Consider the following 57,355-nt stretch of genomic DNA (forward strand, 5'->3'; position numbering starts at 1 on the left):
CACCGCATGTGCGTATGCCCGGCCACCCGGTCCGGTACCCGGGGAGGACCCAGGGACGGCCTGAGTACCCGCACTCACGCCATGGCCGGATTCCGTTCCTAGTCTGCTGCCATGAACAGACAGAAGGCGGTGGCCGACGACAGCGCGCGTGTCGGCATCACCGGTGTGGGGGCCTTCCTTCCCGGGCGTGTCGTGGATTCGGAGCGGTTGCGGCGGCGGGTCGCCCCGGCGGGCGGGCCGCCGCTGCCCGCCGGGATCTTCGAGCGGGCGACGGGCATCGTCAGCCGGCGGGCCGCGGGCCCGGACGAGTTCGCGTCGACCCTGGCGGTGGCCGCCGCGCGGGACGCGCTGCGCGGCGCCGGGCTCGGTCCGGCGGACATCGATCTGCTGGTCTTCGCCTCCGCGAGCCGCGACATGGTGGAACCGGCGACCGCGCACATCGTGCAGGACGCGCTGGGCTCCCGGGCGCACGCCCTGGACGTCACCAACGCCTGCAACAGCTTCGTCAACGGTATCGACACGGCACGGGCGATGATCCTGGCCGGGCGGGCCCGGCGGGCCCTGGTCGTCACCGGGGAGACCCCGAGCCGGGCGGTGCGCGACACCCCGGCGGACCTCGCGGAGTTCCGCGACGGCTTCGCCGGGTACACGTTCGGCGACGCGGGCGCGGCCGTCGTACTGGAGCGCGTGACGCGTGGCGGCATCCTCGACGTGGACGGCGAGACGTACTCCGAGCACTGGCGGGCGGGAGGGATACCCGGCGGCGGCTCACGCCATCCGCGCGGCGACGAGCACTCCTACTTCCGGGGCGACGGCAGCGAACTGCGGGGGGTGTTCGAGCGGATCGGCCCCCCGGTGCTGGACCGGACACGGGCCCGTACCGGACTGGAGTGGACGGACTTCCGGTACGTGCTGACGCATCAGGTGACGGTGCCGTTCCTGGAGCGGTTCGTGGCACTCACCGGGGTGCCCGAGGACCGGCTGGTGGTCACGGTCGCGGAGCTGGGCAATGTCGCGAGCGCCAGCCTGGGCGTGCAGCTCGCCCGGGTGCACGGCACGCTGCGCGCCGGGGACCGGGTGCTGTTCGTCGGGCTCGGCGGCGGGGTCAGCATCATGACGCTGGTCTGGGAGCACGTATGAGCACCCTGTGGGTGGTGGTGCCCGCACACCAGGAGGCCGGCCGGATCGGGGACACCCTGACCGCGCTGGCCGCGCAGCGGGACCGGGACTTCCAGCTCGTCGTCGTCGACAACGCGTCCGTGGACGGCACGGCGGCGATCGCCCGCGACTTCGCGCGGCGGGCGCCGTTCCCGGTGCATGTGCTCCAGGAACCGGAGAAGGGGGTGGGCTGCGCGGTCGACACCGGGTTCCGGTACGCCATCGGGCACGGTGCCGAGCTGCTCGCCCGGACCGACGCGGACTGTCTGCCCCGACCGGGCTGGACGGCCGCCGCGCGGACGGCGCTGGACCGGGGCGCGCAGCTGGTGTGCGGGCGGGTCGACGCGCGCCGCGACGAGCACGGGCCGCTGGGACGGGCCGGGTTCAGGGCCCTGGTGCGGGTCGCCGCGTTCTTCGGGCGGATACGGCCCGCGCACCACCGGCGGCACGGCTATCTCACCCCGTACCGGATGCACGCGGGCAACAACATGGCCGTCACCGCCGAGCTGTACCAGCGCGTCGGGGGCATGCCCCGGCGCCCCTCCCCCACCGACCGGCTGTTCCTGAACCGGGTACGCCGGCACAGTGCCGCCATCGTCCATGTCCGCGGCATGGTCGTGGAGAACTCCACCCGGCGGCTGCGCGCCTACGGGATCGTCGCCACCGCCCGCTGGTACCTCGACCGGGGACCCGGCCGTCATGGGGAGGACCCCCGCTGATGCTCGACGCCCTCACCCACGCGCTGCGCGCCGCGCCCGGCCGCCCGGCGCTCCTCAAGGCCACCCGCACCGGCCGGACCCGGGTGCTCGCCACGCGCGGGGACCTGGCCGAGCTCGCCGACCGGTACGCCGCCGCCCTGCACGCCCGTGGCCTGACGCCCGGCGGCACGGTCGGCGTCGCGGTCCGCCCCGGTCCCCGCGCGCTGGCGGTGCTGCTCGCCGCGCACCGGCTCGGGCTGCGCGCGGCGGTCCTCGACCCCGGCGCGGGACCCGAGGTGCTGCGGGCCCGGCTCGCGCTGGCCCGGCCGGACGTCGTGCTCGCGGACGCCGCCGCCCAGGCCGTCGCCGGGTGGGCCCGCCCCCTCGCCCGCCGGGCCCGGCTCGCGCTGCCCGACCTGGCGGACCTGGGCCCGGTGGCCACCGTCGGACCCCGGCTGCCGGGCTGCGCCCCCGCGCTGGACACCGGCGCGCGTACGGACGGGCTGCCGCGCCCGGTGGACGGGGACGGGGACGCGGTCGTCGTCTTCACGTCCGGCACCACGGCCCTGCCCCGCGCGGTGGTCCACACCCGGTCGTCGCTGGCCGCCGGGATGGCGACGGTCGCGGAACTGGTGCGTCCGGAGCCCGGCCGTCCGGTGCTGGGCGGGACGTTCTTCGTCCTCGTCCCGTCGCTGGCGAGCGGCGCCCCGGTCGCCCTGCCCGCCCGCTCCCCCCGGACCCTGGCCCGGCAACTGCGCCGACTTGCTCCGCAGGCCACCTATCTGACACCCCCTCAGCTCCGGGCGGCGCTCGACATGGGCGCGCGGTTCTCCGGGCGGGTGTGGACCGGTTCCGCCCCGGCGGGCGCCGCGCTGCTCGGCCGGGTACGGGCCGCGGGCGCCGACGAGGCGTGGGGGGTGTACGCGCTGACCGAGCTGTTCCCGGCGGCGGCCGTGGAGGCCGCCGAGAAGGCCGCGTTCACCGGGGACGGCGATCTCGTCGGCGCCCCACTGCCCGGGGTGGTGACCGGCTCCGGTCCGGACGGTGAGCTGCTGCTGTCCGGTCCCGCGGCCCGCGACCGCTATCTCGGCGCGGCGCCGGACCCCTGGGTCGCCACCGGGGACCGGGCCCGGCTGGAAGGCGGCCGGATCGTACTGGAGGGACGGTTGAAGGACATGGTCCTGAGAGGGGCGGAGAACATCTACCCGGGACTCTACGAACCGGCGTTGCACATACCGGGCGTCGCGCTCGCCGTACTGGTGGGCGTCCCGGCCGGGGACGGCGACGAACGGCTCGTCGCCGTCGTCCAGCCCGAACCGGGCGCGGCCCCGGACCGGGTACGGGCCGCCCTGAGCGGACCGCTGGACCGGATGGGCGGGGCCCGGCCGGACGCGCTGCTGCTGGCGGACGTACCGCTGTCCGGACGCTCCTCGAAGCCCGACCGGGCGGCCACGGCCAAGCTCGCCGCGACCCGGCTGGCCGGAGCGGTCCGGTGAACGCGACCGGCACGCCGTCGCTGTGGGTCGTGGTGCCCGCGTTCGACGAGGAGTCCGCGATCGGCGGCACGCTCGCCGCACTCGCCGCGCAGAGCGATCCGGGGTTCACCCTGGTCGTCGTGGACAACGCGTCGACCGACGGGACCGCCGGGCTGGTCCGCCGCTTCGCCGCCACGGCGCCGTTCCCCGTCCGGCTGCTGCACGAGCCGCAGCGCGGCACCGGATGCGCCGCCGACACCGGGTTCCGCTACGCGATCGGGCACGGCGCCACGCTGCTCGCCCGCACCGACGCCGACTGCCTGCCCGCCCGCGACTGGGTCGCCGCCGCGAAGGACGAACTGGCGCGGGGCACGGAACTGGCCTGCGGACGCAGTGTGCCCCGCCCCGACGAGTCACCGTCGTTCGCCGAACGCGTGGTGCTCCCGGCGGTGGTACGGATGACGGCGCTGTACGGGCGCTACCGCCGCGCCCACCGCCACCCGCGCTACCGCGCCCCGTACGTGCTGTGCCACGGACACAACATCGCCCTCACCGCCGATCTGTATCTGCGGTGCGGCGGCGCGCCCCGGACCCCGCTCGCGGGCCCGCCCGAGGACGTCGTCCTGCTCAACCGGGCCCGTGAGCACAGCGACCGGATCGCGCGGGCCGAGGGGATGGTCGTCCGCGCGAGTCTGCGGCGGCTGCGGGCGTGGGGGCCGCGCCGGACCCTGCTGTGGTGCTGGGACCGGCGCTACCGGCCCGCCGACGAGCGGAAGGTGCACGTCCGTTGAACGCCGCCCCGGACACCGGCGCGCGCGCCGCGCGCCGACGCGACCGCCGGGTCTACACCCGCTCCCGTCCACTGCTGTTCGCCCTGCTCGCCGCCGCCCGGCGGCGGCCGGTGCTGCGCCTCGGCGGGACGGTCCTGGTGAACGGCACCGAGCCGTACCGGCACGCCCTGACCCGGATTCCGCTGGACCGGGCGGCGGAGGGCACCACGGGCGGCGCCGCCCGTGAACTGTCCGGCGGGGGAAGCCTGTTCGACGAGGAGGGCGCCGGTCACCGCGCGGCCCGGCGGACCGTCGCCCTGGACCTGGGCGCGGCCGGGGTGGAACGGCTGCGCCCGGTGTGGCGCGCGGTGCTGAACCGCCGGCTCGCCCCGCTCGCCACCGGTGACGCCGTCGATCTGGTGCCACTGGCGCGGGAGTTGGCCGGGGTGACGGTCCGCGCGCTGCTGGACGTCACGGCCGATCCGGCCGCCCTGTCCGACGCGGCGGCCGAGGTGGCGGCGGTGGCCGTACGCGGCCATCTGCCGGGCCCCGGCCGGTCCCGCGCGGCACGCGCCGCCGGACCGGCCGCCGCCCGGCTGGCCGCACTGCTGACGCCCGCCGGGCAGGACGACCTTGACGAGCGCGTTCGGGACGAGCGCGTATCGGGCGAGCACGTATCGGGGGCGCACGTTCCGGGCGAGCACGAACCGGACGGGAAGCCGGGACGTGACGGGAGCGGTGGCGTGGGACGCGAGGCGGTTGGCGAGGCGGCGGGTCACGTCGGACAGAGCGCGGGTGCCGACACGGGACGGGAGGCAGCTGGCGACACGGGACGGGAGGCACGACAGGGCGCGGGCGGTGACGCTCGACAGGGCGCGGGCGGTAGCGCCGGTGGTCGCGCGGGACGGGACGCGGAGCGTGACGCGGCGCGGCGGGCGATGCTCGCCGTCGCCGCGGTGAACACCACCGTCGCGGCGCTGCCTCGGGCCGCCGCCTGGTGCGCGGACGCCGGGCTGTGGGAGCAGGCCGCCGACAGCCGGTCGCGGGCCGCCCTGGTGGACGAACTCCTGCGGGTCGTCGCGCCCTCGCCGCTGCTGCCCCGGGTCGCCGCCGCCGACGCCGACCTCGACGGCTGCCCGGTACGGGCCGGGGACCGGCTGATCCTGGTCGCCCGGCACGCCGTCCACGCCGACGACACCCCGCCCGACGCCCGGTGCCCCGTGGCGCCCGCCGTCGCCCAGCTCGTCTTCGGCGCGGGCCCGCACGCCTGCCCCGGTGCCCGGCTCGCCCGTGCGCAGCTGGACGACATGCTCGCCGCGCTCGCGCCCTTCCGACCGTCCGTTGTGGCGGCCCGGGCCGACCGGCGGGCCGCGCTGCCCGGCTGGCGCACCCTGACCGTCCGGGCCACCGCCTTGGCGCCCGGACCCCACGGAGGTTCCCCATGCTGACGATCGCCGTCACCGGCGCCACCGGCTTCTGCGGCTCCTACACGGCCGTCACCGCCGCCGCCCGGGGCGCCCGGGTGCTGTGCGTGGGACGGCGGCCGGGGCCCGTCGGACGGCACGTCCCGTGGGACGCCGCGACCGGGGTGCCGGACCTCGGCGGCGCCGATGTCGTGGTGCACTGCGCGGCGGCGGTCGGGGACCCGGTGCCCGGGTCCCCGGCCGAGGCCACCATGCGCGAGGTGAACGTCGGCGGCACGGAACGGCTCCTGCGCGCCGCGGCCGGCCGCCCGGTGGTGTGGGTGAGCAGCGCCAGCGTCTACGCCCCGGGCGCCGACCGCTCACGGATCACCGAGGACCACCCGGTGCGCGACCAGCTGAACGCGTACGGCCGCACCAAGGCCGAAGGCGAGGCCCTGGCGCTCGCCGCCGGGGCGGTGGCGCTGCGTCCGCGCGCGGTCTACGGGGAGGGTGACCCGCATCTGGTGCCCCGGCTGCTGGCACGGGTGCGGGCCGGGGTCCTGCTGCTCCCGGGACCCGATGTGCGGCTGAGCCTGACCGCGGTGGAGAACCTCGCCGACGCCGCCCTGGCCGCCGCGGGATGGCCGCCGGGCGCGTACAACATCGCCGACGCGCGGCCGTACCAGCGGGACGCGGCGATCCGGGAGGTCCTGCGCGCGCACGGGGTGCGGGCCCGGATCGGTCACGTTCCGCTGCCGCTGGCCCGTACGGCCGCGCGGACCGCCGAGTCCCTGGCCCGACGGCGCCCCGGCGCCGAACCCCCGCTGACCCGGTACGCCGTCGACCAACTGGCCCACACGGTCGTCCTGGACATCACCAAGGCGGGAGCCCAGGGCTGGCACCCCACCCACCACCTCACCACCCACCTGAACACGCTCCCCGTCCCGTCCCCCTGACCCGACGCCCGCGTCCCGCGAGGCCGCCTGGCCCGGCGGCCACCCCCGCCGGGCTCAGCCGGACGCCACCGGCCACCCCGTGGTCAGAGGGGGAACCCACCCCCGGGAGCCGTCCCCAGCGGAGCGGTCGCGATGAACTCCCGGATCAGACCGGCCAGTAGCTCGGGCTGATCGCGCATGATCCAGGTGCGGCTGTCGGGGATGCTCTCCAGCCGCGCGTCGGGCAGGGTCGCGGCCAGCCGCACCCCGTACCGGAACGGGAAGATCCGGTCCTCGCGCGCGAACGCGACCAGGGCGGGCGCGCCGAAGGCCGCGAGCCGTTCGGCGGCGTCCGTGAGGACGACCGGACCGAGTCCCCGGGTGACCTTCGCGCAGTCGCGCCGCACCCCCCGGTCGGCGAAGTACGCGCGGATCCAGGTGTCGATGAGGTCATGGGGCAGCGCCCGCCTGGTCAGCGGCCCGTACGCGAACGGCAATCCGCGCGGGGCGCGCAGCCGCAGGGACTGGAAGGCCAGCGGGAGCAGCCCGGGCACCCTGGCCGCCGGGACGAGGGGCCTGAACACGGGCGCCGGGCAGTTGTCGAAGCTCTCGCCGCTGGTGAGCACCAGCCGGCCGATGTGCTCGGGGTGATCGGCGGCGACGAGCTGGGCGACGGCGGTGCCCAGGTCGTTGCCGACCAGGGTCACCCGGCGCAGACCGAGTCCTTCGATCAGGTCCGCGACGAGCCGGGCCACCCCCGGGAGGCTGAGGTCCGCGTCCGGCGCCAGCGCCTCGGAGTGGCAGCCGAACGGCAGGTCGGGCACCACGCAGCGCAGGCCCGGGGCGAGCCGGTCGACGAGCGGTTCCCACAGCCCGCCGCCCATCAGATAGCCGTGCAGCAGGACCAGCGGCTCGCCTTCCCCGGTGTCCTGATAGTGGACGGTCCCCTGGGGAAGCGTGATCTGCGGCATGGCGTGACCCCTCACATCGGCATTCACATACAGACTGTATGTATGTAGAGAGTGCATGCAGAATGGACGGAACTCAAGGGGGTCGGATGGAATCCGTCGGCAGCAAGCACGTCCAGCGTTCCCAGGCGACCCGGGCGGCCCTGGTGGCCGCCGCCCGGCGGCTGTTCGGCGAGCGGGGCTACGCGAACGTCGGGACCGAGGAGATCGTCCGGGCCGCGGGCGTGACCCGCGGGGCGCTCTATCACCAGTTCCGGGACAAGACCGATCTGTTCGACGCCACGGTCCGGACGGTCGAGGCCGAGGTCACCGATCGGATCGCCGCCCGGATGCGGGCGGGTGCCGCCGACCCGGTCGCGGCCCTGCGGACCGGGGCCCGCGCGTTCCTGGACGCCTTCGCCGAGCCGGACGTGGAACGCGTCCTGCTGCTGGACGCCCCGGGCGTGCTGGGCTGGCGGCGCTGGCGTGAGATCGGCCAGGAGTACGGCCTGGGGGTGATCACGTCGGCGCTGGAGGCGGCGATGGCGGCCGGGGTCATGACCGTCCAGCCCGTGGTGCCGCTGGCCCATCTTCTGCTCGGCGCCCTGGACGAAGCGGCACTCAAGGCCGCCCACGCCGAGGACCCCGAGGCCGCCCGTACGGAGATGGCCGAGGCCCTGGACAGCCTGCTGACCGGCCTGCTCATCCGTAAGGACATCTGACCGGCGCCCTCCCACGTCACCCCGCGCCCGGCGAGCGTCGGAGCACCCAACTCCGCCTCGACCGGGGCCGACAGCGCCTGCGGCCACACGCCGACACGGCCGGAAGCGGTGACTTCGCCGTCGGGCCGGACGAGACTGGGGACACCGCCGTCGGTTCCGCGCCGCGTCCGCGCGACCGGGGCCGCGCACCCCGGGGCCCCGGCCCCGTACCGGAAAGAGGGACGCAATGACAGGCAGAACCGGAAGGGCGCTCGCCGTTCTCGGCGCCGTCGCCGCACTGGGTGTCACCTTCCCGCAGGGCGCTCACGCCGCCACGGGGAACTTCGTCTACCACACCCAGCCCGGGAACGTGACGCGCACCCTGGTCGACCCGATGGACGGCAACTGCTACCCGGTGGGCCGCCAGGCCCAGGGCCAGGTCGCCAACAACACCGACCGCCGCGCGGTCCTGTACGCCGACAAGAACTGCCGGCTCGTGGTCACCGAGGAGCTCGAACCGGGCCAGTGGACCAGCCACAGCGAGTTCATGTCGGTGCGGTTCGGCAGCTGATCCCCCACTCCCGGCGGGGCATCCGGCCACACCTCCGGTGTCCGGGCGCCCCGCAGCACGCCAGGCCCCCGACATCCCGCGATCGCGCACGTATAAAACGCCACAAATCCCGGCATATCACATCCGTTGGACCGCCTGGACGATCAGATCATCGGTCGGGTTAGCATATGAGCGCCCCCTAGCTCGAAAGATGGATCTGTGACTGCCAACGAGGATTCGTTCACCAACTGGAAGAACCGCGAGGAGACCGCGGAGTCGATGATCCCCGTCATCGGGAAGCTGCACCGGGAGCGTGACGTCACGATCCTGCTCCACAGCCGTTCCCTGGTGAACAAGTCGGTGGTCAGCATCCTCAAGACCCACCGGTTCGCCCGGCAGATCGCCGACGAGGAGCTGTCGGTCACCGACACGCTGCCGTTCCTCCAGGCGCTCACCACACTCGATCTCGGGCCGTCCCAGATCGACATCGGCATGCTGGCCGCGACCTACCGGGCCGACGACCGCGGACTCACCGTGCGGGAGTTCACCGCGGAGGCCGTCGCCGGAGCCACCGGTGAGGACAAGATCGAGCGCCGCGAGCCGCGCGACGTCGTCCTCTACGGCTTCGGCCGGATCGGGCGGCTGGTGGCCCGGCTGCTCATCGAGAAGGCCGGCTCCGGCAACGGGCTGCGGCTGCGCGCCATCGTCGTCCGCAAGGGCGCCGGGCAGGACCTCGTCAAGCGGGCGTCGCTGCTGCGCCGCGACTCCATCCACGGCCAGTTCCAGGGCACGATCACCGTGGACGAGGAGAACAGCAGGATCATCGCCAACGGCAACGAGATCAGCGTGATCTACTCCGACGACCCGACGACGGTCGACTACACGGCGTACGGCATCAAGGACGCCATCCTGATCGACAACCCGGGCAAGTGGCGTGACCGCGAGGGGCTGTCGAAGCACCTCCGTCCCGGTATCGACAAGGTCGTCCTGACCGCGCCGGGCAAGGGCGATGTCCTGAACGTCGTGCACGGCGTCAACCACGACATGATCAAGCCGGACGAGCAGATCCTGTCCTGCGCGTCCTGCACCACCAACGCGATCGTCCCGCCGCTGAAGGCGATGGCCGACGAGTACGGGGTGCTGCGCGGTCATGTGGAGACGGTCCACTCGTTCACCAACGACCAGAACCTGCTGGACAACTACCACTCGTCGGACCGCCGCGGGCGCTCGGCGCCGCTCAACATGGTGATCACCGAGACCGGTGCCGCCTCCGCCGTCGCCAAGGCGCTGCCCGACCTCGACGCGCGGATCACCGGCAGCTCGATCCGGGTCCCCGTGCCGGATGTCTCGATCGCGATCCTCAGCCTCCAGCTCGGACGCGAGACCACCCGCGAGGAGGTCCTCGACCATCTGCGTGAGGTGTCGCTGACCTCGCCGCTGAAGCGTCAGATCGACTTCATCACCGCCCCTGACGCGGTCTCCAGCGACTTCATCGGCTCGCGCCACGCCTCGATCGTCGACGCGGGCGCCACCAAGGTCGAGGGCGACAACGCGATCCTCTACCTCTGGTACGACAACGAGTTCGGTTACTCGTGCCAGGTCGTCCGGGTCGTCCAGTACGTCTCGGGCGTCGAGTACCCGACCTACCCGGCCCCGGCCGCCTGATCCGGCTGCCCGGTCCGGCCGCCTGATCCTGCCGCGCCTCACCGCGCGCCGCACCCAGCACCACGTCCCGCCCCCGGTCACCCGGCGGCGGGACGTGGCGTCTCACCCGGCCTACGGTCAGCCCGGCACCTGATCACCCGGCCGACCAGGCATGCGCGTACGCGAGCAGGGGCCGCCCGGCCGGTCGCTCACCGCCCGGCGGGTGGCAGGGGCGGATTGCCCGAGTGCGGCAGCGCGCGCAGCCACGCGTCGGCCGCGACGACGAGACACGCGGCCACCAGGACGACGTTCTTGATGATGTACTGACCCAGCATCGTCGGGATCGGGGTGCCCGTCTTCCACATCTCCTCATGGAGGACGAAGAGCGCCGAGAACACCCCGACCATGTGCGCGAAGAACACGGTCAGGGTGAGGCGCAGCAGGAACCCGGTGACCAGCCCGATCCCGATCGCCGTCTCCAGGACGGCGAGCAGCGGGAGGATGGCGTCCAAGGGCAGCAGCCCGAACGTCAGCTTCGCCGAGGCCCGGACGGCGACCTCCTCCGCCGGGCTGACCGCGGGGAACAGCTTGAGGACCCCGAACCACAGGAAGACCAGGCCCACGGAGACGCGCAGCAGCACCGGGCCGCTCAGGGCAATCCGGACGGCGAGGCCGTGGACGGCGCCGCTGACCGGCGGCCGGTCGGGGGCGGGGCGGGCGTGGGCGCCCGGGGTCCTCCGTACGAGGACGGTGTCGACCGACGTGGGGACGCCGGGTCGGTGCGGGTTGGTTACCGTCATGCGCGCTCTCCTGCCCTTCGGCATCGTGAAGTTCCGGCATCCGTCCGCGGGGTCGGCTCGGCGGCCCGCACCGGGGGTCGCGCGTGGGCGCGCTCCGGTGGGGCGGTCGGTCGGGCCGGGTCCGGCGGCGGGGACGTCAGCCCGTCGCGCGAGTGCGCGGCGGGCTGTGTCGGGGCCTGCCGTACGTGCCCCTCGGCGGCTTCATGGCCTTGGGGGACCCGTCGGCGGCGGCAACTGCCGTCAGATCAGCGGGTGTTCGTCTCCAGGCGGGTCCGGGAGCGCCGGGGGCGCGCCTGGTGGCCGCGGAAGGACCGCGGCGGCGGGTCCATGGCCAGGAGAGGGGCGGTGTCCGCGACGGCGGCGAGAGCGTTCCTGTGCTTGCCCGTCATGGCAACTCCTTGGGTGTGGGGGGAGGTTGCACGTCAGCACGCGAGGTCACGCCTGGGCGGCGTGGGCCGACGGTACGGGGGCGCCGTCCGGCCGTCCGGTGGTGGGGGACCAGCGGCCGTTGAGTTGATGGCGCACCCGCGAGCGTGCTTGGTCTAGACCATACTCCTTGACGGTTTCCGGTCAAGACCGTCGACCGGGTCCGATGTTCCCGTTCGGGCCCCGAACCCCCGGAACGTCCGGTTCCGCCCCCAGGGCGGCGGTTCCGCGGCGGGACGGCGGGGGCTTCCGGACATGACGCGGAGCAACTGTGCGCGGGAGGTGAAAGTTGATCACATGCGCTGTGTGGACTAGACCTTGGGGGTCCCTCACCACCTCCCCACCCCTGAAGGTCACGCATGCCACGCATACCGGGCTTCCGCAGACAGCCGCGCCCGATCCCGCCCGAACCCGGCCGCCACTCCCCCGGCGGCGCCCGCACCGCACCGCGCCTCGCGCGCCTCGCGCGCCACGGGGTGCGGCTGCTGGCCGTGTCGCTGACCGCGGCCCTGCTGGCCGCGACCGTGCAGACGGCCGCCGCCGCCCCGCCCGGTGCGAGCGGACCGCCCACCGATGAGACGGTGGTCATCCAGAGCGTCGGCGACAGTGTCGCCGCCGACGGCGGCGGGGCCGGCCGGGGCGGTGGCGGCTACCAGATCTCCGGTACCGAGCTGCTGTTCCGGGCCGTGCCGCCCAAGGGCGACGAGGCCGACCAGTGGTGGTACCTCCAGGCGTCCGCCACGGCAGGCGCCTACAAGGTCAAGAGCCGTACCAAGGCGGACCGTTGCATGGGCCGCGACTCCAACGCCGAGGGCGCGGCCCGTCTCGCGTTCCGGGACTGCGCCGGGTCCGGGACCGACTGGGTGTTCCAGCGGGAGAAGGGCGAGCGCTACAAGATCCGTCCGGTCGGGTACCAGGAGTCCTTGCAGACCCCGCTGACCGTCGACCACGACAAGCGCGAGAACGGCGGCGACGTGACGTTCGCCCCCGACCAGAGCCAGTCGGTGGACGCCCAGCTCTGGTACGTCACCCGGGTGACCCCCACCCACCGGGCCATGCCGGCCGACCCCACGTTCGACCAGCGCACCTTCCTCACCACGCACAACGCGTACTACAACCAGGACGACGCGAACGGCGGGGCGCCCACCCCGGCCCAGCCCAACTCCATCGCCACCCAGCTCAACAACGGCGTACGGGCGTTGATGCTGGACGCCCATACGCGCAACGGCCGGGTCCGGATGTGCCATATGCCGGGCAATATCGACTTCTTCTGTCTGCCGACCGGCCAGACCATGTCCGACGTGTTCACCGTCATCGGCGACTTCCTCAAGGCGAACCCGGGCGAGGTCGTGACGGTCTTCGTCGAGGACTACACGACGTACGACGAGCTGAACGCCGAGGTCGGTGACGACCTGAAGCCCGGCGGACAGCTGGACGGACTGCTGTTCAACCCGTCGGACACCGCGCCCGCCGAGCTTCCCGGCGCCAAGGCGTGGAACGTCAAGGCGAACGGCTGGCCCCGGGTCTCCGAGATGGTCAGGGAGAACAAGCGCCTCCTGCTCTTCTCCGACCGGGGGGACAAGACCGGCCTCGGCTTCATGCACGGCCAGGACTGGACGGCCGAGAACTACTGGGGGATGGGCGGCGGCGTCGGCAACTCCGACTGGACCTGCCGCAGCCGCTGGGACGGCATCCCGCTGGCCAAGGAGGAGCCGAAGTTCCGCCGGCTCTTCGTCATGAACCACTTCCGCACCCCGGCCATCGACGGCACCGCCGGGACCGACAACGAGAAGATCCTCAACCGCACCCAGCGGTTCTGCTCACCGGCCGCCCGCAAGAAGCCCAACTTCCTGGCCGTGGACCGCTATCAGAGCGGCAACCCGATGAGCGCCGTCGACACCCTCAACACCTACGTCCACAGCGAGGACACCCCCGGTTTCGGCGGCACGCCCGACGAGCTGGGCGAGAACTGGACCGTGCCGCGGCTGACCGTGATGCCGCTCGGTGACTCCATCACCCAGGGCGCGGGCAGCTCCACCCGCTCCAGCTACCGCGCCGCGCTGTGGCCCCGGCTCCAGCCCCGCACCCCGGCGCTGGACTTCGTCGGCTCGCAGAAGCACGGACAGCTCGCCGACACCGACCACGAGGGCCACTCCGGCTGGCTGATCGAGGGCCTCTCCGCGAACATCGACAGCTGGCTCGCGACCGCCAGGCCCAATGTCGTCCTGCTGCACATCGGCACCAACGACATGGACCGCGACCACCAGGTGGCGACCGCGCCCGCCCGGCTCGCCGCGCTGATCGACCAGATCACCACCGCGTCACCGGACACCGCGATCGTCGTGGCCTCCCTCGTCCCGTCCACCTCGGCGGGGGTGCAGTCGAGGATCAACACGTACAACGCCGAGATCCCGGGGATCGTCGCCGCCCGGCAGGCCCAGGGCCGCAAGATCGCGCATGTCGGTATGGGCTCCCTGACCACCGCCGACCTCCGGGACCGGCTGCACCCGAACGACGCCGGTTACGTCAAGATGGCGGGCGTCTTCGCCGACGGCATCGCCCAGGTCGCCCGCGCGGGCTGGATCAGCGAGCAGGTCGACGTCAGGCCCGCGCCGCCGCGCTCCGGACTCGGTGACTACCAGGTGGACCTGAACGCCGACGGCCGCGCCGACTACCTCGTCGTGGAGGACAACGGCGCCGTCCGGGCCTGGCTCAACAAGGGCGGCAACGGACGCGGCGGCTGGACCGACGCCGGACGGATCGCCTCCGGGGTGGGCGCGCCCGGTTCCTCCGTACGCTTCGCCGACCTCAACGGCGACCGCTACGCCGACTATCTGACGGTCGACGCGAACGGCGCCGTACGCGCCTGGCTCAACAAGGGCGGCACCGGCGTCAGCGGCTGGACCGACGCCGGAACGGTGGCGTCCGGGGTGAACCTCGCGGGGGCGACCGTCCGCTTCGCGGACCTGAACGCCGACCGCTACGCGGACTACCTGGCCGTGGACGCGAACGGGGCGGTCCGCGCCTGGCTGAACAAGGGCGGTACGGGCACCGGCGGCTGGACGGAAGCCGGACCGATCGCCTCAGGGGTCGGCGTCCCGGCGGACCAGATCCGCTTCGCCGACGTCAACGCGGACGGCTTCGCGGACTATCTGGCCGTGGACCCGAACGGCGCGGTCCGCGCCTGGCTCAACAAGGCCGGCACGGGTACCGCGGGCTGGACGGCCGCCGGACAGATCGCCTCGGGTGCGAACGCCCCGGGCTCCTCGGTGCGCTTCGCCGACCTCGACGCCGACCGGCGCGCCGACTACCTGGTGGTCGACGCGAACGGCGCGGTCCGCGGCTGGCTCAACAACGGCGGCGACGGAACCGGTGTCGGCGGCGGCTGGACCGCGGCGGGCACCTTCGCCCTGAGCGTCGGCGCCACCGGGGCCCAGGCACGCTTCGCGGACATCAACGCCGACCGCCGCGACGACTACCTCGTCGTCGCCGCCGACGGCTCCGTCCGTGCCTGGCTCAACAACGGCGGTACCGGCAACGGCGGCTGGACACCCGCCGGGCAGATCACCGCGGGCGTCGGCGCCCCCGGTGACCAGGTGCGGCTCGCGGACGTCAACGCGGACGGCCGCGCCGACTATCTCGCCGTCGCCCCCGACGGCTCGGTACGCGCCTGGCTGCACAACGGCGGCGACGGCAACGGCGGCTGGACCCCGCTGGGCGCGTACGCGTCCGGCACCGGCACACCCGGTGACCAGGTCCGCTTCGCCGACATCGACGCCGACGGCCGCGCCGACTATCTCGCGGTCGCCGCCGACGGCTCGGTACGCGCCTGGTCCAACAACGGCGGTGACGGCAACGGCGGCTGGGGAACCGGCTTCCGGCTGGCCACCGGTACCGGTGCCACGGGCGACCAGGTGCGCTTCGCCGACATCGACGCGGACGGCCGCGCCGACTATCTGGCGGTCGCCGCCGACGGATCCGTCCGGGCCTGGCGCAACAAGGACGGCAACGGCAACTGGACCGCCCTCGGCGCGTACGCCCCCGCCGTCGGCGCGCCCGGCGGACAGGTCCTCCTCGCCGAGGCGAACGGCGACGGCCGGGCCGACTACCTGGTGGTCGCCCCGGACGGCTCCGTCCGCGCCTGGCTGAACAACGGCGGGGTACTCACCGGAGGCTGGGCCGGACTCGGCACCATCGCGTCCGGCGCGGGCGCCCCGGCGAGCCAGGTCCGTATCTGACCCGGCACGACCGTACGACCGTGAGGGCCCACCGGCACACCGCCGGTGGGCCCTTCGCCGCCGCCGGACGCCCCGTCGCATCCGGAAGCCCGGCCGACCGCACCGCCCCGGGAGCCGGGATCACACGGCTCCCCCGGGCCGCGTCACTCCCGCACACCGCCCGCACCCTCCATGTCCCGCGCGCCCTCCGCGTCCTTGCCCCGCGTCGAACCGTTCGCGGCGTCCGCCAGCCGCTCCGCCAGTGTGCGCAGACGCTCGGTCAGCTCCGGTGGGCCGTGCACCTCGAAGGGTGCGTCCAGCAGGGCCACCCACAGGGCCAGTTCGTCCAGGGAGTCCGAGCCCGCCGTGACCGAGCAGCTCCGCGCGTCCAGCGGCTCGACCGTCGCCGCCGAGGGGGACATCTGTTCCGCGATCCGGGCGGCCGGGGCATGCACGGTGAAGCGGCCCTGATAGCGGTAGGGGGCGGTGGACAACCCGTGCGAGGCGTACCCGGCGAGGTCGTCGGCGGGCGGTTCACGCGGGGTGAAGCGCGGTCCGCCGGGGGTGCGCGGGGTCAGCCGGTCGACGCGGAACGTCCGCCAGCCGGCGCGGGACGGGTCGTACGCGACGAGGTACCAGCGGCGCCCCGAGGACACCAGCCGGTGGGGCTGCGCCTCGCGCCGGACTCGGTGCCGTCGTGGGAGCGGTAGTCGAACCGCAGGGTCTCGTGGTCACGGCAGGCCGCCGCGATCACCGTCAGGGTGTCCGGCGGGACCACCGGGCCGCCGTCGGGGAGCGGCACCGTCATGGCTCCCAGCGTCCGGACGCGGTGCCGCAGCCGGGGCGGAAGCACCTGTTCCAGCTTGGCGAGCGCCCGTACCGAGCTCTCGGCGATGCCCTCGACCGTGCCGCCCGCCGCGGTACGCAGCCCGACGGCGACCGCCACCGCCTCCTCGTCGTCCAGCAGCAGCGGCGGCAGCTTCGTCCCGGCCCCGAGCCGGTAGCCGGACACCCCGGCGTCGGCGTGCACGGGGTAGCCGAGTTCCCGCAGCCGGTCCACGTCACGGCGGACGGTACGGGTGGTGACACCGAGGCGGTCGGCGAGTTCCGTGCCCGACTGTTCCCGGTGGGCCTGGAGGAGCGAGAGCAGTCTGAGCAGACGGGCGGAGGTGTCCAGCATGTCTCCCACTGTGCCCCACACCTAGGACCGAACCTGTCCTAGCCCCTGCCTAACGTGGTCCTCATGAACAGCGACAACGCCACGCAGGGCGAGCAGCAGACGGACACCACCACCACGGCGCGGGCGGACGAGGCGATCACCCCCTTCCGGATCGCGGTCCCGCAGGGCGAGCTGGACGATCTGCGCGAGCGGCTCCACCGGGCCCGCTGGCCCCGGGAGGTCCCCGGCCAGGGCTGGAGCCGGGGGGTGCCGGTCGGCTATCTGCGGGAACTGGCCGCCCACTGGGCCAACACCTACGACTGGCGGGCGTGGGAGGCGCGGCTGAACGCGTATCCGCAGTTCACGACCACCATCGACGGGCAGAACATCCATTTCCTGCACATCCGGTCGGCCAGGCCCGACGCGCTGCCGCTGATCCTCACCCATGGCTGGCCGGGCTCGGTCGTGGAGTTCCTCGACCTCGTGGAGCCGCTGTCGCGGGACTTCCATCTGGTCGTTCCGTCGATCCCCGGCTTCGGCTTCTCCGGTCCGGTGGACGAGGCGGGCTGGGGCACCGAACGCGTCGCCGGGGCGTGGGCCCGGCTGATGCGACGGCTCGGATACCGGAGGTACGGGGCGCAGGGCGGCGACTTCGGCAGCGGGATCTCGCGGGCGCTGGCGCTGATCGCGCCGGACGAGGTGGTGGCCCTGCACGTCAACGGCGGCACCACGTATCCCAGCGCGACCGAGGACGACCCGACCCTCACCGAACGTGAGCGGGCCCGGGTCCGGCGGATGAACGAGTTCATGGGTGAGGCGGGCGGATACCTCGCCATCCAGTCGACCCGTCCGCAGACCCTCGCCTACGGACTCACCGACTCGCCCGTCGGACAGCTCGGCTGGATCATCGACAAGTTCCGGGACATGACCGACCTGGCCAAGGAGCTGCCGCACGAGGCGATCGACCGCGATGTGCTCCTGACCCACGCCACCCTGTACTGGCTGACCGCGACCGCCGGGTCGTCGGCGGCGCTGTACTACGAGGACGCGCGGAGCTGGGGCGAGCAGCGGCGCTCGGAGGTGCCGCTGGCCGTCGCGCAGTTCACCGTGCAGGACATCGCGCTGCGCCGGGACGAGGAGAAGCTGAACAATCTGGTCCGATGGACCGACCACGACCGCGGCGGTCACTTCGCGGCGATGGAGGCCCCGGACCTGCTGCTCCAGGACATCCGGGAGTTCTTCGCCGACTACGGGGCGTGACCGGGACGGGGCGCGGCGGGCGCGGCCCTGGGATCGGGACGGGACCGGGGCGCGGCAGGCTCGGGGGCCCCGGGCGGACTGCGGCCCGGTCACGAGGCGGGTACGCGGCCCCGGGGGCGGGGCCGCGGCGGAGGGCGGGGAGCAGCCCTTACGGCTCTAGCGCTCGTCCCGCGCCGCGTCCTTCTCCGCCTTCTCCGCCTGCATCTCCTTGATCCGGACGGTCTCCTTGCGGACCCCGGCCTGGGTCTCGCGCTCCTTGCGGAGCCATCCGGGGAGCTCCTGCTTCAGGGCGTCGATCTGCTCGGTGGTGAGGGGCTCGGTGACCCCGCCGCGCGCGAGACCGGCGATGGAGACACCCAGCTTCGCCGCGACCACGGGGCGCGGGTGCGGGCCGTCGGCGCGCAGCTTGCGCAGCCACTCCGGCGGATCGGTCTGGAGGGCGTTCAGCTCACCGCGCGAGACGGCACCCTCCTGGAACTCTGCGGGGGTGGCCTCTAGGTACACACCCAGCTTCTTCGCCGCGGTCGCGGGCTTCATGGTCTGGGCGGTCTGGTGCGACGTCATGGTGTCAAGGGTAACGAGCGGGTGCGGTGTCTTCGACCACGGCCGGTAACCTGGCCAGGTGACAGTCTCGGAAGCCCCCTCCTCGTTCCGGCTCGCCTATGTCCCGGGAGCGACGCCCGCCAAATGGGTGCGCGTCTGGAACGAGCGGCTTCCCCAGGTACCGCTGGCCCTGCTCCCGGTGTCCGCCGCCGAGGCGGAGGGGGTGCTGCGCCGCGGGGAGGCCGACGCGGGGCTCGTCCGGCTCCCGGTCGACCGCGCGGAGCTGAGCGCGATCCCCCTGTACACCGAGACGACGGTGGTCCTGGTCCCGAAGGACCATGTGGTGACGGCGGTGGAGGAGGTGTCCGTCGCCGATCTCGCCGACGAGATCGTGCTGAGCCCCCTCGACGACACGCTCGACTGGGAGCGTCCGCCGGGGGTGGCCGCGAACGAGCGGCCCGCCACCACGGCGGACGCCGTCGATCTGGTGGCGGCGGGGGTGGGCGTACTGGTCGTCCCCCAGTCGATCGCCCGGCTGCACCACCGCAAGGACCTCACCTACCGTCCGGTGGTGGACGCGCCGGAGTCCCGGGTCGCCCTGTCGTGGCCGGAGGAGCGGACGACGGACCTGGTGGAGGAGTTCATCGGGATCGTGCGCGGGCGGACGGTCAACAGCACACGGGGCCGTACGGCGGCGCAGGCTGCGGCACCGGCCGGCAAGAAGCAGCGCGGCCGTCCCGGTGCGGGTGCCGGGCGGGGGTCCGCCGGGGGCGCGGCGGGCGGCGGTGGCCGCCGGGGCGGTGCCGCGGGCCGGACGCAGCAGGGCGGTAAGTCCGGTGGTAAGGCCGGAGGCAAGAGCGGCGGCAAGGCCGGGGCCAAGCAAGGCAAACCGCGCCGCCGCCCGTAACCCGCTCGCCGTACGCCCGTATCCCGCCGCGCCGCACACCCGAACCCACTTCGCCCGCCGCGCACGCGGACCCGGGACGGCCTGAACCCCTCGCACCCCGACGGGCGCGCGCGCCCGCGCGGCCGTGGTTTCGCGCCGTCCGGGGCGGGCAGCCGCTCCGGCACGGCGGCGGTCGGTCCGTCAGGTAACGAACCGGGACAACGGCCTTCACCACCCCACCGGTCGTATTAAGGTGAGGTTTACCTAACTAACGTCTTGTTGGGTCAAGGGCCCTGTCAGGAAAGGCATTTCCACCCATGTCGACCACTCGTACCCGTCGCACCGCAGCAGTCGCCGCCGTGGCCGCGCTCACCCTGTCCGCCTGCGGCTCCGACGGGGATGACGCCAAGAAGTCGGACGGCGGAGGCGACACGCGTACCGTGACGACCGTCATGGGCAAGGTGAAGGTGCCGAACGAGCCCAAGCGGGTCGTGGTCCTGGACACCGACGCCCTCGACTCGGCCGTCACCCTCGGGGTCACCCCGGTCGGCGCGGTCACCTCCGAGGGAGGCGCGCCGCTGTCCACGTACCTCCCCGAGGACAAGCTGAAGGGCGTCAAGAAGGTCGGTCTCATCGCGGAGCCCAACCTTGAGGCGATCCACGGGCTCGACCCGGACCTGATCATCAGCAGCAAGGCCCGTGACGAGAAGAACTACGACGAGCTGACCAAGATCGCGCCGACCGTCTTCACGGAGACCACCGGGCCCGACTGGCGCAAGAACTTCACCCTGCACGCCGATGTGCTCGGAAAGAAGGACGAGGCCGCCAAGGCCGTCGCCGGCTACGAGAAGGCGATCGGCGAGGTCACCACCGCGCTCGGCGGCGCGGGCAAGGCCGCGAAGACGAAGGTCGGGTTCGTGCGCTTCCTGGAAGGCGCGGACACCCGGCTGTACATGAACGACACGTTCGTCGGCAGCATCCTGAAGGATCTGAAGGTCGGCCGTCCCGCCAACGTCGACAAGACGGGCTTCTCCCTCGACGTCAGCCCCGAGCGGATCAACGAGGCCGACTCGGACGTCATCTTCTACTCCACCTACGGCGACCCCGCCAAGGCCAAGGAGACCTCCATCACCGGGGGCGCCCTGTGGAAGCGGCTCGGCGCGGTGAAGAGCGGCAAGACGTACAAGGTGGACGACAGCCTGTGGATGCTGGGCATCGGCTACACCGGCGCCGGTCAGATCCTCGACCAGATGCGTGAGCAGCTCTCGTAGTACCGCACGCGGCTCGAGAAGGCGGTGGGCCCCGGTCACGGAACGTTCCGTGACCGGGGCCCACCTCTTTTGCCGCTGTCAGGTCACATGCGTTCGAAGCCGCGGACCCGCTCCCAGTCGGTGACCGCCGTCTCGAACGCGGCCAGTTCGGTGCGCGCGGCCTGCGCGTAGTGCTGGACGACGGACGCGCCGAAGACCTTGGCGACGATCTCGCTGTTCTCCCAGCGGTGGACCGCCTCACCGAGGGTGGCCGGCAGCCGGGGCACCGACGCGTCCCCGAGCGCGTTGGCCGAGTGCGGTGCGGGGGGCGTCAGTTCGTTCTCGATGCCGTACAGACCTGCCGCGACCGCCGCGGCCGTCGCGAGGTACGGGTTGGCGTCGCCGCCGGGCACCCGGTGCTCGATACGCAGCGAGTGGCCGGAGCCGACCACCCGGATCGGGCAGGTGCGGTTGTCCCGGCCCCAGGCGATCCCGGTGGGCGCGAAGGCCCCGGGCTGAAGGCGCTTGTACGAGTTGATGTTCGGTGCCATCAGCAGCGCGAAGTCCGGCAGACAGGCGAGCTGTCCCGCGACGAAGTGCCGCATCAGGTCCGACATGCCGTCCTGGTCGGACGGGTCGGCCAGCACCGCCGAGCCGTCCGTGCCGCGCAGCGACAGATGGATGTGGCAGGAGTTGCCCTCGCCCGCGTCGTACTTGGGCATGAAGGTGAGGGCGACGCCTTCCTGCTCCGCGATCTGCTTCGCGCCGTACTTGAAGAAGACGTGGTTGTCGCAGGTGGTCATCGCCTCGTCGTAGCGGAAGACGATCTCGTACTGTCCGGCGTGGCACTCGGCCCGGGCGCTCTCCATGGTGAGCCCGGCGCGGACCATCTCGCGGCGGATGCGGCGCACCACCGGTTCGAGGGCGCCGAGCCCCTGGAGGGAGTAGTCGACGTTGTAGTCGGTGGCGGGCCGCAGTCCCGCGTAACTCCGGTCCCAGGACTGGCGGTACGTCTCGTCGAAGACCAGGAACTCCAGCTCGGTGCCCGCGAAGGCGGTCAGCCCGCGGGAGGCGAGCCGGTCGAGCTGGGTGCGCAGGACGTGCCGGGGTGCGACGTCGACCGGTTCGCCGTCCGGCCACACGGCGTCCGCGAGGACGAGCGCGGTGCCCTCGTCCCAGGGCAGGGTGCGCAGGGTCCCGGGGTCGGGGCGCAGCACGAAGTCGCCGAAGCCGCTGCGCCAGGCGTCGATGGCGTATCCCGGGCCGGTGTCCATGTCGACGTCGGAGGCCAGGAGGTAGACACAGGCGCCGACACCGTCACGGGCCGCCTCGTCGAGGAAGTAGGGGACGGACAGCCGGCTGCCCTGGATGCGGCCCTGGAGGTCGGGGACACCGACGATGACCTCCAGGGCGCGTCCCGCTTCGGCCTCGGCCCGCAGCCGCTCGTACGGTGAGTCGGTCATATCCGCTCCTGGGGCGCTGCGGCCGTGTGCCCGGGGGCGGCGGCCGGTCGGAAGAGAGGGTTGTGGAGGGTGCCGTGGACGACGTCGAAGCCCTCGTCCTTCTCGGAGCGGTCGTGGAAGCCGCCGCCGAGCAGCTGTTCGCGGTTGAGCGCGACCCGGTCGAACTCGGGGGCGAGCAGTCCGAAGTCCGCGAAGCGGTCGGCCAGTTCGGGGAACCGGGCGTGGTAGCGCTCGATCTCGGCGCGTACCAGGGCCCAGAACTCGTCCTCGGGTACGCCGAGCTGGTCGGCGGCCAGCGGGGCGAAGAACCGGAAGTGACCGGCGAACACCGCGCTGAGCAGGGAGTGCGCCAGCTCGCCGGGCGGCCAGCGCAGCAGCAGGGCGTCCGCGCGTGCGGAGAGGGCCTCGTACTCGGGGTGGCTGCCGGGCAGCAGATTGACGTCCTCGGCGAAGTCCTTGACCGCGATGCCGATCGGCCGGTCGGTGGAGTCGTAGAGGACCACGGTGTTCTCGCCGTGCGGGCAGTAGGCCACCCCGTAGCGGTACAGGTAGTGGAGCAGCCCGGGGAGGAGGGCCGCGAAGAACCGTTCGAGCCAGGCGCGGGGCGGCAGTCCGGAGCGGTCCACCAGTTCGGCCACCAGGGCGCGGCCGTCGGAGCCGACCTTGAGCAGGGCGGCCATGGTGCGGGCCCGCTCACCGTCGCGCAGCACCCCGGTGACGGGCTCCCGCCATACGGCGCCCAGCAGTTCGTGGTAGCGGTACGGGGCGTCCTCGACGGAGTCGTACAGCGGGTGGCCCACGGCGACGCCCGCGACCTCGCCCAGCGGGTGGAAGCGCAGTTCGTCGCGGAGGTACGGGTCGGCGTCGCGCACGGTGTGCAGCCAGGCGCTGACGTCGGGGGCCGCCTCGGTGGGCCGGGGCGAGAGTCCGCGCCAGACGAGGGTGTTGCGGATCAGCAGCGGCACCTTCACATTGCGGCGGTGCGGATGGTCGAGGTTGGCCAGGGTGCGGATGGACTGGAGGGGCCGGTAGCGGTCGGGGCCTTCGCCGAGGAGGACGATCCGGCCGTCCGCGAGGTACGGGGCGAACAGGGTCGCGACCGCCTCGTCCCAGTGGAAGGGGTGCACGGGCAGCCAGTGGAAGTCGGCCGGGTCGAGCCCGCCCGACCCGCACGCGGTGCGCAGGGTGCCCGCGAACGTCTCCCGGGTGGCCTCGGCCAGTTCCTCCGTGAGGAGGGTGTCCGCGTCGAGGCCGGGCACCCCGGCGTACGCGGCGATGCTGTGGTGGACGGCCGCCCACAGCAGTTGGACGGAGCCCGCGGACTCGGGGGCGTAGGCGGCGGCGTCGGACGCGGAGAAGCCGAGGCGTCCCTTGTTGAGGAGCATGCAGGGGTGGCCGTCCTGGTGCGCCTCCAGGTCCAGCTGGTCGAGGTCGGCGAGGGCCGCGGCGGGCAGGGCGCGGGAGATCAGCTGGGCCTCGGCGCGGCGGGTGGCGGTGAGTTCGCGCAGTACCTCGGCGGTGGTGGGGCCGTCCCAGCCGAGCCCGGGGCGGGCGTCGAGCAGGAGGTGTTCGGGTCCGGGCGCGCCGCCGTCGGCGGGTTCGGGGTGGCGGGCGAGGGTGCCGGGCACCAGCCGCCAGGTGGCGAAGGTGCCGCGGGTGGCGCGGAAGGTCCAGTGGACGCCTTCGGTGAGGTCCAGCCGGTACGCGTCGGGGGTGTCCGCGGAGGGGTCCGGGACGGGCACGAGCAGTTCCTCGTAGGCGAGTTCCTCCACGGCCTTGGTGAGCAAGCGTCGGCCCGCCTCGTCCCAGGCGTCGCGGACTGCGCTGTTCATACGGTGTTCTCCTTGGATCGTGCGGGGGCCGTGAGGGCGGGGTCGGGGGCACGGCGGGCGGGCACGGGGCCCGCGATCGTGGTGCGGCCGGACCCGGTCGGCGGGTCGTTCGCAGGCGGGTCGTGCGGGGGCGGGGGCGTCCCGGCGACGGTGGCGCGTGAGCGCCGCAGGGCCAGCAGGACGGCGCCGAACTGTACTGCGGCGGCGACCGCGAGGGGCAGTGCCAGATCGTGGGAGACGGCCGCGGCGGCGGCGAGCGGGGCGGCGAGCAGTCCGGCGTTGCGGACGGTCTCCACGGCCGTGTACGCGGGTCCGGCGGTGCCGGTCGCGCGGAACACCCACAGTTCGACGGCGACCTGGCCGAGGCCGAGGCCGACCCCGTACAGCAGACGTCCGCCGACGAGGGCGGGCAGGGAGTCGGCGAGCCATGACCAGGCGAGCCCGACGGTGCCCACCGCGAGGGCGGCGGGCAGCAGCCGGTCACCGAGCCGGGCGTGGCAGCGGCGTACCAGCGGGAGCACCGCGAGGGCGGAGAGGCTCGGCAGGAAGAACAGCACCGCGGAGCCCACGGAGCCGCTGCCGAGTCCTTCGGAGAACTCGGTGAAGAAGGGCCGTGCCACGTTCACGGAGAAGTCGAACGCGACCCCGATCATCGCGACGAAGGCGAGCACGGTGAACCACGCCCGCCGGTCCATGGCCACGCCCGGCACCGCGGCGGTGCGGGGCGCGGTACCGGTGGCGGCGGTGTCGGTGGCTGTCGCCTCCGCGTCCAGCGGGACGGGAGCGGGTGCCGCCGCTCGGGCGCCGGAACGCCTGCCGAGGATGCGGTAGGTGAGGACGGCCAGCAGGATGTCGAGGACGGCGAACGCGGAGATGCCGATCCTGGGGTTGGGCAGCGCCAGCACCCCGGCGCCGACCAGGGTGGACACCACCACGGACAGATGGAAGACGACGACCAGGGTGCACACCCCGGCCAGCCGCCCGCCCTCCCCGTCCTCGGACTCGTCGCCGTGCTCGGCGATGAACGCCGGGTACGCCAGCAGCAGGGCGCTGTTGGTCGCCACGACGAGCGTCGACAGCACGGTGTACGCGGCGTAGCTGGGTGCCATGCCGAGCAGCAGGTCGAACACGGCGGAGCCGCACAGTCCGGCCAGCACCAGCCGGTGCAGGGTCCACCGGCGGGCCGCCAGACCCCAGAGCGGCAGGGCGGCCAGTCCGACGATGCGGCAGATCCAGATGTAGACACCCGTGGCCTGCGGGTCCTCGATGTCGTACAGCCGGTCGAAGAGCTGCGGCAGGAAGGGGGTCAGCGCGGTCTCGGCGACGAGGTGCAGCCCGATGACGGACAGGAGGACCGACCTGGCCTGCCGTCCCGTTCCGGCGGCGCGGTCCTTGACCGTCACCGCGGCCCGCCGGAGGATGTCGCCGCCGGGTCCGCGGGCAGCTGCGCGCCCGCCCCGGGACCGGCGGCCCCGGAGGCGTCGGGCCGGGCGGCGTCGGGCGGGGTGCCGAAGGTCGTGAACGCCTGCCGGGCGGCCATGGGCAGCACGTCGCGGCCGGTGGCGGCGTTCAGGATCGTCGCGGAGCGCCAGGCGCCGAGGGTGAGGTCGGGGGCGCCGACACCATGGGTGTGCATCTCGGCGTTCTGTACGTAGAGGGTGCCGGTGACGCGCGGGTCGAGGGCGACGCGGTAGTCGCCGTCCACCTGGTAGCGGCCCTTGTCGTCCCAGTCGACGAGGTCGGTCAGCGGCTTCAGGAACGCGGGCCGGGAGGCGCAGTAGCCGGTCGCGGAGACCACGGCGGAGGTGCGCACCTCGAACGGCTCGTCCTGCTGCTGGGAACGGCAGGTGAGCACATAGCCGTCGCCGTCCGCGACGGCGCCGATGAGCTCCACACCGGGGTGCAGGGCCGCCCGGGGGTCGCCGCCGCCGATGGTGCGCTCGTACAGCTCGTCGTAGATCTCGCCCAGGGTGTCGCCGCTGACGCCCTTGTAGAGCTGCCACTGCTCGCGGACGAGCCGCTCGCGGGTGGCCTCCGGCAGTCCGCGGAAGTAGTGGATGTAGTCCGGGGTGAAGTGTTCGAGGCCGATCTTGGAGTACTCCATGGGCGCGAACGCGGTGGTGCGGGCCAGCCAGCGTACGAACGGGCCGCCCTGTCCCTCGCCGTCCTGGTGGCGCAGCAGGTCGAGGGCGACCTCGGCACCGGACTGGCCGGAGCCGATCACGGTCACGTCGTCGGCGGCGGCCAGCCGGGCGCGGTGGGTGCGGTAGTCGGCGCTGTGCATGACCCGGTCGGCGTGCGCCCCGGTCATCAGTCCGCGCAGCGCGGCGGGGACCACCGGGTCGGTGCCGACCCCGAGGACGACCTGGCGGGCCAGTACCCGGGTCTCGGTGCCCTCGGAGCGGTGGACGACCGCGAAGGCGTCCGCCCGTTCGTCCCATTCCAGCGCGACGACCTCCGCGCCGAAGCGGCAGGAGTCGAGGCCCTCGGCGACCCAGCGGCAGTAGTCGTCGTACTCGCGGCGCGGTATGTGGAACCGCTCCGAGAAGAAGAACCGGAACATCCGGTCGTGGTGGCGCAGATAGTTGAGGTACGACCACCGGCTGGTCGGGTCGGCCATGGTGACGAGGTCCGCGAGGAACGGCACCTGGAGGGTGGTGCCCTCCATCAGCATCCCGGGGTGCCAGGAGAACCCGGGCCGGGAGTCGAGGAACAGGGACCGGAAGCCGGGTACCGGATCGGCCAGCGCCGCCAGCGACAGATTGAACGGGCCGATGCCGATCCCGACGAGGTCGTAGGGGGAATCGTGGTCGGCGGGCGTGGGGGCGGTCACCGCTGGGCCTCCGTGAGGGGATTGGCGAGATCGATGTAGACGGACTGGGTGTGGACGTCGCCGACGAGTTCGTCCAGCCCGTCCACGCAGGTCAGGTAGTTGCCCTTGCAGCGCAGTACGGGGGCGTCGAGCAGCAGTCCGAGCAGGCCCTTGGCGGCGGGTTCGGCCGCGCGCAGCCGCTCCAGCACGGCGCGTACGACGCCCAGCAGGCGTTCCTCGTCGGCGAGCCCCAGCGCGCCGAAGGCGCCGACGAGGCCGAGGAGGTTGTTGACGCCGAGGTAGTAGGCGACGCGTTCGTCGACGAAGGCGTCGTCGAAGACGAGTTCCACGCCGTCACTCGCGCCGGGCAGCAGCCGTTCGACGTCGTCGGCCCGGGAGGCGGCCAGATAGTAGCCCTGGCTGTCGCGGTACCAGCCCGCGGACGGCAGTCCCTGGTCGTCGAGCGTCACGAGGACGTTCTGGTGGTGGGGCTCCAGGGCGATGCCGTACCGGGCGTGCAGCCGGATCAGGGGGACGGCGAGCACGCGCAGATACCGTTCGACCCAGCGCTCCGACGCCTCGGCGACGGTGGTCCCGCCGGTCCGGGCGGCGTGTTCGACCGCCTGGCAGAGCTGGGCGCGGTACCGGGGCGGGCGGCCGTCGCCGGGGCCGGTGCGCTCGGCGAGCAGACCGGCCACGCACAGGCCCTCGGGCTCGCCCGTGCCCCGGAAGGGGTTGTCGCGGAACGCGGTCTCCAGTCCTGTCTCCGGTCCTTCCGCGCCGACCGAGATCCAGGCGAACTCCCGCAGGATGCCGAACTCGGGGTGCTCGGCGCGCAGCCAGTCCCCCGGCCCGGCGGCCAGCAGCTGGGTGGCCCGCACACCGAGACGCATCTCGGAACGCAGGTTGTTGCGGCGGGAGTTGGTGATCCGCATACCGAGGGACAGTTTCAGCATCACCTCGGCGTCGGGCCGGTGGACGGTCCGTACGGAGGACGTGGGGTACCAGGCGGGTCCGCCCGCGCCGAGCGGGCGCAGGAGTCCGGCGTCCACGAGCGCGGCGACCTCCGGGCGGGCGAGCACGTCCCGGGCCTGCCAGGGGTGGGCGGGCACGGCGGCCCACCCGTCGGGCACGTCGAGTCCGGCGGCGAGCGGGGCCAGCAGGTCCCGGGGTGAGCGGGGGTCCGCGCTGTCACCGACGACGACGTCCGGGTGCGCGGCGAACCAGTGCAGCGGGAAGGAGCCGCGCAACTCGGGTGAGTAGGACTCCAGTTCCGCGTCGGACGCCTCCTCACGGCTCTTGGGCGCCGGATGGAACGGATGCCCCAGGAGCAGTGCCTGTTCGGCGTCGAGGAACGGGGTCGGTCCCCGTCCGCCGTCGCCCTCCGTCCGGCGGCGGGCGAGATGGGCGGCCGTGCGCCGCGCGGAGTTCAGGACGCGGGCGGCGGCGTCGCCCCCGAGATGGGGGCCCACGCCGCGGCCCAGTGTCGTCTCGCGGATCAGGGCCGCCGCGACCAGTGAGGCGTCGGCGTCAGGCCCGCCGTCGGCGGACACCCGGGGCACGTCGAAGCGGTGCCAGCCGGTGGCCGAGCGGTGGCGTACCGGCACGGACAGGGTGATCCCGCTGGCGGGCAGATCCAGCACCAGTACCTGCCCGGCCTCGGGCACCGGGGTGCCGGTCTCCCGTACATACGCGCGCAGCAGGGTCTCCGTGGCCGCCGCGTCGCCCGCCCGCAGCGGGTCGGGGTCGTCGAGCGGGTCGGGACGGGTACGGGGGTCGGCCGCCGTCCGGTCGTGCGCGGGGTCCTGCGTGGACGCGGTGCCCGGCGCGGGGTCCTGCGTCGGCGGGCCCGTGTCCGTGGGTGTGGGGACGGATGCGGGGGCGTCGTGGGGGGTCACCGGCCTTCCTCCTCGGCGAGGCCGGCCGCCACGACGGTCCGCACCAGCCGTGCGACGTCCTGCGCGGAGGTACGGGGGTTGAGGAGTGTCAGCTTGAGCCGGACGCGTCCCGGGCCCTCGCCCGGCAGTTCGGTCCGGCCGACGACCGCCCGGCCCTCGCACAGCAGCCTGCGCCGCAGCGCCGCGTTGACCTCGTCGGTGTACGCGGGGTCGGCGCCCTCGGGTACGTAGCGGAACAGGAAGGCGGTGAGCACGGGTTCGGCGTGCAGTTCGAGCCGGGGTTCCGCGCGGACGGTCAGCGCGCCCTGGCGGGCCAGTTCGTGGCAGGTGTCGACCAGGGCGCCCAGACCGGCGCGGCCCAGGGTGCGCAGGGTGACGGCGATCTTGAAGGCGTCCGCGCGGCGGGTGGTGCGCAGGGACAGCCCGAGCAGACTGGGGTACCCGGCCTCCTCGTCGTCCTGGGGGTTGAGGTAGACCGCGCGCCGGGCGAGGGAGGCGTAGGTCTCGGCGCGGCGGGCGAGGAAGACACCCGCGGCGACGGGCTGCCAGCCCAGTTTGTGCCAGTCGAGGGAGACGGAGTCGGCCCGTTCGATGCCGTCGAGCAGCGGGGCGAGCCGGTCGGACAGCAGGGCGCCGCCCCCGTAGGCGGCGTCCACGTGCAGCCAGGCGCCGTACTCCGCGGCCAGTTCCGCGCAGCGGCCCAGCGGGTCGACGGCTCCGGTGTCGGTGGTCCCGGCGGTGGCGACGACGGCGAGGGGCAGTTCCCCCCGGTCGACGCTCTCGCGCAAGGCCGCCGCGAGGGAGTCGGGCAGCATGCGCAGTTCATGGTCGACCGGGACGGACACGACCGCGTCCTCGCCGAGGCCCAGCAGCGCCGCCGAACGCGCCACCGAGAAGTGAGCGGCGGCGGAGGCGAAGATCCGGGGCCGGGCCCCGGTGGCGGGCACCCCGGCCAGCTCGACCTGGCGTCCGGCGGCGCGGCCGAGGACCCGGTCACGGGCGAGCATCAGGCCCATCAGATTGGACTCGGTGCCCCCCGAGGTGAGCACCCCGGCCGCGGCGACCGGATCGTAGCCGACGAGCGCGGCCAGCTCCTGGAGGAGCAGCGTCTCCAGGGTCGTCGCCGCGGGCGCCTGGTCCCAGGAGTCCTGGGAGGGGTTCAGCGCGGACACCGCGAGATCGGCGGCCACCGCGACGGCCAGCGGCGGGCAGTGCAGATGCGCGGCGCACAGCGGGTCGGCCGGGTCGGCGCTGCCGTGCGCCAGTACCTCGGTGAGCAGGCCCAGCGCCTCGTCGCCGTCGGCCGCGGTGAAGGCCCGTACGACCTCCGCCGCCAGCTCGCGCGGGGTGCCCTCGGGCAGCGGTCCGCCGCGGCGGGCGGCCCCCCGGGCGAGGGCGTCGAGCACGGTACGGATCAGCGGGTCGAGGGCGTCGGGGCCGTCCGCCCCACCGGACAGCGCGGGCGGCGGCGCGGCGGCCGGTGCGGCCGGGCCGGTGGCGCTGGTCCGCCCGGGCGGCGGGGCGAGGGGACGCAGGGGGGTCACGGGGACCGGGTCGGGGCCGCCGTCCTGGTGCGAGGCGGTGGGCGGGTCCGGCAGGGCTGTGGTGAGACCGCCGCCCGGCGCGGTCGCGAGGCCGAGGTCATGGGTCATGAGGAGGCTCCGGAGGTGCGCAGCGCGGTCACCGTGGCGATGGCGTCGGTCAGCCGGTCCAGGACGGCCTCGACCTGCTCGTCGGAGATGATCAGCGGCGGCAGCAGCCGGACCGTCGAGTCGAACCGGCCCCCCAGCTCCACGATGAGCCCGCGCTCCAGGCACGCGGTGCGCACCTGGACCGCCGTCCGCGGGTCGACGGGACGCGCGCCGCAGGCGTCGGGCTCGGCGTCCGGGTCGACCAGTTCGACACCGATCATCAGCCCGCGGCCCCGCACGTCACCGATCGCGGGCAGCGAGGAGCGCAGGGCGTTCAGCCGCTCCGTCATCCGCGCGCCGACGACGGCGGCACGCTCGGCGAGGCCCTGCTCCGTCACGTACTCCAGGGTCGCCGTACCGGCCGCCATGGCGAGGGTGTTGCCCCGGAAGGTGCCGGTGTGGGCGCCGGGCAGCCAGCCGTCGTAGTCCTCGTGGTAGACGAGCACCGCGAGCGGGAGGCTGCCGCCGATCGCCTTCGACATGACCATCGCGTCGGGGACGATCCCGCTGTGCTCGACGGCCCAGAAGGCGCCGGTGCGCCCGACCCCGGTCTGCACCTCGTCGATGATGAGGGGGATGTCGCGCTCCGCGGTGATCCGGCGCATCTCGCGCATCCAGTCGTCGGGCGCGGGTACGGCGCCGCCCTCGCCCTGCACCGCTTCGACGATCATCGCCGCGGGCGGTACGACGCCGCCGTTGGGGTCGTCGAGCAGCCGCTCGGTGTAGGTGGCGGACAGCCGCGCGCCCTGGTCACCGCCGACGCCGAACGGGCAGCGGTAGGGGTACGGGTAGGGGAGCCGGGTCACATCGGCGGCGATGCCGGGCACCGGCGTCCGGGTGGTCACGCCGCCGGAGGCGGCCAGCGCGCCCGCGGTCATCCCGTGGTAGCCGCCGCCGAAGGAGAGGATTCCGCGGCGGCCGGTCGCGGTCTGCATCAGTTTGAACGCCGCCTCGACGCCGTCCGTCCCGGTGGGACCGCAGAAGTGGACACGGGCCTTGTCGGCGAAACCGCTGGGCAGGGTCGCGAACAGGGCGTCGGTGAATCGATCCTTCTCGGGGGTCGCCAGGTCCAGGACATGCAGCGGGGCCCCGCTGTCCAGGGTGCGCCGCACGGCCTCCAGCACGACCGGGTGGTTGTGGCCGAGGGCCAGGGTGCCGGCACCCGACAGGCAGTCGAGGTAGCGGCGGCCGTCCACGCCCTCGACCCACATGCCTTCGGCACGGGCGGGGACGATCGGGAACGAGCGTGCGTAGGTACGGGCCGAGGACTCACGGGAACGCTGGCGCTCCAGGATCGCGGAGTGGCCGGTGCCGGTGCGCTCGGCGGGGTGCACGGTCATGGGGAATCTGCTCCTGATGGGGGTTGTGAGAGGGAGCGGACAGCGTGGAGTACGACCGGGCCCCTGGTCGGGCCGGCCTGTCTGCCTCGCTTCGTGGCGGGTGGTGCGGGTGGTGCCTCAGATCAGATGGCGTTCGGCCACCGGGTGCCCAAGGAACCTGTGCATGGCGAACTCCCAGCCGTAGGAGCCCGCGTAGGGGAAGACGACGAGGTCTCCGGCGCGTACCCGGTCCACCCGGACATCACGCAGCAGGGTGTCCTCCGGTGTGCAGAGTTCACCGACGACGGTGACCCGGGTGTCCTCGGCGGTGGGCCGGGGGCAGGACTCGGGCCAGCCGGGGACGGGGAGCACGGCGATGTTGTGCACGATGTCCCAGGACGTGGGGAGCTGGAAGTGGTTGATCCCGCCGCGCAGCACGACGAACGTCTCACCGTACGAGGTCTTCACGTCCGTCACCTCCGCCGCGTACCAGCCGCAGTCGGCGACCAGGTACCGGCCCGGCTCCAGGACGACCTTCACCCCGGGCGGGACCTCGACGGCCGCGGCCAGTTCACCGAAACGGGCGACGTCGAATTCCTTCTCGCCCTCGAAGGCGACGCCTATCCCGCCGCCGATGTCGACGTGCCGCAGGGTGAATCCGGCCTCCTGGGCCGCCCGTACGCTCCACTCCACGCACCAGCGCAGATAGGCGGCGTGGGCCTCGGCGTCGAGGTTGTTGGACGCGGCGTGGATATGGAAGCCGATCAGCTCGACGGCGGGCAGGCCCAGGGCCTCCCGCAGCACGGCCGGCACATCGGGTTCCGCCACGCCGAACTGGGAGGGCTCGCCGCCCATGTGCAGCGAGCCGGAGACGGGGATCTCCGCGGGGTTCACCCGCAGCGCGACCCGGGCGCGCACACCTTCGCGCTGTGCGATCCGGCTGATCCGGTGCAGTTCGAGCAGGCTCTCGGCGTTGATGGCCTCGACGCCCGCCCTGATGAGCGAGGTGAGGACCGGTACCGATTTCGCGGGGCCCGCGGCGACCAGCGGGGCGGGGGCCCCGTCCGTCACCGGCAGCGCCTCCAGCGCCAGTTCGACCTCGGCGCGGGACGCGACCTCGAACCCGTCGATGTGCGGGGCCAGGGCCCCGAGCAGCGCCGGGAACGAGTTGGCCTTCACCGCGTAGTAGACGGCGGCCCAGTCGGGCAGCGCCTCGCGCAGCTGGCGGGCGCGGCCGATCGCCACCGAGGCGTCGTACACATAGGTCGATACGGGGGATTCGTCACGCGTCATTTCCAGCAGACGGGCGCGGACTTCCCCGGGGAGCACGTCCACCGGGTAGACGGAGCGCGGGGCGGAGGACGGCGGCAACTGAATGGACAACATTCTGCCTTGGGTCGGAGCGGGCGCAGCGGGGAGCTGACGTCCGGGGTGGGGGGACGCCGTGAACTGTTCAGCGCCGAAGGTGGTTCGGCGTCACCGTCAGGGGGAAGTGTGTACGGGACAGACGCCCGGGCGCCGCGTCAGCTCGATGGCTGTACGCACTGACCTCGTATCGGTGTAGCCCGGTTGAGACACGTCTCTCCTACGAAGGGGCACGGGGAATCCCCGGCCTCGGTTCTGAACTTAGGGTAGCCTAACCTAACGGTACGCAGTTTGTCTCTCACGGGCCGTCCGGCGGGACGGCGGGCCGTGCATGGCCGGTCAACCTCCCTGGTCGCGAACCGTTTTGAAGACGCGTCAGCACCCGCGAACCGAATGTGACCACACACCCTCGGGTGGCCGCAACATCCCAATCATGGCGCTTTGCCTACGAAATGACGCCGTGGGTGCAGGGGTGCGACGCCAAGTCAACCCACCACCGGACGGGGCGCGAGGCGCCGGAGGCGGCGAATACGCCCGGGGAACCGCACCGGTTGACCCGAATCGCCCGGAACATCCACCCCATATGGGCGGTGCGTGATGTGAGGAAGGTCGCAGCGGCGGCGGTGCGGTGCGGGTGCGCCACGCCTTGCGGTGCGGTGACGTGCGGTGACGTGCGGGTGCGATGCCCTGTGGTGCGGGTGCGGCGCTCATGCGAGGCGGGCGGCGGTGGGTCCTGCGGTGCGGAGGCGGGCGCGGTGGTGCGGCGCGCGGGTGAGGGCGAGGGCGCGGCAGGACTCGGTGGGGCGCGCGGGAGGGCCGGGGCGCGGGGACGCGCGTGGGCGGCACGGGACGAGGCCCGCGGGCGGGGGCACACGCCGGGCGGCCCAGGAGTCGGCCGGACCGGGCGTGCGCCGACCGGGACAGCCGAAGGTCCGCAGCAGCCGCGTGAGCGCGGGACCGCCCGCGTCACCGGGCCGGTCGGGCCGTCGTCAGGACGCCGGGCGGGGCGCGGTCAGGGGCAGGGGGCGCTGTCGTCGCGCCGGGTCACCCCGGGCCGGGTGTCGAGCGACCAGGCGTGCGCGCAGCGGGGGCACTGGAGATGGACGACGGGCCCGTCGTTGGAGATCAGGTAGCGCCAGTGCTCACGGCAGTTGCGCCGGTCGGCGCAGGTCGCGCAGGTACTGGCGTCGTCGCAGACGGGACACGCCACCCAGGCCCGGCGGGCGTCGTCCGCCTGGGGGTCAAGGGGAAGCCGCACGGCCCGGCCCCTCCCCCGGCAGCACACCCGCCGCGACGAGCATGTCGTGGGTACGGCGCTGCTCGGGGTCCAGCCCCGAGTACAGCAGCGCGTACGCCTCGTCCTCGCCCCGGAGGACGGCGACCGGGTCCCATTCCGGCCCGAGGGCGGCCACGACCGAGGCCCGGCGCCGGGCCTCCTCGAAGGTGAGGTCGAAGGTGAGGTCGACGGTGAAGGGGGTGAGGCCGGTGGTGAAGGGGGTGGGGCCGGTGGCCCTTTCCTGATCCATGGCGAGACTTCCGGAGTACTGACGGGACCCGTCCACCTGTACCAGAGCGCCTCCGCCGGAGGGAAGGGTCACCTAAGTCGCCGTATATGGCGCGTACGTCACCCCCGGGGTGCGGAGCACCGGACCGTACGGCGAAACGCGCCGCCGCCGACGGCCGGTTGCCCGGGTCCGGCGGCAGCGCCCGGAGCCGACCCGGACCGGCCCGCTGTGACGTACTTCATCGCCGCGGTGCGGTCCTCCGGGGCGACGGCCGTCCGGGAGCGCCGTCGGCCGACCGCCGCCCCGCTCGCACGCCGGGGTGCGCGGGCTACTGTGTCGCGCGTCACGCGCGAAGGCGCGTCCGGTCGGCGGACGGAACGGGAAGGGGAACGGAGGCGCACCGCGCCTCCGGCCCCCGTGCCGTACCGGGGACGCAGAATCCGGGCCGTGCCACGCGACGCGCACACCGTCCGGCCCGCGAGCACCGTCAGGGGAGACATGTCCGAGCCCGTACCCGCCGGTTCCCGCCGTCCACCGCGGCGGCGGCCGCCCCGGCTGCTGGTGCCGCTCCTGCTGCTGGCCGTCTGGATCGGGGTGGGCGGTGTGCTCGGCCCGTTCGCGGGACGGCTCGGGGAGGTGGCCACCAACGACCAGTCGGCGTTCCTGCCGCGCAGCGCCGAGTCGACCAAGGTCGGAGCCGAGCAGCGGGAACTCGCCCAGGAGGAACCGGTACCGGCGATCGTCGTCTGGACGGCCGAGGGCGGCGGGCGGCTGGACGCGGGCGCCGAGGAGGCGGCGAACCGGGTGCTCGCCGCGGTCGGGGCGGACACGGAGGTCATCGGGCGGGTCCCGCCCGTCGTGCCCTCGGAGGACGGCGAGGCGCTGCGTGGGGTGGTGCCCCTCGACCCGGCTCTCGGCGACGCCCTGCCCACCGCCGTCGAGGACATCGGGGCCGCCGCGGGGAAGGTACCCGGGACCACCGCCCAGGTCGCCGGGCCCGCCGCTTCCCAGGCCGACCTCAAGGGTGCCTTCTCGGGCATCGACGGGCTGCTGCTCGTGGTGGCGCTCGTGACCGTGCTGGTGATCCTGGTGCTGGTGTACCGGAGCGTCCTGCTCCCCCTGGTGATCATCCTCAGCGCGGTCCTCGCCCTCGCCCTGTCCTGCGCGGTGGTCTACGCGCTGGCGGACGCGGGGGTGGTGCGCGTCGACGGGCAGGTGCAGGGCATCCTCTCCATCCTGGTCATCGGCGCCGCCACCGACTACGCGCTGCTGCTGACTGCCCGGCACCGGGAGGAGCTCGCCGTCCGCTCCGACGCGTACGCCGCGCTGCGGGCCGCGGTACGCAGGTCCGCCGGGGCCATCCTCGCGAGCGCCGCGACCGTCGCGTTCGGGCTGCTCGCCCTCCTCCTCAGCGATCTGACCAACAACCGGGCGCTCGGTCCGGTCGGCGCCATCGGTATCGCCGGTTCCGTGCTCGCGGTGCTGACGTTCCTGCCCGCGGTGCTGATGCTGCTGGGCCGGAGCGTCTACTGGCCCGCGAAGCCCGAGACCGCGGCACCGGCACCGGCACCGACTCCGGTGGCCGCCGACGGCACGGGTGAGAGGACCCGAGCGGACCGGGTCCAGGAAGCGGACCAGGCGTCGGGGACGGCCGGGGTCCTGGCGACGGCCGGGGTCTGGGGGCGGGTCGCGCGGCTAGTGGACCGGGCTCCGCGACGGGTCTGGGCGACGAGCCTCGCCGTACTGGCCCTGTTCTCGGTGTTCGCCGGAGGACTCAGCGCCAAGGGCCTCCCGCTCGACGAGATCTTCGTGAACGACGCCCCTTCCGTCGCCGCCCAGGAGACGCTGGGCCGGCACTTCCCCGGCGGCTCCGGGACCCCGGCGGTGATCCTCACCGACGCCGACAGCGCCGAGCGGGTCGTACGCGCCGCCGCGGACACCGAGGGCGTCGCCTCCGCGGCGCCCGCCCCCGGCCCGGGTGGACCGGGCAGCGCCGCGCCTTCCGCCGACGGCCGGGTCAGGATCGACGCCGTACTGGCGGACAGCTCCGACAGCGCGGCGGCCGAACGGACCGTCCTCGCCCTGCGCGACACCGTGCACTCCGTGGCGGGAGCCGACGCGCTCGTCGGCGGCTGGACCGCGCAGCGCCTCGACGCCCGCACCACGGCCGAACACGACCGCGACCTGATCGTGCCGGTCGTCCTGCTGATCGTGCTGGTCATACTGATCGGCCTGCTGCGTGCGCTGGTCCTGCCGCTGCTGCTGGTCGCGACGGTGGCGCTCAGCTTCCTGGCCACCCTCGGGGTCAGCGCCCTGGTCTTCCCGCTCGTGCTGGGCTCCGCCTCCACCGATCCCTCCGTACCGCTCTACGGCTTCGTCTTCCTCGTGGCCCTGGGCGTCGACTACAACATCTTCCTGATGTCCCGGGCCCGCGAGGAGTCCCTGGTCCACGGCGTCCGCACCGGCATGCTGCGGGGGCTGGTCACCACCGGCGGGGTGATCACGTCGGCCGGGGTGGTGCTCGCCGCGACCTTCGCCGCGCTGGCGGTGATCCCGCTGTCCTTCCTGGTGCAGATCGCGTTCATCGTGGCGTTCGGCGTGCTGCTCGACACCTTGATCGTCCGCTCGCTCCTGGTGCCCGCACTCGTCCGGGACCTGGGCCCGCGCGCCTGGTGGCCCGGTGTCCTCAGCCGTCCGGCGGAACGGGACCCGGGCGCCGCGCGGCCCGCGACGGGGAAGGGGGAACCGTCCGGCGGCTAGGAACCGCCCCCGGCCCGCGAGCAGGGAACCGGCCCAGCGGGACGACGCCCGGACCCCACCGCCTCACGTCGCGTTCAGCGCCACCGTCGGATGCGTCCGTGAGGCCCGGATCGCCGGATAGAGGCCCGCGACCACACCGATCACCAGGGTGGCCGCCAGACCGCCCGCGAGGGACCAGGGCGGGACGACAGCCGTCCACCCCTGGAACCGTGCGAAGCCGCCCGTGGCCGCCGCGCCCAGCAGCGCGCCACTCACCCCGCCGAGCGCAGACAGCAACAGCGACTCGGTCAGGAACTGGAGCCGGATCGCGCCCCGGGTCGCGCCCAGCGAGCGGCGCAGGCCGATCTCCTGACGGCGCTCCAGGACGGAGATGACCATGGTGTTGGCGACGCCCACACCACCGACCAGGAGGGCCACCGCGCCCAGGCCGAGCATCAGGTTCGTCAGCCCCTCGTCGGTGGCCGCCTTGGCGGCCAGCGCGTCCGACGGGCGGGAGACCGTGACGCCCGCCTCGTTGCCGGGGCTGACGGTGCGGGCCAGGACCGCCCGTACGTCCTCCACCGAGGCGTCCGTGGAGCGCTCGAAGACGGTGGTGGGGTGGCCGTCGAAGCCGAAGTAGCGTTCGGCGGCGGGGAAACCGATCATCGCGACCCGGTCCAGGGCGGGAACCAGTTCGATCGGCTTCAGGATGCCGACGACGACCACACGGATGTCGTCCATCATGATCGTCTCGCCGGTACGGGTGACCCCGAGACGGTTCGCCGCCCGGGCGCCGAGCACCGTCACCGGCAGGCGTTCCCCCGCCCCGTCGAGCCAGACTCCCCGGTCGACCTCACCGCCGAGCGTGGACAGCAGATCGGTACGGGCCGCCTGGGCGATGACCCCGGCGGTGCGCTCCTCGGGGACCACGTCGCTGCGGCGGATACGGGCGTCGACATCGGCGGTGGCCGTGGCGTGCTGCACCGGTCCGACGCGCTCGACCATCGCGACCGCCGACTTCGCGAGCTTGACCCGGGTGCCCGAGGGGTCCTCGGCCGCCTCGGCGGTGAGGAGGTTGGTGCCGAGGCGGTCGAGCCGGGCCATCAGGTCCGCGCGGCTCGACTCGGACAGCCCGACGACCGCGACCATGGTCGCGATACCGATGGCGATACCGAGCGCCGAGAGCACCACCCGGGCGCGCCGCGCCCGCAGACCGACCGCGCCGACCCGCAGGACGTCACGCGCGGAGAGCCGGGAGGGCTTGAGGTCGTTCCCCACGTTCCTCATGAACCGACCCCTCCCCCACCGGACACACCCGACGACATGGACCCGTCCGACCCGCCGGACCCGCCGGACGCACCGGACCCGTCGGAACGGGAGTCCGAGACGATCGCGCCGTCCCTGAAGCGGACCCGGCGCGGCAGCGAGTCCGCGATCCCCCGGTCATGGGTGATCACACAGATGGTGGTGCCGGACGCGTGCAGCTCGTGCAGCAGCTCCATGACGATCGCGCCGGACGCGGTGTCCAGCGCCCCGGTCGGTTCGTCCGCCAGCAGCAGCGTGGGGTCACCCACCAGCGCGCGGGCGATGGCCACCCGCTGCTTCTCACCACCGGACAGCTCGTTCGGTGTGTGCGAGCGGCGGTGGTCCAGCCCCACCCCGGCGAGGGCCTCCCGTGCCAGGGCGCGGCGCCGCTTCAGCGGCACGCCCGCGTACAGCAGTCCGTCGGCGACGTTGTCCACCGCGTCGCGTCCCGCCGCCAGATGGAAGTGCTGGAACACGAAGCCGATATGGCGGGCGCGCAGCGCGGAGAGCCGGGAGTCGGGGAGCCGGGACACGTCGTACCCGGCGACCCGGACGGTGCCCGAGGTGGGCTTGTCGAGGGTGCCCATGACGTTGAGCATCGTGGACTTGCCGGAGCCGGACGGGCCGACGACGGCGAGCAGTTCACCCGCTTCGACGGTGAGGTTCACCGCGCGCAGGGCGTGGACGCCGCCCGGGTACGACTTGGCGGCGTCCCGCAGTTCGATCACGGGAGCGGGTGTGCCGATCGACGGGGGTTCCTCGATCACCTCAGGGTGTGTCATGACTTCGCCACCCCGACCTTCATCCCCTCGCGCAGGCCGGAGCCGCTGACCTCGATCCGCCCGTCGGCGGTCATGCCCGTCTCCACCCGCACCATCCTCGACGCGCCGCTCTCGACGATCTGGAGGCCGTAGCCGCCGTCCTCACCGCGCAGGGCGACGACCGCCTCGACGGGCACCGCCAGGACCCCCTTCCGTGCCTCGCTGACGAACTTCACGCTCGCCGGTTCGTCGGGGTCCTCGCCGGACACGGCATCCGCGCCGCCGGTCAGGACGACCTCGACGGTGATGCCCTCCGGGCCGGGTTCACCGCCCTCGGCGGCGAGCTGGTCCGGCCGGACCGTCCCCGCGACCTTCCCCGCCACGGTCCGCCCGCTCGGCAGGGTGACCTCGACCTTGGTGCCGTCGGAGGTGAGCGCCCCGTCCCCCTGGTCCAGTTGTGCCCGGACGACGGGGTTGGTGGAGGCGATCGTCAGGACCTTCCCGTCCGGTCCGACCTGGTCGGCGAGCGCCGCGTCGGCGGAGACCACCTTGACCTGGCCGGGCTGGAAGACGACATGTCCGCGCCCAACCCGGCCGGTGACGTCGCGGTTCAGGGACTTCTGCCACCGCTTGACGGCGGCCTCGGTGTCCTTGTCGTACCAGATGTCGACGTACAGCCGCGCCCCGTACCCCAGGTCGCGCAGATTGCGCTCCAGTTGGAGCACATCGCTACCGCGGTCGCCGTCCTTCATCTCGCGGAACATCGGGACGGGCCCGTAGAGCAGGGTGACGGGCTTGTCGTCCAGCTCGTACAGCGCCTGCCCCCGGGTCAGCGTCGCCCCTTCGGAGGCGGCCACCGTGACGGTGCCCTCCACCGCGGATCCGACGGGACGGCGCTGCGCGAAGTCGATTGTGCCGTCGACCGTCTTGGAGCTGACCAGGTCGGTGCGTACGACCGGCGTGGTGGCGGGCGGCAGACCGCCGCGCCCGGGGTCGCCCCCGTCCCCGCCACCACCGCCGAGGTACAGCGCGCCCCCGGTGACGGCGGCGCAGACGGTCACCGCGCCCAGCACCACCAGAGCGGTACGGCCCTTGACCGCGTGCCGTCCGGACCTCCGGGTCACTGCATCCCGTCCAGACCGTCGAGCAGCTTCGACGCGCACGCCTCGCGGGCCTTCTTGTACGCCGGTGACTCCTCGTCGAAGGCCGGGTCCATCGGGTTCGACTGTCCGCCCGGCTGGGCGTTGCCGCCGCTCATGGTCGGGTTGACGAACTTGGAGACGCCGTTGTCCCGCATGCAGTGGGCGTGCGCGAGCATCGACTCGTACGCCTTCTGCTGGTCGATCTTGGGCGTGGCCGCCGAGACGGCCTGCAACTGTTCGACGCAGACGCCGTTCCTGCCGCCCCTGATGCCTTGGTTGCGGCCGGGCTGGGACCCGATGGCGTTGATCTTGTCCCAGTCGGGATGGCCGTTGAGCCTGGGGTCGGGGAAGTCCGGATAGCCGCCCTTGGCGCGCATGCACTCGATGTACGTCATCTGGGCGTCGTAGAAGGCGCTCCTGCTGTCGGAACGGGCACCCGGCTTCTTATCGCTCTTGGTGGGGCTCGCGTCCGGCTTGTCCGGCGCGGCGGGCACCTCGGCGATCGCGGTGTCCTTCCTGGCGCCGTCCGCGTTGCTGTCGTCACCGCCGACACAGGCCATGGAGAAGGCGAGGACGGGCAGCACGACGAGCGCGGTCAGGCGCAGCCGGGCAGTCGTACGGGAGGTCGTGTTCACGCTCATGGCCACCACCCTCGCCACGCCACGTGATGGCGATTCCATGGTCATATGATGAGCACGTAACAATGCCCCGACCTGCGACATCGACCCCCGGCCAGGGCAGCGGAGCAGCGATCGGGACGGCCATAATCGACCGCATGCCGCATGTACTGCTGATCGAGGACGACGCGTCCGTACGGGACGGGATGGAGCTCGTGCTGCGCCGGCACGGCTACGACGTCGACACGGCGGCCACCGGCGAGGAGGCCCTCGACCTGCTGGACGGTCCGGGCGGCGGGAAGGTCGAACTGGCCGTGCTGGACCTGATGCTGCCCGGTATCGACGGCTTCGAGGTGTGCCGCCGCATCCGCGCCCGGACCACCGCCATGCCGGTCATCATGCTGACCGCCCGCGGCGACGACCAGGACATCGTGACGGGCCTGGAGGCGGGCGCCGACGACTATGTGGTCAAGCCGGTCACCGCACCCGTGCTGGAGGCCCGTATCCGGGCGGCGCTGCGCCGCGCGGAGCCGTCACCGGCCGGACCGGCACCGGGCGCGGGCGCCGACCTCGCCGGGCTGGTGATCGACCGCGCCGGGCTGACCGTCACCAAGCACGGGGTCCCGGTCGCGCTGCCGCCCACCGAGCTGCGGCTGCTCCTTGAGCTGTCGGCCTCCCCCGGCCGGGTCTTCAGCCGTGAGCGGCTGCTGGAATCCATCTGGGACCACACCTTCCTGGGCGATTCCCGGCTGGTGGACGCGGCCGTCGCCCGACTGCGGGCCAAACTGGAGGACATACCGGGCAAGCCGCGCTACGTCCAGACGGTGCGCGGCTTCGGCTACCGCTTCGGACCGCTGTGAGCCGGGGGGACGGACGCGGGGGTGGAGCGAAGCGGGGGCCGGGAGCGGCACGCGGGGACGGGGCAACAGGTGCGGACAGGGCGGCACGCGGGTCCGGGGCGGCACGCGGGGACGGGCGCGGCACCGCGCCGAAGCGGCGGCGCCCCCGGCGGCTGATCGGGCGGCTGATCGGCGGACTGCGCGTCCGGCTGGTCGTCGCCTTCGTCGTCGTGGCCCTGATCAGCGCGGTGACCGCGACCGCCCTCGCCTACCGGGACGCACGCACCGCCGTTCTCCAGCGCACCCAGCAAGCGGCCGTGCACGACCTCCGGGACCAGGTCACCGCGGTCGCCGCCGACTTCGAGATACCCCCCGACCAGCGGTCGCTGTCGCGGTTCACGGCACAGGTCGCGGACGGCCTCGTCAGCGACAGCCGTGTCGTGGTCGCCCGGTACCAGGACCTCGTCGCGGTCTCCGACTCACGCACCGACCCGGACGCCCGGATCTCCCCCGAACTGCGCACCGCCGTGCACATCGGGGACGAGGCCCGGTTCCAGCGGGTGATGTGGCGGGGCGAGCCCTATCTCGTCGTCGGCATGCCCGTGAGATACGCGGACGGGGACCGGGAGACCTCCGGTCTGGAGGTCTACGCGCTCACCGATCTGCGGGCCGAACGGGACGACATCGCCGCCCTGCTGGACTCGGCGCGGGAGGGCACCGTACCGGTGGTGGTGCTGGCCGCCGCCCTGGCGCTGCTGGCGGCGGGAACCGTGCTGCGTCCGGTACGCAAACTGGGGCGGGCCACCCGCGAGCTCGCGGCCGGGGACCTCGGCAGCCGGGTCGCCGCCACCGGGCACGACGAACTGGCTGAGCTGGCGAGGACGTTCAACGAGACGGCGGACGCGCTCCAGGCCTCCGACGCGGAACTGCGCGAGCAGGAGGCGAAGGCGCGCCGCTTCGTCGCGGACGTGTCGCACGAACTGCGCACACCGCTGGCGGCGATGACGATGGTGGCGACCGTCCTGGAGGAGGACGCCGACCAGTTGCCGCCGGACGCGGCACACGCGGCCCGTACCGTCGGCGCGGAGACGGCGCGGCTGGCCCGGCTGGTCGATGACCTGATGGAGATCTCCCGCTTCGACGCCAAGGCGGTACGGCTGAACGCCGCCGAGACGGATCTGGCCGACACCGTACGGGCGTCGCTGGCCCTGCGCGGCTGGACGGACCGGGTGGAGACACGGCTGGCGGAGGGTGTGCGGGCGGTGGTCGACCGGCGCCGCATCGACGTGATCGTGGCGAACCTGGTGGGCAACGCGCTGCGGCACGGGGCCCCGCCGGTCACGGTGACCCTCGCGACGGCCCCCTCGGCGGACGGGAGCGGCACGGAGTGGGTGACGCTGGCGGTGGCCGACCACGGCCCCGGACTGCCGCCGGGAGCCCGGGAGCGGGTCTTCGACCGGTTCTACAAGGCGGACGCGGCCCGCACACGCGGCGCGGCCGACGACAGCGGCCAGGGCAGTGGCCTCGGCACGGCGATCGCGCTGGAGAACGCGCGGCTGCACGGCGGCACGATCGAGGTGGCCGACCTGGCCGACGGGAACGACGGGAACGGCAAGGGTGGCGAGCGGGCGGCCCACGAACCGCGGGGCGGAGCGGTGTTCACGCTGCGGCTGCCGCTGCGACGCACGGGGGAGGACACGGAGTGAGGGTCCGGCAGAGGGTGTCGGTCGGCGCGCTGGGGCTCGCCCTGATGGGCTGCGGCGTCCAGCCGACCGGGGTGATCGGCACGGGTGAGTCCGCGTCCGGGCCGACGCGGGGGGTGCGGATGTACTACGCGTCCGCCTCCGGTCTGCGCGGGGTCCCCACGCGTCACCAGGAATTCGACAGCCTCAGCGGGGTGATGAAGCTGTTCTTCCAGGGGCCGTCGGCCGACCAGCGGCGCGACGGGCTCACCAACCTCCTCGAACTCCCCGGCTTCCAGGTGAGCGGAACAGGCACCCGCGTCACCGTGCGCCTTGAGGACTCCTACGCGGGAACGGGCCGCGACCAGGGAACGGGGCAACTGGTGTGCACCCTGGCCCGCGCCCAGTCCGTGCTCGACCCGAAGGTCAGGACCGACGACGTCGAGGTCACGGTGCGCCAGCCCGACAGCGCCGACCTGGGCCCCTACCGGTGCGCGGAGTTCCTCGACGGGTGAGGGCGGGGACGGTACGGGGGCGGGCGCGCGCACAAGGCTCTGCCCCGCCGGACGGACTCCAGCGGGGCAGATGCGACCAGCGGTGCCCGCGAGGGGCGGTACGGCGTGTCCGGTCAGGCCGGGATGACGTTCTCCGCCTGCGGACCCTTCGGGCCCTGGGTGACGTCGAAGGTGACCTGCTGGTTCTCCTCCAGGGACCGGAAGCCGGACGCGTTGATGGCGGAGTAGTGGACGAAGACGTCCGGGCCGCCGCCGTCCTGGGCGATGAAGCCGAAACCCTTTTCGGCGTTGAACCACTTCACAGTGCCCGTGGCCATGTCTGCCCCTTTGTCCAGGGTTGCGGGACACCGGCTTGTCAGTGCCCCTCGGTTGAGGTGATCGCCCTGGTCCTCGGGCATGCTGCACAGCGCAGCGCCCACGGCGCGAACCGCGGGCGCTGATGACTTCGAACCACGACTACCGGCAAGAAAGTTATCCGATTTGTGATCGCCTGGCTACATGACCCCGACCGGTGATCCCGGGCCCGGCTCCGGGGAGTCCGGGGCCGGGCCGCGGCGAGGCGGCCGGTGGGCCCGTGGTGCCGGCGGGGTCACGCCCCGCGCGACCGCGGGACGCCAGGCTCAGAACGTCAGTCGGAAACTGTTGATGTGACCGGTGTCGTCCCACGCCTTGTCCTGCACGCGCAGCTTCCAGACGCCGTTGGCGACCTCCGACGAGGCATCGACCCGGTAGGCCGTCCTGAGGTTGGGCGCCGTGTCGTACGGGCTGGACGCCTTCAGCGGGTACACGGTCCCGTCGGGCGCCAGCAGGTCCACCGCCAGGTCGCCGCGGAAGGTGTGGACGATGTCCACCCCGACGTGCAGCGTGGCCGGGGCGTTGCCCGTGATACCGGACACCGTGACCGAGGACGTGACCGCCGGACCGAGGTCCGGGATGGTGACGGGGGTCGTGTTCTCGAAGACCGTGCCCGGGGGGTTGGGGTCGACGCCACCGGGGCGGTCACCGACGTTGACACCGGCCCAGGCGTCGGTCACACGCGCGACCTCCGGACTGCTCGCCCCGTACAACTCGGCGGCGACCGCGAGGGTGCCCGCGCGCGCTCCCGCGTAGTCGGTGGTGGTGGTGAACTTGGTGGTCAGCGCCTTGAACCAGATCAGCGCCGCCTTGTCCCGGCCGATACCGGTCACGGGCAGTCCGTCGGAGGTAGGCGAGTAGTAGCTGACCCCGTTGACGGTCTTGGCCCCGCTTCCCTCGGACGCGAGATAGAACCAGTGGTTCGCCGGGCCCGACGAGTAGTGGACGTCCTGGCTGCCGAGGGTGGGGTACCAGTAGTCCTTGGACGGCCCGTCCTTGCTCGGCTCGTCCATGTAGCGCAGCGGTGTGCCGTTCCCCCGGATGTCGATCTTCTCGCCGACCAGGTAGTCACCCACGTCCTGGGGGTTGTTGGCGTGGAACTCCACGGCCGCCGCGAAGATGTCGGAGGTCGCCTCGTTCAGTCCGCCGGACTCGCCGCTGTAGATCAGGTTCGCCGTGGCCGAGGTGACACCGTGCGTCATCTCGTGCGCGACCACGTCGATCGCGGTGAGCGGCTCGGCGTTGGCGTAGCCGTCGCCGTACGTCATGCAGAAACAGGAGTCCTGCCAGAACGCGTTGGAGTAGTTGTTCCCGTAGTGCACCCGTGAGGAAGCACCGGCCCCGTCACCGCGGATACCGTTGCGGCCCTGCACGTTCTTGAAGTAGTCCCAGGTCAGACCGGCGCCGTAGGCGGCGTCCGCGGCGGCCGTCTCGTTGTGGGCGGGCAGGCCGTCGCCCCACACGTCGTCGGTTCCGGCGAACAGGGTGGGGGTCCCGGGGGTCCCCTTGGCCAGGTCGTACGTCCGGTGACCGCCGCGTCCGGCGTCGGTGAGCTGGTACGAGGAGCCGGACCCGGAACTGCCGAGCGTCACCTGACCGCTGTACTGGGTGTTGCCGGTGCCGTTGTGCACCGCCTGCCATTCGAACAGCTTCTTGCCGTCGCCCGCGTCGGTGACGACATGCAGTTCGTTGGGGGTGCCGTCGTGCTGGAGACCGCCGACGACCGTCTCGTACGCGAGGACCGGTTCCGTCCCCCGCGCCAGCCAGACCACCTTGCGCGGCGCGCGGTCGGCGGCGGTCCTGGTGGAGCCCTCGGCCCTCGCCCGGCCCAGCGCCTGCTTCTCGGCGGCGGACGGGGCGATACCGGCCGTGGTGCGGACCCCCTTGAGGGCTGTCCGGGAAGCCATGGCGATCGACTCGGTCGCGCCCGCCCCGGTCTCGGACACCACCAGGTCGCCGCCGAGCACCGGCAGCCCGGCGAAGGTGCGCTCGTAGCGGGTGTGGGTGGTGCCGTCGCGGTCCTGGGTGACGTCCCGGACGACGAGCTTCTCCCGCGCGGTGAGGCCCAGTTCCCGGGCGGTGGCCGTGGTGGTGGCGCTCCGGGCGCGGATCAGTTCGGCGCGCTTGGCGGGGGTGAGGCTACGGGGCAGGGCGCCGGGGTCGGCGGCGCCCGCCCGGGTGGTACCCGGTCCGGCGGTGGCGGGCTGGGCAGCCGAGGGACCGGCCGGAAGGCCGAAGGCCAGCAGGGCGGCGGTGGATATGAGCGCGCCGGTCACGGCGGTGCGCCGGCGAAGCGTGGATCTCACGCGGACTCCTTCTGCGAGGGGGCTGTGGGACGGCCTGGTCGAGGCGCGCCCCGGCAGAACGAACGGTGCGGCGGTGCGGCGGGTACGGCGAAGCGGTGGTGCGGTGAGCGGTGGTGCGGTGAGCGGTGGTGCGACGGACGGGGGAAGAGTGGCAGGAGTGGCACCCTCCTGTCAGGGGCGCGTCAAACCTTGGCCGGAACTCCTCCGCCCAGGGACTCCTCCGCCCAGGAGATCCGCGACGGCGGACTCCCGATCACCCGCCCCCGGAACCGCCCCCGCCGACCGCCTCGTAAGCTCCCGACCGTGACGCCCGGCCGCACAGGGCTACGCGTCCCGGAGTCCGGCGACCAGCGACAGGAACAAGGCCAAGATGATCACCATCCATCTGAAGTACGAGATCGACCCCGACCGCATCGACGACTTCGAGGAGTACGGCCGCCGCTGGGTCGGCCTCGTCAACCGCTTCGGCGGCACCCATCACGGCTACTTCCTGCCCAGCGAGGGTGACAGCGACATCGCGTACGCCCTCTTCTCCTTCCCCGACTTCGCGCGGTACGAGCGCTACCGGGCGGACAGCGTCACCGACCCCGAGTGCGTGGCCGCGTTCGAACTGGCCCGCCGGACGAAGTGCATCCGCCGCTACGAGCGCCGCTTCCTGCGCCCGCTCGACGCCGCACCGGCGCCGCGGGACGAGCCGTCCGTCTGAGGTCAGGCGCGCTCCCGGGCCCGGTGCGCGGGGTGGTGGTGGGTCCCCGGCAGAGGTCGCGTGGCGCGGCGTCGCGGAACCTGTACCGCCACCGGGTTCAGAGGCGTACGACGAGCTTGCCCGTGCGCCTGCCCTCCTCCATGTCCCGGTGCGCGTCCCTGATCCGGTCCAGCGGGTAGACATGGACGGGGCCCGCGGAGAACTCACCGGTGGCGATGCGGTCCAGATAGCGCTGGAACACCTCGGCGGGCAGATCGCCCGACTCCCCGCCGTACGCCGACAGCCGCAGCCCGCGGGGCAGATACGCGATCGGGTAGAAGTCCGGGATCGTCCACCGGTTGGAGAGCATCCCGGTGAAGCAGACGGTGCCCTGGGAGCGGGTGGCGGCCAGCGTGTCGGGAAGTGTGGGTGTGCCGACGAGTTCGAGCCCGGCGTCCACCCCGTCCGGAAGGATCTCGCGCACCAGCGGGGCGACCGTGCCGTCGTCGACCAGCGGATGGTCTACGCCGTGTTCGGCCAGGACCCGGAGCCGGTCCGGATCACGGGTGGTCGCGAACACGGTCGCCCCGAGGTCGCGGGCGAGCGCCGCCGCCGTCATCCCCAGGGCGGAGGTGCCGCCACGGATCAGCAGCGTCTGCCCCGACCGCAGATCCAGGCCGGTGGTGAGCGATCCGTACGCGGTCTGAAGGGTCTCCGGCAGCGCGCCCACCGTCTCCCAGGGCAGCTCCGAGCGGAAGGGGACCACCTGGGAGCGCGGCACGACCGTGTACTCGGCATAGCCACCGTCGTAGGTGCGGCCCATCCCGCCCATCATCGTGACCACCTGCTGCCCCAAAGGCAGCACCCCGTCCGGGTCTGCGTCGACGGTCCCGGTGGCCTCGATCCCCAGCACCCGGGGCAGGGTCACCCCTTCGGCGAGACCGAGCCGGGTGTGGAGTTCGGACCGGTTGATACCGAACGCCTCCACCTTGATCCGCACCCAGCCCGGCCCCGGCTCCGGAACCGGGAGCACCTTCAACTCCAGACGGTCCACCGGCCCCGGCTCCTCCAGGACGACGGCGCGCATGGTCTTCCCCACTGGGCCTCCTCGTGATCGTCTGCGGGGGTCATCGTGGCGCACCGGCGTACGAACCGGCGCGGGTGGCGTCACCGGCCGCCCGGACACCGCACCAATGGCGGCACCGGCCACCGCCCCGGCCCGGACGGCCCCCTACGAGCCCGCGCGAGCGGTGAGGCGGGCGAACTCCCACGGGTCGTGGGCGCTGAGGACGGTGACCTCGTCCGCGTGGTCGCGGCGCAGACCGCGGAGTCGGTCCCTGGTCAGTACCCGGGCCGCGGCATCGGTCTGTGCCCCCTGCTGGACCGGGTCGAGGGCGGGGTGGGAGCGGGGCGGGGTGTGCTCGATCTCGCCGTGATGCATGTACGCGTCGCCCGCGTGCAGCAGCCACCGTCCGTCACCGTCGCGGACGGCGACGCCCGCGTGTCCCGCCGAGTGGCCGGGCAGCGGCACCAGCAGCTCACCCGCGAGCCCCCGCGGCCGTGCCACGTCCCGGAATCCGAACCACTCGCCGTCCCGCACGGCGACCGCGGGCGTCAGCAAGGGGTGGTGCGCCCGGTGGGCGGACATGAACCGGTCGAGGCTGTGCCGGTGGTGCGGCGCCGCGGGGTCGGTGACGGACCGGTACTCGTCGGGATGCACATGCACCCGTGCGTGCGGGAAGTCCGGCAGTCCTCCCGTGTGGTCGCGATGCAGATGGGTGAGCACGATGTGCCGCACGTCCCGCGGCGCGTACCCGAGGCGGACGACCTGGCGCAGCGCGCTCTCCTCGGGGTCGAGCGCGGGCCGCGCGTAGGCGACCCAGTCCGCGCCGAGTGACCGCTCGGGGTGCCGCAGGTCGGCGGTGCCGAGGCCGGTGTCGACCAGGACCAGCCCGTCCGAGTCGGTCTCGATGAGCAGGCAATGGCAGACAGCGGCCCGTTCGCGGTGCGCGACATCCGCCGTGGGTTCCGTGCCGAGCGGTGGAATCTTCCTGAGGGAACCGCAGTTGAGGTGGTGGATACGCACAAGGCCCCCTGGAGGCGAGTTCGGCGGGCTGTTCGTGACGGACGTTAGGAGGAGCCCTCGTGACTCACCAAACGGTTGGACACGCCCCGTCGGGTGGTCAGGACGGCCCGCTGGAGGACTGTCCGGGCGGCGCGCTGGTGCCGCCGGGCCGGGCAGCGCGGTGCCCTGTCGACATCACCCTCGCCGTGCTGGGCGGCCGGTGGACGCCGCTGGTGCTCCGCGAGTTCCTGCGCCGTGGGGAGGCTACGTACTCCGAGCTCTCGGCGGCCCTGCCCGCGCTCTCCGACAAGGTCCTCTCGGAGCGGCTGGCCCAGCTGACCGCCGCGGGCGTCATCGAGCGCCACCGCAGCGCCGGTTGGCCGCCCCGGGTCCGCTACACGCTCACCGGCCAAGGCCGGGCGCTGGAGCCGGTGGTCCACAGCATGTGGGAGTGGGGCACCGCGCGACGGGACGCCCCCGGCTGATCGCCGCACCGTCACCAGGACACCGGGACACCGGGACACCGGGACACCGGGACACCGGGGTCATGATCCGGGGGCATGGCCGGCCAGGAGCAGGGCAGGCGGGGGGCGAGGGCGGGAACGGCCGCGGACAGCTCCTCACGGAGCGGCGTGGCCGGGGCCCCGTCCGCACCGCTTCCCCGAGCGAGAGGAGTCTGTGCCATGCAGGAGAACGCGTGGGAGTACCCGTCCGCGGCTGGACACACCGGGTCCGATCTGACCGGGTTCAAGGTCGAGGCCCTGGACGGCGGTATCGGCAAGGTCGACAAGCACACCGACGAGGTCGGTTCGGCGTGTCTGGTCGTGGACACCGGTCCGTGGATCTTCGGCAAGGAGGTCCTGATACCCGCCGGTTCGGTCACCCGGGTCGACACGGCCGACGAGAAGATCTTCGTGGGGCTGAGCAAGGACCAGGTCAAGAACGCGCCCGAGTTCCTCCGGGAGACCCACTACGACAGTCCCGACTACCGTCGTCAGCTGGGCGCCTACTACTGGCCGTGAGACCCGCCGGCCGACGGGCGGGGTGAGGCGTCCCCGCCCCCACCCGTCCCTCCAGGGCGGATTTCGGTCACGACCCTGTTGAAAGGGCGCAAACGGTGCCACTCTGGGGGTCACGGGCGATCCGCGACCCCCAGCGGGTACCCCGTACCGGCCCCGCCGTCATGCCACCGCTCGGGCGGGCCGCGCCGACCCTCCCGGCTCCCCACGGGAGGGCCAGGGCGCGTGGGCCGACGGATCTGGCGGCCCCGACGGCCCGCAGGCTCTCCGGTCCCGCTCCAGGTCACCTCGCCCGCCGACGGATCCGTTTCACCTCGCCGTCGACGGCCCAGGCATCGGCGACCGGTCCGAGGTGGCCGAGCTTGTCGGGGTTGATCACCGCGCGGATGTCCTGGATCCGCCCGTCGAGCACATCGAGGGCCAGGATCTGGAGGACCTTGCCGTCCCGGTCACGGAAGACGGCACCGGGCCGGGCGTTGACCTCGTACGGCTCGAACGTCACGTCGACCCGGGCCAGCAACGGCACGACGGCGGCCAGCAGGCGGGCCACGTTCCCGGCACCGACGGCGGCCCTGGCCGCCTGCGGGGCCTTGCCGCCGCCGTCCGACGCCAGCCGCACATCGGCGGCCAGCAGCTCCCGCAAGGCATCGACATCACCTTCGCGCAGGGCGTCGAAGAACCGCGCCGCCAGCTCCCGCCGTTCCGCGCGGTCCGCTTCGAACCTCGGCCGCCCGGCGTCCATGTGCCGCCGTGCCCGTACCAGCAGTTGCCGGCATGCCGCCTCCGAACGGCTCACCGCCGAGGCGATGTCGTCGAACCCGAAGCCGAACACGTCCCGCAGCACGAACACCGACCGCTCCAGCGGGCTGAGCCGCTCCAGGAGCAGCAGCGCCGCCATCGACACCGAGTCGGCCAGCTCCGCCGAGCGCGCCGGGTCCTGGTACGGGTCGCTCAGCAGCGGCTCGGGGAACCACGGACCCACGTACGTCTCCCGCCGCACCCGCGCGGAGCGCAGCACGTCGATCGAGATCCGGGTGACCGTGGCGGACAGGAACGCCTTGACCGACGCGGGAAGCGTCGTCGAGGCGTCGAAGCGCAGCCAGGCCTCCTGCACCGCGTCCTCGGCCTCGCTCACGCTGCCCAGGATCCGGTAGGCGACCGAGAACAGCAGTGGCCGCAGCTCCTGGAACTCCTCGGCCTTGTTCACGCCGTGTCCTCCTCCTTGAGGTCTTCCCGCCCGGCCCGCGCATCCACGCGGCACGCCACCGGTGATCCGGCGACCCGTCAGCCGCGTCGTCGCGGTGGAATCCTGCTGTTCCCCAGCGCGTCATCGACGGCCGGTCGACCGGCGGCCGGTCAGTGGAACTGGCCGACCTGGTAGTCACCGGCCGGCTGCTGGACGATGAGGTTCAGCCGGTTCGCCGCGTTCATGACGGAGACCAGGATCACCAGGGCGGTGAGCTGCTCCTCTTCGTAGTGCTTCGCGGCGCGTGCCCAGCACTCGTCGCCGACCCCGCCGGCCGCGTCCGCGACCCGGGTCCCCTGCTCCGCCAGTTCCAGCGCGGCCCGTTCCGCCTCGGTGAAGACCGTGGCCTCCCGCCACGCCGCCACCAGGTGCAGCCGCGCCGATGTCTCACCGGCCGCGGCGGCCTCCTTGGTGTGCATGTCGACGCAGACGGCGCAGCCGTTGATCTGGCTCACGCGCAGGGCCACGAGTTCCTGTGTCGCGGCGGGCAGCGGCGACTCCTTGAGTGCCGTGCCCGCGGCCATGAAGTGCTTGAGGGACCTGGTCCCTGTCGTGGTGGCGAGGTAGTCCAGTCGCGCGTCCATCGTGTTCTCCTCCGTGCTGTGCGGCTCTTCGGTGGCTGTATCCCTGGGACGAGACAGCACCGCGCCCTGTGACACGGAGGCGTGTGATCCACGTCATCCCGAACATGGTCACCGCACCGGTCGACCGGGCGGGAAGGCGACGGGGGTCTGTTCAGGTGGTGCGGCGGGCGGCGTCCCGCACGGCGTGCGGCAACCCCGAACAGAACATATGACTATATGCCCGTTCATACGGACCACAGAGAGAGGTGCACATGTACGGAGGCCAGCTCGCGAAGACGGGCACAGGAGCCCTGGCGATCGGTGGTGTGGCGCTGGGTGTGGAGTGGATCGTGGGACTCTCGCTGCTGATCGTGGCGGCGGGAGCGTTCTGCGTCCGGCTGGGGTTCCAGAGACGGACGCGACGGCGGTGACCTCCGCCCCGACCGTCGGCCGGCGGCCCCGCGCGCTGCTCCTCGCCGCGACTCTCGCCCTTCTGGTCATCGGCGCCTGGGCCGCGGTACGGGGACTGGAGGCGGGCGGTGTCCTCGGGGACCGGGACGACGGCCGCACGGTCCTGCTGTGGGCGCCGGTCGCGCTGCTGCTGATCCTCCAGAGCGTGCTCTACGCCTGCGAGCGGCCGCACCGTGCCGACGCCGCCGGGCAACGCGCCCTGGACGAGCTGCGGATCGCGGTCCTGGTCCCCGTGTACAACGAGGACCCCGCCTATCTGCGGGCCGCGCTGACGGCGCTGGCCGCGCAGTCCCGTCGCCCCGACGCGGTGCACCTCGTCGACGACGGCTCCGACGACGGCTGTCCCGCCGTCGAGAAGTGGTGGACCCGCCACGCGGCGGAAGCGGGCATCCGCACCACCTGGCAGCGCACCCCCAACCAGGGCAAGCGCCACGCGCAGGTCACCGCGCTGCGCGAGGCGGACGACGCCGACATCATCGTCACCGTCGACTCCGACGCCTGTCTCGCCGCCGACGCCCTCGGTGAAGTGCTCCAGCCCTTCGCCGACCCCCGGGTCCAGGGCAGCGCCGGACTGGTGGTCGCCGCCAACCACCGTGCCACCCTCCTCACCCGGGTCACCGACCTCTACTTCGTCGCCAACCAGCTCGTGGACCGCTCCGCGCTCTCCCCGCTCGGCGCGGTGATGGTCGCCCCCGGCAGCCTCGCCGCGTACCGGGCCCGTCCTGCGCGACAACCTCGCCGCCTACCTCGGTGAGACCTTCATGGGCAGGCCCGTGCACTTCTCCGACGACTCGCTGCTGACCCTCTTCGCCCTGCTGAGGGGACGGGTGGTCCAGCAGCCCAGCGCGGTCGTCCTCACCGCCATGCCCGAACGCACCGGTCACCATCTGCGCCAGTACCTGCGCTGGATGCGCGGCTCCACGATCCGCTCGCTGTGGCGCGCCCGCCATCTCCCCCTCACCCATCCCGCCTATGTCGCCCAGTTGCTGCGCTGGTTCCTCCAACTCGTGTGCACCGGCGCCCTCTGCTGGATGGCCGTCCTCCATCTGCGCCACGACATCGGCTTCTCCCCCTGGCTGGCCACCGTCCCCCTGCTCATCGGGTACGCCCAGGCCCTGCGCTACCTCACGGTCCGCCGCTCCGACGAGACCCTCGCCCACCAGACCGTCACCTGGCTGCTCACGCCCCTCGCCCTGCTCTGGGCGTGGACCGTGCTGCGCGCGGTCCGCTGGTACGCGACCCTCACCTGCGGCCGGACCCGCTGGGGCACCCGCGCGGGCGGCCCCGAGGTCGTCCTCACGGCCCCGGTCACCGCCTGACGCCGTCCCGGCAGCGGCGGCCCCGTCCGGCGGAATCCGGGCGGGGCCCGTCGTCCGTGGCGCGGTACCGAACGGCCGGGACGGGGTCAGGCCCACGCAGGTGGACTCTCCCCGTACCTGGTCGGCACACCTCCCGAACCCGGAGGAAGTGTGCTAATTCTCCTCCGGGTCCGGACCCAGGAACGGGGTGCACAGCGAGATGCGTGGTACTTCCCACGGACGACGGCTCGGTGCGGTCGTCTGCGCGGCGATGGTTCTCTCGGTGTCGGCGTCGGCTTCGGCGCTGACTGCGGGTTCGTCCCCGTCACCGGCCTCGGCCTCGGCGCCGACCGCCGCCGGAGCGGCTACGCGGGCCGTGGCGGCACCGGCTGCGGCACCGGTGGCGCGGGCGGCGCCCGGCACACCCGGGGTGCCGCAGAGCCCGGTCGAGGTCTACCGGGAGAACTTCGAGAACGGGACGGGCCCGATCCCGGTCCTGCTCGACGAGTACACCGGGGCGCCACCCGTGAACGCCACCTACACCGCCGACCCGAACTGGCTGGACCCGGCGCAGTGCAACGGGATCATCCTCAGCCAGTCCGGGGAGGACCAGCCGGACTGCGCGAGCGCCAGCTCGGCGGCCATGCTCGATCTGCGGGACATGGCCGGTGTGCTGGGCCAGGTGGGGGGCGCCGCCGACCCGACCGTCAACCACGCCGTGTCCGCGTGGACCGCGGGGGACCCGGGGGCGGATCTGACGGAGTTCGCCACGGTCGAGCCGATCCCGCTCGTCAGCGAGAACCGGTTCATCACGTTCTCCGTGGACGTCGCCGCCATCAACTGCTTCGCCTCGGGGCCGCGACTGGAGTTCTATCTCACCGGCTCCGGCCCGGAGATTCCCACGTTCACCAGCCCGATCGACCCCTGCACCGACCCCCGCGCCCAGACATACCCCGGGAGGAAGGAGGTGGAGGCGGGTTCCTTCCCCAGCAACGGTTCCGTGCTGTTCACGGGTACGTCCGTGGGGATCAGGATGGTCAACGCGAACGGCGGCGGGGGCGGCAACGACCACGCGTTCGACAACGTCGGCATCCTGGATGTGACGCCGCAGCTCGACAAGGAGTTCAACCCTCCGACGATCTCCCAGAACGCCGTCTCACAGCTGACGTTCACGGTCACCAACACCAGCGAACTCGCGGCGAAGACCGGCTTCTCGCTCACCGACGCGCTGCCCGCCGGGGTCGTGGTCGCCTCCTCCCCCAACGCCTCCACCACCTGCGGGAACGGCACGGTCACCGCGACCCCGGGATCGTCCTCGGTGTCCCTGGCCAACGGGGGCCTGACCACCGGCACCGCGTCGTGCGTCTTCATGGTGGACGTCACCGCCGCGGACGCGGGCACCTATCCGAACACCCCGGCGGACCTGGCCCTCGTCGGCCTCGACCCACCCGCGACCGCGACCCTGACCGTCACCGCGCCCGCCGGTCCGTCGCTCGTGAAGAGGGCGGCCGAGGCGTCGTTCAGCACCGGACAGCAGCTCCACTACAGCTACCGGGTCACGAACAACGCCGACGAACCCCTGACCGGTGTCGCGGTCACCGACAACGGGCCGGGCACCCCCGTCGTCACCTGCCCGTCGGGCACGCTGGCCCCGGGCGCCTCCGTGACCTGCACCGCGCTGTACACGGCGACCGCCGCCGATGCCACGGCGGGCACCATCGTCAACCGGGCGACCGTCACCGGCACCACCGGGGCCGGGACACCGCTCAGCGCCACCAGCAATGCCGTCGTCGTCCCCCTGCGGTCGCTGGCCGTCACCAAGGCGGCCGTCGAACCGGTCTTCAGCGCGGCGGGGCAGACCCTGCGCTATGTCTACCGCGTGACCAACACCGGCCGCGCCCAGCTCGGCGCCGTCACCGTCACCGACGACGGACCCGGTACCCCGGCCGTCATCTGCCCGCCGACCGTGCTCGCGCCCGGGGCGAGCGTGCGGTGCGTCGCCTCGTACGTCACCACCGCCGCCGATGTGGAGGCCGGACAGGTCGTCAACAAGGCGACGGCGACCGGCTCCGATGTGCAAGGGGGGCCCGCGCGGGCGGTCAGCGCGACCGTCACCGTCCCCTACCGGGCATTCCGCGCCGATCTCGCCGTCGACAAGACGGGCCCCGCGACCGCCCGGCCCGGCGAGCGGCTGACCTACACCCTGACCGTGACGAACAACGGACCCGCCGACTCCACCGGCTGGACCGTCACCGACCCCCTGCCCGCCGCGCTGACCGGTACGCGGACCCTCAGCCCCGGTTGCGAGATCGAGTCGGCCACCCTGACCTGCACCGGCACGGAACTGGCCGACGGCGACAGCGTCACCCTCCAGGTGTCGGGAATCCTCTCCCCCGGCGGCACGGCCGTCACGAACACGGCCACCGTCACCGGCCGGGACCCCGACCCGGACCCGGAGAACAACACCAGCACCCTCGTCACGACCATCCCCTCGGTGGAGATCGTGAAGAAGCAGAACGGCCCCGCCTCGGTGCGCGCGGGCGCCACCGTGTCCTACACGATCACGGTCCGCAACACCGGCTCCTCCCCCACCACCGCCGCCTTCACCGACGATCTCTCCCGCCTTCTGGACGACGCCGCGTACAACGACGACGCCACCGCCACCAGCGGCCGGGTCGACTACGGCGAGCCCGTCCTGTCCTGGGAAGGCACCCTCGCGGCCGGCGGGAGCGCGACGATCGAGTTCTCGGTCACCACGGACCGGCGGACCTTCGGGGACCTGCGGCTCGACAACACCGTGACCTCCCCGACCCCCGGCAGCAACTGCCCCACGAACCACCCGGACACCCGCTGCACCACCCACGGCACCGTCATCACCAAGGACAAGGACAAGACGGCCCGGCCGGGCCCCCAGAGGCAGACCCGGCCCGGTGTCCGCCAGGAGCGGCCCGTGGACGCACGGCCGATCGACACCCCGAGCATGCTCGGCTGAACCAAGGAAGCAGGACGGACAAGGCAATGACCTGACCGGCGCGGACCGC

General features: G+C 73.3%; 48 protein-coding genes and 1 pseudogene. 24 read left to right on the top strand and 25 right to left on the bottom strand.

The window, feature by feature from the left end:
* Positions 1 to 111 precede the first annotated feature (111 nt).
* The 6 genes from OG711_RS05390 to OG711_RS05415 are packed head-to-tail and all read left to right on the top strand — an operon-like array spanning position 112 to position 6,460.
* Positions 112 to 1,140, top strand: a complete 1,029-nt coding sequence (locus OG711_RS05390; protein ID WP_073786912.1) for a 3-oxoacyl-ACP synthase III family protein — start codon at positions 112 to 114, stop codon at positions 1,138 to 1,140.
* Positions 1,137 to 1,877, top strand: a complete 741-nt coding sequence (locus OG711_RS05395) for a glycosyltransferase family 2 protein (protein ID WP_099282483.1) — start codon at positions 1,137 to 1,139, stop codon at positions 1,875 to 1,877. The genes OG711_RS05390 and OG711_RS05395 overlap by 4 nt, the downstream gene beginning before the upstream one ends.
* Positions 1,877 to 3,352 carry a class I adenylate-forming enzyme family protein gene (locus tag OG711_RS05400; protein ID WP_329558567.1) on the top strand — a complete coding sequence of 492 codons (1,476 nt, stop codon included), beginning with the start codon at positions 1,877 to 1,879 and terminating at the stop codon, positions 3,350 to 3,352. Before OG711_RS05395 ends, OG711_RS05400 begins: the two co-directional genes overlap by 1 nt.
* Positions 3,349 to 4,122 carry a glycosyltransferase family 2 protein gene (locus OG711_RS05405; RefSeq protein WP_073786918.1) on the top strand — a complete coding sequence of 258 codons (774 nt, stop codon included), beginning with the start codon at positions 3,349 to 3,351 and terminating at the stop codon, positions 4,120 to 4,122. Before OG711_RS05400 ends, OG711_RS05405 begins: the two co-directional genes overlap by 4 nt.
* Entirely contained in the window at positions 4,119 to 5,549 is a 1,431-nt protein-coding gene (locus OG711_RS05410; RefSeq protein ID WP_329558568.1) for a cytochrome P450 family protein, read from the top strand. The genes OG711_RS05405 and OG711_RS05410 overlap by 4 nt, the downstream gene beginning before the upstream one ends.
* On the top strand, positions 5,543 to 6,460 hold the full coding sequence (locus OG711_RS05415; protein WP_329558569.1) for an NAD-dependent epimerase/dehydratase family protein: 918 nt from the start codon (positions 5,543 to 5,545) through the stop codon (positions 6,458 to 6,460). Before OG711_RS05410 ends, OG711_RS05415 begins: the two co-directional genes overlap by 7 nt.
* Positions 6,461 to 6,543: 83 nt before the next feature.
* Here OG711_RS05415 and OG711_RS05420 read toward each other — a convergent pair whose 3' ends face one another.
* Positions 6,544 to 7,437: an alpha/beta fold hydrolase gene (locus tag OG711_RS05420; RefSeq protein WP_329558570.1), complete on the bottom strand. Its 894-nt coding sequence runs from the start codon at positions 7,435 to 7,437 to the stop codon at positions 6,544 to 6,546.
* A 59-nt stretch (positions 7,438 to 7,496) separates the two neighbouring features.
* On the opposite strand from OG711_RS05420, the gene OG711_RS05425 reads away from it, so the two are divergent.
* The 3 genes from OG711_RS05425 to OG711_RS05435 all read left to right on the top strand — a co-directional run bounded on the left by OG711_RS05425 (position 7,497) and on the right by OG711_RS05435 (position 10,302).
* Positions 7,497 to 8,108 (top strand): TetR/AcrR family transcriptional regulator, encoded by a 612-nt coding sequence (locus OG711_RS05425; protein ID WP_329558571.1) that lies wholly within the window; start codon positions 7,497 to 7,499, stop codon positions 8,106 to 8,108.
* A 226-nt stretch (positions 8,109 to 8,334) separates the two neighbouring features.
* Complete coding sequence (locus OG711_RS05430; protein ID WP_329558572.1) at positions 8,335 to 8,658, top strand: hypothetical protein; 324 nt, start codon at positions 8,335 to 8,337, stop codon at positions 8,656 to 8,658.
* Between the two features lie 198 nt (positions 8,659 to 8,856).
* A complete protein-coding gene (locus tag OG711_RS05435; protein WP_329558573.1) occupies positions 8,857 to 10,302 on the top strand; it encodes a glyceraldehyde-3-phosphate dehydrogenase in 1,446 nt (481 codons plus the stop codon).
* A 188-nt stretch (positions 10,303 to 10,490) separates the two neighbouring features.
* On the opposite strand, the gene OG711_RS05440 is transcribed toward OG711_RS05435, so the two are convergent.
* Both OG711_RS05440 and OG711_RS05445 read right to left on the bottom strand, forming a co-directional pair.
* Positions 10,491 to 11,081, bottom strand: a complete 591-nt coding sequence (locus tag OG711_RS05440) for a DoxX family membrane protein (protein ID WP_329558574.1) — start codon at positions 11,079 to 11,081, stop codon at positions 10,491 to 10,493.
* A gap of 245 nt (positions 11,082 to 11,326) precedes the next feature.
* On the bottom strand, positions 11,327 to 11,470 hold the full coding sequence (locus OG711_RS05445) for a hypothetical protein (protein WP_178390995.1): 144 nt from the start codon (positions 11,468 to 11,470) through the stop codon (positions 11,327 to 11,329).
* Positions 11,471 to 11,866: 396 nt separating this feature from the next.
* On the opposite strand from OG711_RS05445, the gene OG711_RS05450 reads away from it, so the two are divergent.
* The gene (locus tag OG711_RS05450; protein WP_329558575.1) at positions 11,867 to 15,745 is read left to right on the top strand and encodes an FG-GAP-like repeat-containing protein; all 3,879 of its coding nucleotides are present in this window, start codon (positions 11,867 to 11,869) and stop codon (positions 15,743 to 15,745) included.
* A gap of 143 nt (positions 15,746 to 15,888) precedes the next feature.
* Here the strand turns inward: OG711_RS05450 and OG711_RS05455 are convergent.
* A pseudogene (locus OG711_RS05455) lies at positions 15,889 to 16,904 on the bottom strand (helix-turn-helix transcriptional regulator).
* A 63-nt stretch (positions 16,905 to 16,967) separates the two neighbouring features.
* Here OG711_RS05455 and OG711_RS05460 point away from each other — a divergent pair.
* Entirely contained in the window at positions 16,968 to 18,143 is a 1,176-nt protein-coding gene (locus tag OG711_RS05460) for an epoxide hydrolase family protein (RefSeq protein WP_329558576.1), read from the top strand.
* A 156-nt stretch (positions 18,144 to 18,299) separates the two neighbouring features.
* Here the strand turns inward: OG711_RS05460 and OG711_RS05465 are convergent, their stop codons facing one another.
* Positions 18,300 to 18,707 (bottom strand): DUF5997 family protein, encoded by a 408-nt coding sequence (locus tag OG711_RS05465; RefSeq protein ID WP_073786941.1) that lies wholly within the window; start codon positions 18,705 to 18,707, stop codon positions 18,300 to 18,302.
* A 58-nt stretch (positions 18,708 to 18,765) separates the two neighbouring features.
* On the opposite strand from OG711_RS05465, the gene OG711_RS05470 reads away from it, so the two are divergent.
* Both OG711_RS05470 and OG711_RS05475 read left to right on the top strand, forming a co-directional pair.
* A complete protein-coding gene (locus OG711_RS05470) occupies positions 18,766 to 19,593 on the top strand; it encodes a LysR substrate-binding domain-containing protein (RefSeq protein ID WP_329558577.1) in 828 nt (275 codons plus the stop codon).
* Positions 19,594 to 19,889: 296 nt separating this feature from the next.
* A complete protein-coding gene (locus OG711_RS05475) occupies positions 19,890 to 20,843 on the top strand; it encodes an ABC transporter substrate-binding protein (RefSeq protein ID WP_329558578.1) in 954 nt (317 codons plus the stop codon).
* A gap of 83 nt (positions 20,844 to 20,926) precedes the next feature.
* Here the strand turns inward: OG711_RS05475 and OG711_RS05480 are convergent, their stop codons facing one another.
* The 10 genes from OG711_RS05480 to OG711_RS05525 form a co-directional block, all read right to left on the bottom strand.
* Positions 20,927 to 22,285, bottom strand: a complete 1,359-nt coding sequence (locus OG711_RS05480; RefSeq protein ID WP_329558579.1) for a glutamine synthetase family protein — start codon at positions 22,283 to 22,285, stop codon at positions 20,927 to 20,929.
* On the bottom strand, positions 22,282 to 24,117 hold the full coding sequence (locus OG711_RS05485; protein WP_329558580.1) for an IucA/IucC family protein: 1,836 nt from the start codon (positions 24,115 to 24,117) through the stop codon (positions 22,282 to 22,284). Before OG711_RS05485 ends, OG711_RS05480 begins: the two co-directional genes overlap by 4 nt.
* Positions 24,114 to 25,520 (bottom strand): MFS transporter, encoded by a 1,407-nt coding sequence (locus OG711_RS05490; RefSeq protein WP_329558581.1) that lies wholly within the window; start codon positions 25,518 to 25,520, stop codon positions 24,114 to 24,116. Before OG711_RS05490 ends, OG711_RS05485 begins: the two co-directional genes overlap by 4 nt.
* A complete protein-coding gene (locus OG711_RS05495; RefSeq protein WP_073786953.1) occupies positions 25,517 to 26,950 on the bottom strand; it encodes a lysine N(6)-hydroxylase/L-ornithine N(5)-oxygenase family protein in 1,434 nt (477 codons plus the stop codon). Before OG711_RS05495 ends, OG711_RS05490 begins: the two co-directional genes overlap by 4 nt.
* A complete protein-coding gene (locus OG711_RS05500) occupies positions 26,947 to 28,827 on the bottom strand; it encodes an IucA/IucC family protein (protein ID WP_329558582.1) in 1,881 nt (626 codons plus the stop codon). The genes OG711_RS05495 and OG711_RS05500 overlap by 4 nt, the downstream gene beginning before the upstream one ends.
* Positions 28,824 to 30,479 (bottom strand): pyridoxal phosphate-dependent decarboxylase family protein, encoded by a 1,656-nt coding sequence (locus tag OG711_RS05505; protein ID WP_329558583.1) that lies wholly within the window; start codon positions 30,477 to 30,479, stop codon positions 28,824 to 28,826. The genes OG711_RS05500 and OG711_RS05505 overlap by 4 nt, the downstream gene beginning before the upstream one ends.
* The gene (locus OG711_RS05510) at positions 30,476 to 31,858 is read right to left on the bottom strand and encodes a diaminobutyrate--2-oxoglutarate transaminase (protein ID WP_073786968.1); all 1,383 of its coding nucleotides are present in this window, start codon (positions 31,856 to 31,858) and stop codon (positions 30,476 to 30,478) included. The genes OG711_RS05505 and OG711_RS05510 overlap by 4 nt, the downstream gene beginning before the upstream one ends.
* 117 nt (positions 31,859 to 31,975) lie before the next feature.
* The gene (locus OG711_RS05515) at positions 31,976 to 33,223 is read right to left on the bottom strand and encodes a type III PLP-dependent enzyme domain-containing protein (RefSeq protein ID WP_329558584.1); all 1,248 of its coding nucleotides are present in this window, start codon (positions 33,221 to 33,223) and stop codon (positions 31,976 to 31,978) included.
* Positions 33,224 to 34,214: 991 nt separating this feature from the next.
* Entirely contained in the window at positions 34,215 to 34,460 is a 246-nt protein-coding gene (locus tag OG711_RS05520) for a hypothetical protein (RefSeq protein WP_073786970.1), read from the bottom strand.
* On the bottom strand, positions 34,444 to 34,728 hold the full coding sequence (locus OG711_RS05525; RefSeq protein ID WP_329558585.1) for a DUF6400 family protein: 285 nt from the start codon (positions 34,726 to 34,728) through the stop codon (positions 34,444 to 34,446). The genes OG711_RS05520 and OG711_RS05525 overlap by 17 nt, the downstream gene beginning before the upstream one ends.
* Positions 34,729 to 35,205: 477 nt before the next feature.
* Between OG711_RS05525 and OG711_RS05530 the strand changes: the two genes are divergently transcribed.
* Entirely contained in the window at positions 35,206 to 37,467 is a 2,262-nt protein-coding gene (locus OG711_RS05530; RefSeq protein WP_329558586.1) for an MMPL family transporter, read from the top strand.
* Positions 37,468 to 37,530: 63 nt separating this feature from the next.
* On the opposite strand, the gene OG711_RS05535 is transcribed toward OG711_RS05530, so the two are convergent.
* Genes OG711_RS05535 through OG711_RS05550 form a run of 4 tightly spaced genes read right to left on the bottom strand, consistent with a single transcriptional unit; the run spans position 37,531 to position 41,295 of the window.
* Positions 37,531 to 38,733, bottom strand: coding sequence for an ABC transporter permease (locus OG711_RS05535; protein WP_329558587.1), 1,203 nt, complete (start codon positions 38,731 to 38,733; stop codon positions 37,531 to 37,533).
* On the bottom strand, positions 38,730 to 39,533 hold the full coding sequence (locus tag OG711_RS05540; protein ID WP_329558588.1) for an ABC transporter ATP-binding protein: 804 nt from the start codon (positions 39,531 to 39,533) through the stop codon (positions 38,730 to 38,732). The genes OG711_RS05535 and OG711_RS05540 overlap by 4 nt, the downstream gene beginning before the upstream one ends.
* Positions 39,530 to 40,636 (bottom strand): peptidoglycan-binding protein, encoded by a 1,107-nt coding sequence (locus tag OG711_RS05545; RefSeq protein ID WP_399547195.1) that lies wholly within the window; start codon positions 40,634 to 40,636, stop codon positions 39,530 to 39,532. The genes OG711_RS05540 and OG711_RS05545 overlap by 4 nt, the downstream gene beginning before the upstream one ends.
* Positions 40,633 to 41,295, bottom strand: a complete 663-nt coding sequence (locus OG711_RS05550; RefSeq protein WP_266505948.1) for a hypothetical protein — start codon at positions 41,293 to 41,295, stop codon at positions 40,633 to 40,635. Before OG711_RS05550 ends, OG711_RS05545 begins: the two co-directional genes overlap by 4 nt.
* A gap of 134 nt (positions 41,296 to 41,429) precedes the next feature.
* On the opposite strand from OG711_RS05550, the gene OG711_RS05555 reads away from it, so the two are divergent.
* From OG711_RS05555 to OG711_RS05565, 3 genes are read left to right on the top strand one after another with little or no spacing between them, the layout of a single operon-like run.
* On the top strand, positions 41,430 to 42,131 hold the full coding sequence (locus OG711_RS05555) for a response regulator transcription factor (protein WP_099282435.1): 702 nt from the start codon (positions 41,430 to 41,432) through the stop codon (positions 42,129 to 42,131).
* Positions 42,128 to 43,816 carry an ATP-binding protein gene (locus OG711_RS05560; protein ID WP_405672800.1) on the top strand — a complete coding sequence of 563 codons (1,689 nt, stop codon included), beginning with the start codon at positions 42,128 to 42,130 and terminating at the stop codon, positions 43,814 to 43,816. Before OG711_RS05555 ends, OG711_RS05560 begins: the two co-directional genes overlap by 4 nt.
* Positions 43,813 to 44,307 (top strand): GerMN domain-containing protein, encoded by a 495-nt coding sequence (locus tag OG711_RS05565; protein WP_073786984.1) that lies wholly within the window; start codon positions 43,813 to 43,815, stop codon positions 44,305 to 44,307. The genes OG711_RS05560 and OG711_RS05565 overlap by 4 nt, the downstream gene beginning before the upstream one ends.
* Before the next feature lie 113 nt (positions 44,308 to 44,420).
* Here OG711_RS05565 and OG711_RS05570 read toward each other — a convergent pair whose 3' ends face one another.
* Together OG711_RS05570 and OG711_RS05575 are read right to left on the bottom strand one after the other, a co-directional pair.
* A complete protein-coding gene (locus OG711_RS05570) occupies positions 44,421 to 44,624 on the bottom strand; it encodes a cold-shock protein (protein ID WP_015610594.1) in 204 nt (67 codons plus the stop codon).
* A gap of 303 nt (positions 44,625 to 44,927) precedes the next feature.
* On the bottom strand, positions 44,928 to 46,967 hold the full coding sequence (locus OG711_RS05575) for a M4 family metallopeptidase (protein WP_329558589.1): 2,040 nt from the start codon (positions 46,965 to 46,967) through the stop codon (positions 44,928 to 44,930).
* 370 nt (positions 46,968 to 47,337) lie between these two features.
* On the opposite strand from OG711_RS05575, the gene OG711_RS05580 reads away from it, so the two are divergent.
* Positions 47,338 to 47,673 carry an NIPSNAP family protein gene (locus OG711_RS05580; RefSeq protein WP_073786988.1) on the top strand — a complete coding sequence of 112 codons (336 nt, stop codon included), beginning with the start codon at positions 47,338 to 47,340 and terminating at the stop codon, positions 47,671 to 47,673.
* Positions 47,674 to 47,770: 97 nt separating this feature from the next.
* Here the strand turns inward: OG711_RS05580 and OG711_RS05585 are convergent, their stop codons facing one another.
* Both OG711_RS05585 and OG711_RS05590 read right to left on the bottom strand, forming a co-directional pair.
* On the bottom strand, positions 47,771 to 48,739 hold the full coding sequence (locus tag OG711_RS05585) for a zinc-binding dehydrogenase (RefSeq protein ID WP_329563635.1): 969 nt from the start codon (positions 48,737 to 48,739) through the stop codon (positions 47,771 to 47,773).
* 144 nt (positions 48,740 to 48,883) lie between these two features.
* On the bottom strand, positions 48,884 to 49,738 hold the full coding sequence (locus OG711_RS05590; RefSeq protein WP_329558590.1) for an MBL fold metallo-hydrolase: 855 nt from the start codon (positions 49,736 to 49,738) through the stop codon (positions 48,884 to 48,886).
* A gap of 59 nt (positions 49,739 to 49,797) precedes the next feature.
* Between OG711_RS05590 and OG711_RS05595 the strand changes: the two genes are divergently transcribed.
* Positions 49,798 to 50,202 (top strand): winged helix-turn-helix transcriptional regulator, encoded by a 405-nt coding sequence (locus tag OG711_RS05595; protein WP_329558591.1) that lies wholly within the window; start codon positions 49,798 to 49,800, stop codon positions 50,200 to 50,202.
* Positions 50,203 to 50,400: 198 nt separating this feature from the next.
* Complete coding sequence (locus OG711_RS05600; protein ID WP_073786995.1) at positions 50,401 to 50,739, top strand: ribosome maturation factor RimM; 339 nt, start codon at positions 50,401 to 50,403, stop codon at positions 50,737 to 50,739.
* 280 nt (positions 50,740 to 51,019) lie between these two features.
* Here the strand turns inward: OG711_RS05600 and OG711_RS05605 are convergent, their stop codons facing one another.
* Positions 51,020 to 51,943 carry an RNA polymerase sigma-70 factor gene (locus OG711_RS05605; protein ID WP_329558592.1) on the bottom strand — a complete coding sequence of 308 codons (924 nt, stop codon included), beginning with the start codon at positions 51,941 to 51,943 and terminating at the stop codon, positions 51,020 to 51,022.
* 149 nt (positions 51,944 to 52,092) lie between these two features.
* Positions 52,093 to 52,566: a carboxymuconolactone decarboxylase family protein gene (locus tag OG711_RS05610; protein WP_329558593.1), complete on the bottom strand. Its 474-nt coding sequence runs from the start codon at positions 52,564 to 52,566 to the stop codon at positions 52,093 to 52,095.
* 251 nt (positions 52,567 to 52,817) lie between these two features.
* Here OG711_RS05610 and OG711_RS05615 point away from each other — a divergent pair, with 251 nt between their 5' ends.
* The 4 genes from OG711_RS05615 to OG711_RS05630 all read left to right on the top strand — a co-directional run bounded on the left by OG711_RS05615 (position 52,818) and on the right by OG711_RS05630 (position 57,306).
* Positions 52,818 to 52,976 carry a hypothetical protein gene (locus OG711_RS05615; protein WP_266505970.1) on the top strand — a complete coding sequence of 53 codons (159 nt, stop codon included), beginning with the start codon at positions 52,818 to 52,820 and terminating at the stop codon, positions 52,974 to 52,976.
* A complete protein-coding gene (locus OG711_RS05620; RefSeq protein ID WP_329558594.1) occupies positions 52,973 to 53,770 on the top strand; it encodes a glycosyltransferase family 2 protein in 798 nt (265 codons plus the stop codon). The genes OG711_RS05615 and OG711_RS05620 overlap by 4 nt, the downstream gene beginning before the upstream one ends.
* Positions 53,771 to 53,777: 7 nt before the next feature.
* Positions 53,778 to 54,335 carry a hypothetical protein gene (locus tag OG711_RS05625; protein ID WP_329558595.1) on the top strand — a complete coding sequence of 186 codons (558 nt, stop codon included), beginning with the start codon at positions 53,778 to 53,780 and terminating at the stop codon, positions 54,333 to 54,335.
* A gap of 199 nt (positions 54,336 to 54,534) precedes the next feature.
* Complete coding sequence (locus OG711_RS05630; protein ID WP_329558596.1) at positions 54,535 to 57,306, top strand: DUF7507 domain-containing protein; 2,772 nt, start codon at positions 54,535 to 54,537, stop codon at positions 57,304 to 57,306.
* The last annotated feature ends 49 nt before the right edge of the window (positions 57,307 to 57,355 follow it).

It is taken from the genome of Streptomyces uncialis (assembly GCF_036250755.1).
In the GTDB taxonomy this organism is placed as follows: Bacteria; Actinomycetota; Actinomycetes; order Streptomycetales; family Streptomycetaceae; genus Streptomyces; species Streptomyces uncialis.

Excerpts from the sequence above, each read along its gene's own strand:
- OG711_RS05480 (WP_329558579.1), bottom strand. The coding sequence starts at position 22,285 with ATGACCGACTCACCGTACGAGCGGCTGCGGGCCGAGGCCGAAGCGGGA.
- OG711_RS05415 (WP_329558569.1), top strand. The coding sequence starts at position 5,543 with ATGCTGACGATCGCCGTCACCGGCGCCACCGGCTTCTGCGGCTCCTAC.
- OG711_RS05515 (WP_329558584.1), bottom strand. The coding sequence starts at position 33,223 with ATGTTGTCCATTCAGTTGCCGCCGTCCTCCGCCCCGCGCTCCGTCTAC.
- OG711_RS05550 (WP_266505948.1), bottom strand. The coding sequence starts at position 41,295 with ATGAGCGTGAACACGACCTCCCGTACGACTGCCCGGCTGCGCCTGACC.
- OG711_RS05425 (WP_329558571.1), top strand. The coding sequence starts at position 7,497 with ATGGAATCCGTCGGCAGCAAGCACGTCCAGCGTTCCCAGGCGACCCGG.
- OG711_RS05525 (WP_329558585.1), bottom strand. The coding sequence starts at position 34,728 with ATGGATCAGGAAAGGGCCACCGGCCCCACCCCCTTCACCACCGGCCTC.
- OG711_RS05475 (WP_329558578.1), top strand. The coding sequence starts at position 19,890 with ATGTCGACCACTCGTACCCGTCGCACCGCAGCAGTCGCCGCCGTGGCC.
- OG711_RS05390 (WP_073786912.1), top strand. The coding sequence starts at position 112 with ATGAACAGACAGAAGGCGGTGGCCGACGACAGCGCGCGTGTCGGCATC.
- OG711_RS05465 (WP_073786941.1), bottom strand. The coding sequence starts at position 18,707 with ATGACGTCGCACCAGACCGCCCAGACCATGAAGCCCGCGACCGCGGCG.
- OG711_RS05600 (WP_073786995.1), top strand. The coding sequence starts at position 50,401 with ATGCAGGAGAACGCGTGGGAGTACCCGTCCGCGGCTGGACACACCGGG.
- OG711_RS05570 (WP_015610594.1), bottom strand. The coding sequence starts at position 44,624 with ATGGCCACGGGCACTGTGAAGTGGTTCAACGCCGAAAAGGGTTTCGGC.
- OG711_RS05610 (WP_329558593.1), bottom strand. The coding sequence starts at position 52,566 with ATGGACGCGCGACTGGACTACCTCGCCACCACGACAGGGACCAGGTCC.
- OG711_RS05585 (WP_329563635.1), bottom strand. The coding sequence starts at position 48,739 with ATGCGCGCCGTCGTCCTGGAGGAGCCGGGGCCGGTGGACCGTCTGGAG.
- OG711_RS05530 (WP_329558586.1), top strand. The coding sequence starts at position 35,206 with ATGTCCGAGCCCGTACCCGCCGGTTCCCGCCGTCCACCGCGGCGGCGG.
- OG711_RS05540 (WP_329558588.1), bottom strand. The coding sequence starts at position 39,533 with ATGACACACCCTGAGGTGATCGAGGAACCCCCGTCGATCGGCACACCC.
- OG711_RS05430 (WP_329558572.1), top strand. The coding sequence starts at position 8,335 with ATGACAGGCAGAACCGGAAGGGCGCTCGCCGTTCTCGGCGCCGTCGCC.
- OG711_RS05510 (WP_073786968.1), bottom strand. The coding sequence starts at position 31,858 with ATGACCGTGCACCCCGCCGAGCGCACCGGCACCGGCCACTCCGCGATC.
- OG711_RS05445 (WP_178390995.1), bottom strand. The coding sequence starts at position 11,470 with ATGACGGGCAAGCACAGGAACGCTCTCGCCGCCGTCGCGGACACCGCC.
- OG711_RS05535 (WP_329558587.1), bottom strand. The coding sequence starts at position 38,733 with ATGAGGAACGTGGGGAACGACCTCAAGCCCTCCCGGCTCTCCGCGCGT.
- OG711_RS05630 (WP_329558596.1), top strand. The coding sequence starts at position 54,535 with ATGCGTGGTACTTCCCACGGACGACGGCTCGGTGCGGTCGTCTGCGCG.
- OG711_RS05440 (WP_329558574.1), bottom strand. The coding sequence starts at position 11,081 with ATGACGGTAACCAACCCGCACCGACCCGGCGTCCCCACGTCGGTCGAC.
- OG711_RS05400 (WP_329558567.1), top strand. The coding sequence starts at position 1,877 with ATGCTCGACGCCCTCACCCACGCGCTGCGCGCCGCGCCCGGCCGCCCG.
- OG711_RS05450 (WP_329558575.1), top strand. The coding sequence starts at position 11,867 with ATGCCACGCATACCGGGCTTCCGCAGACAGCCGCGCCCGATCCCGCCC.
- OG711_RS05395 (WP_099282483.1), top strand. The coding sequence starts at position 1,137 with ATGAGCACCCTGTGGGTGGTGGTGCCCGCACACCAGGAGGCCGGCCGG.
- OG711_RS05580 (WP_073786988.1), top strand. The coding sequence starts at position 47,338 with ATGATCACCATCCATCTGAAGTACGAGATCGACCCCGACCGCATCGAC.
- OG711_RS05625 (WP_329558595.1), top strand. The coding sequence starts at position 53,778 with ATGGGCAGGCCCGTGCACTTCTCCGACGACTCGCTGCTGACCCTCTTC.
- OG711_RS05460 (WP_329558576.1), top strand. The coding sequence starts at position 16,968 with ATGAACAGCGACAACGCCACGCAGGGCGAGCAGCAGACGGACACCACC.
- OG711_RS05505 (WP_329558583.1), bottom strand. The coding sequence starts at position 30,479 with ATGACCCATGACCTCGGCCTCGCGACCGCGCCGGGCGGCGGTCTCACC.
- OG711_RS05615 (WP_266505970.1), top strand. The coding sequence starts at position 52,818 with ATGTACGGAGGCCAGCTCGCGAAGACGGGCACAGGAGCCCTGGCGATC.
- OG711_RS05485 (WP_329558580.1), bottom strand. The coding sequence starts at position 24,117 with ATGAACAGCGCAGTCCGCGACGCCTGGGACGAGGCGGGCCGACGCTTG.
- OG711_RS05555 (WP_099282435.1), top strand. The coding sequence starts at position 41,430 with ATGCCGCATGTACTGCTGATCGAGGACGACGCGTCCGTACGGGACGGG.